This window comes from Olsenella uli, assembly GCF_901212675.1.
In the GTDB taxonomy this organism is placed as follows: Bacteria; Actinomycetota; Coriobacteriia; order Coriobacteriales; family Atopobiaceae; genus Parolsenella; species Parolsenella uli_B.
The window spans coordinates 102,879-158,254 of record NZ_CAAKOQ010000042.1 but is presented as its reverse complement, the minus strand read 5'-3'; the positions used below and the strand labels follow the sequence as shown (position 1 = coordinate 158,254).

The following is a 55,376-nucleotide window of genomic DNA, read 5'->3' as shown; positions in this document are numbered from 1 at the left end:
TCGCCGGCTGCTTGAGGGTTTTCGCTGCCTCGCGGGCGCGTCGCTTGGGGTTCTTCGCGGACTTGCTTGCCTCAGCCGGTTTGCCACCGAAGAACGGGAGCCTCTCCCATTTGCCGACGACGAATCGCAGGATTTCCCCATCGGACGGCTCCGCGCCGAAGACGATGCGGGCGACGCCGTACCTTCCGTCCTCGACGTGTTCCGCCAGTCCGACCCAGAATTGGCCGTCATGAAATACGGTCAGGGTGGTCGACACGCTGATCTGCATGGTTGGTTCCTCCTTTATGTAGATGACCATGCAGAGAAGGGACAACCAAGGAGGCAGGTTACTGATGCGGACTCCCGCACGCCCACGACTACCCGACGGGGACTGTGTTTTCATCTCTGATGTCCGCATTGTAGCGCACGCGAATACGCCCGTCATCCCAGCCGACATGACGTGGCTGGGGCTTACCCCCCCCCGACGCGCCCTTGCGCATATTGCCCTTATCGGTTTCGAAACTGTAAAAAACTTCGAGTTTCGAAATCGAAAAGGACCGAATGATGGCTTGGGTAGACCGCAATACGTAGGAAGTTCCGCCATCGTCTATGCTGAACACGAGGTCGTCTTCCTCCAATCAGATCAGGCTGACCGAGCAATCGGCACCTGGATCGACACTCCCCTGCACATGAACCCGCTTATGCGCGCGAACGAGGGCTACAAGGGTATGACCGCGCGGGAAGCGCTTGGGGTAGCGAACGGGGGCTGAGCATCGCCCTGCGCCGGCCTTGGCATCAGGTCCTCGCACTGGGCGGTATTCCGAGGAATGGGAGTAAGGATTTGCCCAGCATCGATAATGCTCGGCTATACCCTTATTCCGTCTCCCTGCTCTTGCGGTATCCCGCGAGCCTGTCGTTCAATTCGCGGGTCTCGCGGCTCAGCTTGGCGTTGAAAACAAGAGTGAGGACCGCCAGGATGGCGAGATAGACAACCGTGAAGGTAACCCACGCCCCGGGGTTGTTCACGGGAATCCAAGCAAAGATAAACGCCAATGCACAGAGGACTGCGTAGAGGCAAACGCCGAACAGCACCAGGCGCGCGGGATACGCCATCCGTCTGATCACCGCGGGCGTGAAGAACACGAGCTGCAGCGCGGAGGCGGCGACGCACGCGGCGAGAATCGACCAGCAATAGTAAATGCCCTGCTTGGCTGCGTCATCAGTGAAACAAGTCCCTAATGCCAAGAAGGCTATCATGGCGACGGTGAAGCCGATGCAGATGCTTTTCACGAGTTGTCCGAGGTTTTCCGCGGGCGTCTTTTTATCGGTGTCGATAACGTCCCTGTTAATCATTCCGGTCTCCCTTCCTTCGTTTCGACCACTTCAGACCGAGCTTCGATTTGACGTCGGGCGCATACTGGCGCGAGATAACGACCTGCTCGCCGTTTTCCAAGGTGGCGATGATCCTGCCGTTGACGTCGGGCTTGAGGGCGGTGATCGCGCGGAAGTTGACGATGCAGCCCTTCGCGATGCGCAGGAAGTCGCAGTCCGCCAGGCGCTCCTCCATCTCGTAAAGGCGCAGGCTCGTCTCGAGGACCGTGTCGGCCGTATAGATGAACGTGCGCTTGTCGACCGACTCGATGAACAGGACGTCTTCTGCGCTCAGCACGCGCGTGCAGCCGTCGGCCGTGCCCGTCACCTTCCTGTCAAGCATGCGCAGCCTCGTTATCATGTCGAGCACACGGCGATCGGCTCTCGCGCAGATGATCGTGACTTCTAGGTCCTGGGCCGTTTTCCGCTCTTCGACCGTGATCTTCAAGGGGCCTCCTTCCGACTAACCCCATGGTAGGCGCCACAAAGGGCAGAGCCTTCGGCGCTCGGCCAAGCTGCGCTGTCGAGGGACCAAGATGCGGCGAGGACGTGAACGGGGCGTGAACGGGGGACGTAGCCCTGTTCTCACGGGCGTGAACAGGGCTACGTCCCCCGTTCATTCCTTCACGCCTTGCGGTGAATTACCTCTTGCCAGACTGTATATATCGTGTATATACTCTGCTTAACAGATATATACGGCAAGGGAGAGCATATGGACGTCATACTCTCGAACTCGAGTGATAGACCCATCTACGAGCAGATTTCCTCGCAGGTGCGTGCGCAGATCCTCTCGGGCGCCTTGGCGGCGGGAGAGCGTCTTCCCTCGATTCGCGCGCTCGCGGATGGCCTGGGGGTCTCGGCCATCACCACGAAGCGCGCCTACTCGGATCTCGAGGCCGAAGGTCTTATATCGACGGTCCCGGGCAGGGGCACCTTCGTCTCGAAGACGAGCAACGAGCTCCTGCGCGAGCGGCGCATGCGACGTGTCGAGGAGCTCCTGGGCCAAGCCGCCGCCGAGGCTGCGGGCCTCGCGCTCTCTCGCGCCGAGCTCCACGAGATGCTTGATCTCGTGATACCGAGCGATATCACGTAGACAAACCCCGACGACTCTATACGAGAGAAAGGTGGAGAGATGACAAACCTGCTGGAAATGGAGGGTGTCAGCCGGCGTGTGAGCGGCACGTTCTCACTTGGCGACGTGAGCCTGACCGTGGGGCCGGGCGAGGTCGTGGGCTTCGTCGGTGCCAACGGGGCGGGGAAGACCACCACGCTGCGCGCCGCCCTGGGCCTCATGCACGTCGATTCCGGCTCCATCAAGCTGTTCGGCCGCCCGTTCGATGCCTGCGCTGACGGAGCCCACACCCGAGCCGTGTGCTCGCGCGTGGGCGTGGTGCTCGACACCTGTCCCTTCCCGCGGGACCGCACGGTGGCCCAGGCCGCTGCCTGCGTGTCGCCCGCATATCCCACCTGGGACCAGGCGCGCTTCGAGGCGCTTGCCACCGCCTTCGGCCTTTCGCTGAAGGCCCGCGTCGCCGACCTCTCGCGCGGCATGGGGATGAAGCTGCAGCTTGCGGTTGCCCTTTCGCATGGGGCGGAGCTGCTCGTGCTCGACGAGGCGACCGCCGGTCTCGATCCCATCGCCCGCGACGAGGCCCTCGACATGCTGCGTGACTTCGCGAGTGAGCCCGAGGACGTCGCGGGGCACGCGCACGGCGTCCTGCTCTCCAGCCACATCACGACCGACCTCGAGCGCATCGCCGACCGCGTGGTTGCCATCGGCGCCGGCCGCATCCTCTTCGACGTCGCGCGAGACGACATCACCGATCGTGCCGGCATCGCCCGCTGCATCGAGGCGCAGGCAGACGAGGTGCTCGGCTGCGTCGAGGGCGCGCGCAAGCTGCGCCGCGAGTTCTCCTTCGACGTTCTCGTGCCCAATCGCTTCGAGTTCGCCGAGGCGTTCCCCGACGTTCCGTGCGACCATGCGTCGATCGATGACTACCTGCACTTCTTTTTGGAGGGAGAGACCCGATGAAGACCGCCATGATGTGCGACCTCAGGACGCTTGCGCCGTTTTTGCCCCCGATTCTCATCACGCTCGTGCTCATTTGCACGTTCCTCACGCTTGGCGGAGGCGCTGTCTCAGCCGTCGGCAGCGTGGCCGTCATGATGGTCCTGCTTTGCATGTTTTCGTTTGCGGGCTATGACAATCAGAACGGATGGGATCGGTACCGTGCGACGCTGCCGCTCTCGCGTCGCGAGATTATCGCGGGCCGCTACCTGGTCGTACTCCTTCTGGGTGTGGTCGGCGTGCTTGCGGCGGTCGTGATGGGAGGGGCGTTCCAGGCCCTGTTTCGCATGCTGCCCGTGGCACCCGCGACCTATGGCGGAAGCGTGCCGGCGCTTTTGGGCGCTTCGGCGGTCTCCATGTCATGGGGTCTGATCATATGCGCCGTGGCGATGCCGCTCACCGTCAAGTTCGGTGCCATGCGCGCCATGCGCCTGTTCGCCTGCGGCTTGGGAATCATCGCGTCGCTCGGCGTCGCGGTGGGGGCGGGAATCATGCCGGACGAGGGGTTCGCGATGGTCGCGGCTTGGATCGAGAACAACCTCATCGCATGCATCGTGGGCTGCATCGCGGTGTCGCTTGTCGCCTACGGTGCGAGCTGCGTCGCAAGCGTCGCAATCTACGAGTGCAAGGACATCTAGCGAGGTGGCGTGAACCGCGGGGGCGTGAACAGGGGACAGGCACCTGTTCACATCCGCACCCCCCCCGTTCACGCCCCGTTCCAGCTAGGGGGGGGTGGGAGAAATTGAGTGCTGTCACACGAGACGGGCTCCTGAAAGAGGCGTTTCTCATCGCCGATAGAGCTGTACTTCCGCTGTTCCGTCATGGATGGGTTTTGCCGGCTGGATGCGGGCAAGGGCTTCGTCGACTACTTCGAGGACCTCTATGGGACGCTTGGCGGTGTTCTGAGCCGGTTCAGGCGCTATTGGCTCAGGGACTTTGACGCGTTGCCGGCTGCCGAGAAGGCATCCGCTCACCTTTGCGAGCAGCAGGTGCTCGGGCATGTGCTTCGTGGCCTTGTCGAGGTGTACGAGACTGACACGATGATCAGGCCTGACTTGCCGAGCGGCTTTGAGTCCGATTCTGTCTCGCGCTTTACGCTTGAGAACATCCTCTCCGCCCTGCGCTCGGGTGAGGAGTCGTGTCCCGTTCTCTTCGGGGGGACTGCGGAGGGACTGCGGACGATTATTTGGACCGTCACGCGGACCTTCCCAGTGGAGAGGGTATAGTTTTCTGGACACCAAGTTAAGGGCGAGAGGTGTTCGGAATGGCCCAAAGAAGGAAGCGCTACGACAGGCAGTTCAAGGTCGCGGCCGCTCGGGTGGTGCTGGGCGGAGAGATGAGGGTCGTCGACCTCGCAAAGGAGCTTGGGATCAAGGACTCCACGCTCAGACGCTGGGCCCAGGAATACGAGGAGATGGGCGATGCCGCCTTTCCCGGCAACGGAAGTCCCAAGGTCAACAGGGACTACGAGATCGTGAGGCTCAGGAAGAGGGTCGAGGAGCTGGAGCGCGAGAACGACCTCCTAAAAAATTTCCGGGCCTTCTTGAGTCAAGACCATGCGTGAGGTGCGAGTTCGTCAGGGCGCATGGGGGCGAATTCGGCCCCATCAGGAAGGCATGCGAGATCCTCCGCGTTTCCAGATCCGAGTACTACGACTGCTTGAACAGGCCCAAGTCGAACGCGCAGATGGGGCGGGAGGCGCTCGAAGGGTTCGTCGTCGAGAAGTTCGAGCTGCACAAGGGCCGGTACGGCTACCGCCGCATCAACCGCGAGCTCAGGCGCGTCGGGATAGTCGTGAGCGAGAAGCGCGTCCTGGCCGTCATGCGCAGGCTGGGCCTCCAGGCTAAGGGCACGGCGAGAGAGCACGGGCGGGCGAAGCCGGTCGAGAAGGGCGATCCGCGCGTGAGCCTCACCAGCCGCGTCTTCGACGTGGACGCCAGGAACAGGCTCTGGGTCGGCGACATCACCTATATCGATACCGACGAGGGCTGGCTCTGCCTCGCGGCCGCGATGGACGCGTGGCATCGCAAGGTCGTCGGATGGTCGATGTCGGGCAGGACCACGGAGAGGCTGGCCATCGATGCGCCTGGGCAGGCCGTCGGAAGGGAGGATTCGCCGGATGACTTCTCGCTGGCGTTCCACGACGGCCAGGGGTCCCAATACGCCTCGCGCGCATTCCAGAGACGCCTCGAGTCGCACGGGATGGCCCAGTCAATGTCAAGGCCTGGAAATCCGCGGGACAATGCGGTGGCCGAGTCGTTCTTCAAGACGCTCGAGCGAGAGCTGATAAATGACAGAAGATACAAATCCAGGGACGAGGCGAGGCAGGAGGCGTTCAAGTACATCGAGCTCTACCACAACGGGCAGCGACTGCATTCCAAGAACGGATATATGGCGCCTTGCGGCTTAGAGCGAGATGCCGCCTGAAGATGCTTAAATAATTGTCCAGGAAACCTTGACCACTCCACTCCCAACCGGACCCTGACGGTCCAACTTTTTGTCCGCAGTCCCAAGCCCCTGAGTTTGAAAAATATATTATTTGAAGTTGTCCCAGCTTTTGTCCCCGAAGCCGACAAAGCGCGACATGGCGTTACCTGGCGGCACTCGGCTTGAGACAGCGTCGAAAACTGGATGCAACTGGAGTGACGGGACGGCAGAACCGAAGGCATCGAGTGGGGGCAACGGGAACTGGCTTCTGGACTCGCGTTTTGGTGCTGTCGAGTGCCGCCTGACGCTGTTTCGGCGTCGCCGCAGGACAAAGCCACCAGCGAAATAGTGGGAATAACGGTCTCCGGACCCTCTGGTTCGGAGGCTTTCTTTTCCGTTCTGCCCGGAAGGAGCTCCTTGCCGGAGTCACATGGGTAGCGAACGGCTTTATCGAGCGTGGGCGTTTTCGTATGCCTTCCTGACACTGTCCGGCAAATCGTCGGGAATCAGCGCCTTCACCCTATCCTCATTGCCATCCAGAATCGCCTGCTCGTAGTACCAGCATTTGAACCTCAACATGTCCAGTGCGCGGTTCATCTTCGCGATCTCCGACTCCATGTGGGCCTTTCGCTCCTCGAACATGGCCTTGCGCTTGGGATAAGTTGACGGGCCCTCCGCACGCCATTCCATGAACAGTCGGATGTCCTTGATCTCCATCCCCACCTTCTTCAGGCATTCAATGACCCGAAGCGCCTCGAGTTCCGTATCGCCGAATCGGCGAATGCCGGATGCCCGCTCCAGGCCCCGGGAACAATCCCTGCTTGTCGTAATACCGCAGCGTGGAAACGGGCAGACCGAACATCTCCGCCACCTGTCCGATCGTGTACATGAGCCCTCCGAATAAAACTCGAAAAACGAGATGGCCTTTCCCATCGGTGCCCCCAATGACGCATTCGCGAAGTACTTTATCGGGCAAAGCTACCTCGCGCCCCTTTCCACCGAGCAGGTCGGCGTCTACAACGTTACGTTCGAGCCCGGCTTCCGCAACAACTGGCACACGCATCACGCCAAAAGTGGCGGCGGGCAGATCCTCGTCCGTGTGGCCGGCCGAGGGCTTTACCAGGAATGGGGCAAACCGGCACAAGAGCTGCGCCCCGGCGACGTGGTCAACATCGCCCCGGGCGTAAAGCACTGGCACGGTTCGGCGCCCGACAGCTGGTTCTCCCATCTCGCGCTGGAGGTTCCGGGCGAGGAGGCCTCGAACGAGTGGTTGGAGCCCGTGGACGACGACGCATACCTTAGGGTGGCCAACAAGGAAGCGTGAGCATGGAGCAGTTGAATCTGACGCGGGGATGGGACAAGGTGTTCCCTAAAAGCGACAAGGTCGAGCACGGCAAGGTGACCTTCCACAATCGATACGGCATCGCGCTGGCGGCCGACGCCTACATGCCGAAGAACGCGGAAGGCAAGCTACCCGCCATCGCCGTCAGCGGCCCGTTTGGCGCGGTGAAGGAGCAATCGTCCGGCCTTTATGCGCAGAAGATGGCGGAGCCTGGCTTTTTCGCAATTGCCTTCGACCCATCCTATACCGGCGAGAGCGGCGGTACGCCCCGCTATGTCGCATCGCCGGACATCAACACCGAGGACTTCTGCGCAGCGGTGGATTTCCTTTCTGTGCAGGAAAGTGTTGACCCGGAGCGCATCGGCATCATCGGCATCTGCGATTGGGGCGGCATGGCAGTCAACGCCGCGGCCATCGACACCCGCATCAAGGCCACTGCTGCGATGACGATGTACGACATGACCCGCGTGACCGCCAACGGCTATTATGACGCCGAGGATTCCGAGCAGGTGCGCTTCGAGAAGCGGAAGGCGCTGAACGCGCAGCGTACCGAGGACTATAAAGACGGCAGCTACGCGCTGGCGGGCGGCGTGGTCGATCCGCTGCCGGAGGACGCGCCGCAGTTCGTGAAGGACTATTACGCCTACTACAAGACTCCGCGAGGCTACCATCCCCGCAGCCTGAACTCAAACGGTGGCTGGAGCGTGACGTCCTCGCTGTCGTTCATGAATATGCCGATTCTGCAGTACGCCTGCGAGATTCGCTCCGCCGTGCTGCTGGCGCATGGCGAGAAGGCGCACTCACGCTATTTCAGCGAAACCGCGTACGGCAAGCTGACCGGGGACAACAAGGAGCTTCTCATCATCCCCGGCGCCAGCCACGCCGACCTCTACGATCAGATGGACGTCATTCCGTTTGCGAAGCTGGGCGAGTTCTTTGGGGAGTATTTGAAGTAAGACGTACCTTGCTTTTTATTTATGTGGCGCGCTCGCAGGCGGTCGCGACCTGGGTGAGCGTGAGATCTGCGCGAGGGGACAATGCGTGGATTTTTGGCCCCTCGCGCGCTGACGTCGCGAATTAGAACAAGATGGCGTCGTCGGCCGTGAAGGCGTCGAGGGATCCTTGCTTGACCTGGATGCAGACGTACGTGATGCCCGAGTCGGACGCGGCGCGGAACTGGCGGTGCGCAGTGGGGGAGACGCGCAGCCAGTCGCCGGCGGCAAGCTCGATGTCCTCTCCATCGATTGTGGCCGAGCCAGCGCCCTCGAGCACGCCGTAGATCTCCTCGTTATCCTTGTGCGCATGCACGAACGGAACGCCAGCGCCGGCGGGAAGCTTGTTGACGCTCACCTCGGCCCCGGTAAGCCCGAGTACTTCGTGCAACTCGACGCGGCCCTCATTGCCGACGTTGGTCTTTGCGTAATTGGCCATAGTGGCTCCTCTCCTGAGGCTGATCTACCTTGCAGGCATCTCCTGCGTGGGATACATTCAACGCAAAGGCACATGCAAATACGAGTACGCACATATTTGTAACTGCGTATCTTATTTGAAACTGGCACGATCGAGGAGGGTGGGTCTCCCATGAAGGCGAAAGAGGAGCTTCCGGAGTGTCCGGTCGCGACGGCGGTGGCGCTTATCGGTGGCAAGTGGAAGCTGCTCATTGTCCGCAACCTGCGCGTGCGCCCCTGGCGTTTCAACGAGTTGCGCCGCGACCTCGAGGGAATCTCCCAGAAGGTGCTCACCGACAGCCTGCGACAGATGGAGGATGATGGGCTGGTCTTTCGCCATGACTATGGCGAGAATCCTCCCCGCGTCGAGTATGGCCTCACCGAACTCGGCCGCCAGATGATACCCGTCATGGACTCGCTCGCAGACTTCGGCGCTTATTACAAGACGATTGTTTCGTAGCGGGCGTGTCGCCTGGAGACGCGTCCCATGGTGGGCGCAAGCGGACAGGCGGCTCGCGCCCACCATGGGTGGTGCGTGGAGGCGGCGGGAGGGAAGGAAGGCTCGCGCCTTCGAGGGAGCCTACAAAAGCTCGCGGAGTCTCTTTGTCCAGCGTGCGAAGGTGCCGTCCTCGGGCCTTCGCCTGGCCTCTTCGTTGCTCGGCAGGTTGTAAAAGGCCGGCATCGCGAGGCATTCCGATTCGGTCGGACTATCGCAGGTATCGCCGGGCTGCAGTCGCATCTCCTCACAGCCGAATTCGTCCGCTAGGTATGTCAGCAGCTTCTCGAAGCCTTTGGGGTATGCGTTAGGCCCCTCGTACGAGCGATGTCCATCGAAGAGCTGCATAGCCCGCCAATGCTTGATGACCATCGCTTCTCCCGTGGCGCTGCCGTCCGCCGCCGGGACGCGCGCCGCCGTTTACGGTTAGATGTGGATTTCGCACTCCGAAAACAGGGCGGCTTTCCCCGTGATGAACACTTTGTCGCCGGACACCCTGCAATACAGCGTCCCTCCCCGCTGCGACGCCTGGTATGCCACGATGTCCTCTTTGTCGAGCTTTCTGGCCCAATAGGGGGCGATGTAGCAATGGCCGGATCCACGCGCAGGATCCTCGGTAACGTTGAGCTTCGGGGCGTAGCTTTGGGACGCCGAGTTCGGATCAGTACCCGGCGCCGTGACCTGCAGCAGCGGGCCATCCAGGTCGAGCAGCTTGGCCATGTCCGGCCGCAGCCCCCTCATGGTCTCCTCGTCATCGAAGACGAATAGTAGGTCCCTTCCCATGTACGCTTCCAGTGGCTTCGCCCCGATCGCCTCCTCCATGGCCTTTGTGACCGGGACGCTTCGCAGCTCGTATGCGGGAAACTCCATCTCCAGAAGGGCACCCTTCCTCTTCACGGCCAGGTCGCCACTGAGGGTTGAGAGGACGACCTCATCTGCGTCCGTGATGTAGGATCGGAACAGGACGTAGGCGCATGCGAGCGTCGCGTGCCCGCAGAACGTGGCGCACGGCGAGCGGGCGCACGCAGAACGTGGCGCGCGACGGGCTCGGAGCCCGCGCGCCCGTCGCGGCTACTTGCCGGCTGCACGGCGCAGGCGGTCGCGAAGCTTCTGCAGCGGGCTTGGCCCGGTCGCGGCCTCCTCGTTCGGCGAGGTAAAGACCTCGCGATCCAGGTGGGCACCCATTGCCTTGACGAGCGCCGCGCCATCCTCGGGAATCAGGGTGAGGATCTGGCCGGAGTCGGTGTGGACCGCGAGCTCGCGGATGTCTCCGCGGAAGATATCGGCCTCGACGCTCGTGATTTCGTCCCAGGCAACGCGCAGCTGACGCACGCCGTCGCGGGTCTCGAACTCGATGCCCGCGTCACCGCAAAGGAGCGCTCCGGGTTTGGGCATGACCCCGTTGGTCAGGCAGTTGCAGCTGACTCTCTCTTCAATAACCTCGTTGAACGCCATGCCTGCGCCCCCTTACTGTCTGATGCTCGGCTTCACGCCGGCGACAAGAAGCCGGGCGATCTCGGCCTCGGTCGCGTTCGAGAGGTCGCCCGAGACCGTTGCCTTGAACGCCGAGGACATCGTGGCGAAGTCGACGAGGAACTGCGGGTCACAGCGGTTCGTCTCGCCGTGGACGACGCTCGCGGCAAAGACGCTGCCGCAGCTGGAGATGTCGGCAAGCGCTACGTGCTGGGGGAGCGAGAGGTACGTCTCCTCGCGCGTGACCTTGGCGCCGCGGATGCGCGCGACGTCGTAGCGGTCGATCTGGCGCACGACGAAGCACAGGGAGTTCAGCGAGTAGTCATTGAGTATGCTGCGCGCCCAGTTGAGGCAGAAGTCAAAGAGGTCGGGCTCCTCGACGCTCGCGTGTTCGATGGAGATGATGTCGTCTTCGGACGCGATGAGCTCGTCGACGAGCGGAATGAGCTTGCCCACTTTTGAGAGCGCGTCCTCGCGCGTCCACATGGTTTCACGGTAGTTGAGGTCCATGAAGGTCTTGATGCCACGGCCCTTGCAGGCGCGCAGCGCGTCAATGCACGCGTGGAACATCTCGTCAGAGATCGCGGGCACGACACCCGAGAAGAAGAACGCCTCGACGCCGTTCAAGAGGTGGTCCCAGTCGAAGCTCTCGCGCCGAGCGTTGGCCATTGAGGTGTCGGAGCGGTCGTAGGTGACGACGGTCGGCCTGATGGAGCGCCCGCGCTCGGTGTAGTAGAGGCCCATGCGGTGGTTCGAGCGCAAGATCTTCGAGGTGTTGATGCCGTAGCGCGCGAGGTTCATGATCGCGTTCGTGCCGAGGCGGTTATCGGAGACTATGCCCGCGAACGAGACGTTCTGCCCGAGCTGCGCCAGCGTGGTCGCGACTACGACCTCAGCGCCGCTGTAGGAGATGTCTAGGCTCCTGGCGTCGTCAAGACGCTCGTGAGCGACAGTGGAAAGCCTGATAAGAGGCTCGCCGAAGCAAAGAATGTTCATGGTTACACTTCCAGAAGTATCACGAGCGAGGTCATGACGACGATGCTCGCGAGGATGGTCAATGCGTTTGCCATTCCGGCCAGGCCCTTATCGCCGCCGGCCCACAGGGTATAGACCGGCCCCATGGAGGGCGCCGGCGCCCAGGCGAGGACGGCGACGACCTTGCGGGCCACAGGGTCGAGGGGCAGTAGGAACAGCACAGCCAATGATAGTAGCGTTGCGAAGGCGAATCGCCAGATCAGCAGACGAACAAGTTCAACAACTTTTGCCTTGTTGACCGAGAATCTAATCATAAGTCCGATCATGAACATCGCTAAAAAGGAATTCGCGTTCGCAACGGGGTCGATGAGCGTGATGGCTAGGGGCGGAATCCGTAGGCCAAAGAGGCCCATGACGATGAGGACCACATAGCAGTCGAACGCCACCGACGAGAGGAGCGCACGAGCAAACACCTTCGCCTTGTCGCGCAAGCACTGGTAGTCGGTGCCGAGCACGCATGCACGGATGAGCGCCCAGGTCCCGCCGGTGCACATAAGGGAGTTTCCAGCGTCGAACAGGCAGGTCGCGACTGCCCCCTGCGAGGGGAAGAAGGCCTGCACGAAGGCGAGCGCGAAGCAGCCGATGTTGAAGCCGGCGACGTTCGACTGCTGGAGAATTTGCTCCTCCTTCGGCTTGTTGGCATATACGGCCAGCGAGAGGAAGAATGGCAGAACGTTCGAGACGAAGCCGAGAGCAATGAGGGGCAGAAGCGATCGGTTGAGCTCGGACGCCTCGAAGGCGCGGATGATGGCGCAGGGGAGCGTCAGGTTGAACACGATCTTCGAGATTAGGCGGCCGGCGCTTTCCCCGAACTTGCCACTGTGGCCTGCCGCCACGCCCATGAGGATGATGGCGACGAAGGAGGCGACTTTGGATAAGACGTCGAGCATAACAGGATGTGGCTCCAAGCATGAGGTCGTGACAAGGGTGAGGGCCGGCTGGCACCGGCCCTCGAAGGAAGGCTATGGGGTGCTTAGTACTTGAGCTTCCTGATTCTGCTGACTTTCTCGGGGTGGAAACGCTTGACCGCGGCGAGTCCGTCCTGCGCGTTGAAGCGGTCGCTTGCCTTCTTGAACTGGATGCGGATCGGGGCGAAGCCCATGTCCATGTTCGCCTGGGCGAGGCGCGCCTGGCGGCGGTTGCGGGTCTTGACCCACTCGTCGAAGTCCACGGGGACCGCGCACAGGAAGGTGCCGTCCTTGAGCTTTAGCAGGTGCACGTCCGCGATCCGGTCCCAGGGAGTGAAGCCCGATCCCATGGAGTCGGTGTTGTCGGTGATGCCCTTCTCGTCGATGACGATGGCATTGCGGCGACGGGCGATCTTTACGATGCTTGATCCGATGATGAAGGCCGAGGCAGGGAGCATGATCCAACCCATGCAGACCTTCATGACGAACAGGTTCTCCGCGTAGGGCAGCGGCTGCGTGAGCACGAGGATCGCGCCGAGCAGAAGGCAAACTCCCATAAACAAATAAGAAACGATGAGAACGACGTTCGCGTTGATGGCGAGCTTCTCGCCTTCCAGGGCACGGGACATCTATGACTCCTCTCTTAATGCGTGCGGCCGCATGCGAGTAATTGCGTTGGCTGAATCATAGGCAATCCGATGGTCTGGGATAGGGCTTGACTCGTCAAATATGAAGAAAGTGTGTGCGAAGATTTACATAATCTAGCAAATCATAATTGCTATGAGACAAAAACCGAACAAAATAAGAACAAAATATGAAGCGGGTATGAAGAAACATCGAAAACGTTAGTTTCACCCCCCAAGATCTGTGTTGGAAATATGATTCATGCCAATGAGCCTCCATATGAGTAGAACCCCAAAAAGGGCGGAGGCGTTGGCTGGGTTAGGTTCTGTACATCGAAGGAAAGAGCGGAGAGGAGAAGGAGAATGGCAGGAAAGAAGTTCATCGTTGGCGTTACCGCTTGTCAGATCGGCATCGCCCACACGTTTATGGCTGCCGAGTCCCTGCGGCAGGCCATCGAGGCCCGCGGCTGCGAGGCCAAGATCGAGACCCAGGGTGCGACGGGCGCCGAGAACGTCATCACCGATGAGGATCTTGCTCGTGCCGATGCCGCTATCATCGCGGCCGATGTCAAGATCAAGCACGGCGAGCGCTTCGATCCCATCCCCACGCTGAGCTGCAAGACCAATGAGGTTATGACGCTCGAGACTGCTCTTGGCATCGTTGACGAGGTTCTGGAGGCGATTTAGAAACTATGGCTGAGATTAAGCGCAAGAATGCAAAGAAGAAGAGCGCCGGCCGTCAAGCTTGGGACGCGGTGCTCACCGGTATTTCCTACATGATCCCGTTCATCGTCGGCGGCGGCGTGCTTTGGGGCATCTCCAAGGCCATGGGCGGCTACAACATCGCGGCCGACATGAAGGCCCTGATCGCCGATGGTGGCAGCTACAAGGACTTCACGCTCGCCATGGTGATCTACTCCATCGGCTCCGCAATCTTCGACGTGTGCGTGCCCATCATCGGCGCCTACACCGCCTACGCCCTCTCCGATAAGCCCGGCCTCGCTCCCGGCTTCGCCGTTGGTGTCATCTCCAACACCATCAAGGCTGGCTTCCTCGGCGCCGTCGCCGGCGGCATCGTCGCTGGCTACATCGTGAACTTTCTCAAGGACGCTTCGAAGAAGGTCCCGAGCTCTGTCCAGTCCGTGTTCCCGATCCTCATCATCCCGGTCGTCGGCACCGCGCTGACCTCCCTGCTCATGTGGTACGTCATCGGCGTGCCTATCGGATGGTTCATGACCGCCATCACCTCCATGCTTACCAACCTTCAGGGCGTCGGCGGTGCTGTCTTCGGTGCGGCCATCGGCATCGGCATGTCCACCGACCAGGGCGGTCCGATCTCCAAGGCAGTCGCTCTTGTTGCTAATGGCCTCAACGCCGACGGCATCCTTGGCCCCGCGGCCTGCAAGATGTGCGGTGGCATGCAGAACCCGCTCGGCGTCTGCTTCGCCCAGATTATCGACCGCTTCGCCGGCAAGAAGAAGTTCACCGAGAAGGAGCGCTCGACCACTGTTTCCGGCCTCGTTCTCGCCTGCTGCTACATCCAGGAGTACGTCATCCCGTTCCTGGTCCAGGACACCTGGCGCTGCATCATCCCCTGCATGATCGGTGGCGCCATCTCCGGCGGCCTCTGCGGCTACTTCGCCCTTGAGTCCGCGGCTGTCCACGGCGGCGTCTTCGTTATTCCGATGATGAGCAACCCGCTCCAGTTCGTCGCGTTCTGGTTCATCGGCGCTGCCGTCAACGGCACCCTGTACTTCCTCCTCCGCAAGCCCGTCAACGAGGATGGCGACATGGCTGGCAACGGCGTTCTCGACCAGCTCCTCGGCTAGTTCCCCGCACGTTCGCTCCGCCAGGGCGGGGAGACTCCACGGCGTATCTCCCCGCCCTTTTTATACCTAACGCCGTACCCGTAAGCCGCTTTCGGCTGGTCGAACGAGCTTCTGCTGGCGAGTCAGGCGCATATATAAGCAAGGAAGGACTCGGGCATGTACACCTCAATGAAGGAAATTCTCCAGCACGCAAGTGTCAACCACTATGCGGTTCCCGCGCCGAACTGCCCCAGCTACAACATGATCAAGGCCGCCTGTATGGCCGCCGAGGCCAAGAAGTCCGCGGTCATCCTCGACCTGTCTCCCCGTCAGTTCAAGATGAACGCCACCCCCGAGGTCTGGGCCCCCATGGTCAAGGCCATCGCAGAGCCCCTGAACGTCCCCGTGGCGCTTAACCTCGACCACGGCGCGGAGTTCGAGGACATCTGCCGCTGCATCAAGGCCGGCTTCTCGAGCGTCATGTGCGACGCCTCCAGCCTGCCCTTCGAAGAGAATATTCGCCGCGTCCAGCAGGTCGTGGCTTTTGCCCACTCCCACGGCGCCTCGGTCGAGGCCGAGCTCGGCCACGTCGGCCAGGCCGCCGAGGGCGACGGTCGTTCTGACGACATGTATACCAACGTGGACATGGCCGTCGAGTTCGTCGGGCGTACCGGCTGCGACTGCCTCGCGGTCGCCATTGGCACCGCTCACGGCAAGTACCCCGCCGACTACGTGCCCCGTCTCGACTTCGAGCGCCTCGCCGAGATCAAGGCCGCTCTCGGTCAGGACTACCCGCTCGTCCTCCACGGCGGCTCCGGCGCCGGCGATGAGAACTTCCAGAAGGCTGTGGCCGGCGGCATCAACAAGGTCAACCTCTGGACCGACTACTCCCGCGCCTACGTCGGCGCCGTTCGCGAGTTCCTCGCTAAGAACGAGAACCCCGACTACATCTTCGTTGCGACCGACGCCGAGGAGAAGGCTTCCAAGTGGCTCGAGCGCTACATGGACCTCTTCGGCTCCGCTGGCCGCTACCAGTTCTCCGACGACAAGATGGAAGAGACGGACTAATTCCAATGACGCGGTTCCTCTTCGCATGCGACTCATTCAAGGGCACCATCTCCTCGGCTCGCTCCGCTGAGCTTCTGGCCGAGGAGGCCGCGGCCTTCTTCCCGAACGCGGCCTTCTCCTCCTTGGAGGCCGCCGATGGCGGGGAGGGCACGGTCGACGCCCTGGTGGCCTCCCTCGGCGGCGAGCGCGTGACGCTTATCGTCGCGGATCCGCTGGGGCGCCCCGTCGAGGCGAGCTACGGGCTTTTGCCGGGCGGCCTCGCGGTCATCGAGATGGCCGCCGCCTCCGGGCTGCCCCTGCTCTCGCTCGCGGAGAGGAACCCGCTTCGTACCAGCACCTACGGCACCGGCGAGCTCATTGCCGACGTCCTCGTCCGCGGCGTGCGCGACATTACGCTCGCCATCGGCGGCTCGGCCACCAACGACTGCGGCATGGGTGCCATGCGGGCTCTCGGTGCGCGCTTCGTGGGCGAGTCGGGAGAGGAGCTCGAGGGTGTGGGCGCTGACCTCGCGCGCGTTCGCCGCATCGACCTTTCCGGCGTGGACGAGCGCGTTGCAAAGACGAGCTTCCACGTGATGTGCGACGTCGACAACCCGCTCGTCGGGTCCCGCGGCGCCACCTACACCTTCGGTCCCCAGAAGGGTGCCGATCCCGAGTGCGCCGATGAGCTCGAGGCGGGCATGGCAAGCTTCGCTACCGTCCTCGCGGACACCTTCGGCGTGGACGTCTCGGGCCAGGCGGGCATGGGAGCCGCCGGTGGCCTCGGCGCGGCCGCGCGACTCTTTCTCGATGCCGAGGTCGTAGGTGGCGTTGACCGCGTGCTCGACCTCGTGGGCTTCGACGAGGCACTCGTCGGCTGCGACCTGTGCGTCACCGGGGAGGGCCACGCCGACTCCCAGTCCGCCCACGGCAAGGTCGTCTCGGGTGTCGCCGCGCGCTGCCGCGCGGCGGGCGTACCCTGCGTCGCCGTGGTCGGGGGCATGAACGCCGACGCCACCGAGCTTTTCGGCTGCGGTGTCGGTGCGCTCGTTCCCACGGTGGTTGACGTCTCCTCGATCGAAGAGGTCCTCGCGGCGGCGGAGGCGAACTTCCGCCTGGCCGCCCAGCGCACGTTCGCGCTTCTTTCCATCGGCAAGGGTCTGGGGTGACGCGATGATTAGCGGTGCTTCCTGTTGGAACTTATCTGTCCAGCAGGGCATGTCTTTCGTGGACGCGGGCGGCCACGACGTGTACACCTTCGACGCCATGGAGCCCACGCTCTACGCGCAGCTCGCCGCCACCGCCGCAAGGACGCCCAATGCCATCGCCATCGTCGACGACTGGGGCCACAGAACCACGTTCTCCGAGCTCAAGAGCCACGCTGACGACCTTGCCGGTTACCTGTGCGCCAACGCCAACGTCCGCCCTGGCGACCGCGTGGGCCTGCTGATGCACGCTGACGCCGAGTTCGCCGTCGCGCTCTACGCGATCTCGAAGGCAGGCTGCACCTGCGTGCCGATCCCCACCAAGTACCGCGTGCCGGAGGTCGCCGCCATCGTGAGCGCGGCAGACCTGAAGGCGCTCGTCATTGGCGAAGAGTTCCAGTCGTGGAGGCAGAGCCTGCGCGTGCGCCCCTCCGAGACCGTGGTCGCGACCAGCTGCAATAAGGGCTTCGGGTTTCCGCAGGCGCAGGGCTTTGCGCCCGTGTGCGAGCCGCGCGGCGGCCCCGAGGACGCCTCGATCATGATGTTCACCAGCGGGACCACCTCGAGCGCCAAGGGCGTCGTGCTCTCCAACCGCAACGTCGTGCACGCCACGATGGTCTACCAGCGGCTCATGGGCACCACCCCCTCAGACCGCTGCCTCATCCCGCTCCCCATCTACCACGTGACGGGGCTCATCGCGCTTCTTGCCCAGTTCGTCTACGTGGGTGCGATGACCTACCTCCATCGCCTCTTTGACGCGAGGCGCGTGCTCACCTGCGTGCGTGACGACCGGATTACCTACCTGCATGGATCGCCGACGTCGTTCGCCGAGCTCGTGTCTCTGCGCGACGAGTTCCCCTCGCTGCCCTCGGTGCGCTGCATGCTTTCCGGCTCGAGCTACGAGCCCGTGTCAACGATGCGCCGGTTCCACGAGTGGATGCCCACGGCCACCTTCCAGGTGGTCTACGGCATGACCGAGACCGCGAGTCCGGCGCTGCTCTTTCCGCTCGACTCGCCGACTTCCGTCTACGCCGGCGCCACCGGCAAGCCGGTTCCCGGCGTGGACGCGAAGATCGTCGGCGAGGACGGCACCGAGGCGGCCTGCGGTCAGACCGGCGAGCTGCTCCTGCGCGGCGCATGTGTGACCAGCAGTTACTTCCGCCACGATGGCGGCGAGATCGAGTCCGACGGCTGGCTGCGCACCGGCGACCTCGCCTACGCGAACGAGGAGGGCATGGTCTGGATCGTCGACCGCAAGAAGGACATGATCAACCGCGGCGGCGAGAAGGTCTGGTGCTCGGCGCTCGAGGAGGTCCTCTGCGAGCTTGATGACGTGGCCGAGGCATGTGTGGCCGGCCTGCCCGACAAGCTCTACGGCGAGGTTCCCGTCGCCGTCGTCGTGCGCACCGCCGGCTCCCAGATCACCTCCGCCGAGATCCGGGAGGCGCTCGCGTCCCGGATTGCCCACTTCAAGATTCCCGTCGCCTTCGCCTTCGTGGACAAGATTCCCCAGACGAGGGGCGATAAGCCCAACAGGGCCGCCGTCCGCGATGAGGTCCTCGCAACCCTCGGCAAGCAATCGACCCAGGAAGGAAACCACGAGCATGGCAGGTAAGTCCCTCAAGGCAAACTTCGTCACCCCGCAGCAGGTCGCGGAAGGCATCGAGGACGGGCAGACCATCTGCACCATCGGTATGACGCTCGTCTCGGCCTCAGAGTCCAACCTCAAGGCTATCGAGGAGCGCTTCCTTACCACCGGACACCCCAAGAACCTCACGCTGCTGCACTCCTGCGGCCAGTCCGACCGCCAACGCGGCATCCAGCACCTCGCGCACGAGAGCCTCGTTACTCGCATCATTGGCTCCCACTGGGGCCTCCAGCCGCGCTGGATGGACATGATCGCCAACAACCAGGTCGAGGCGTATTGCCTGCCCCAGGGCCAGATCGCGCAGCTCTACCGCTCGATGGCCTGCGGCCTTCCCGGCAAGATGAGCAAGGTTGGCCTGGGCACCTTCATCGACCCGCGCGTCGAGGGCGGCAAAATGAACGACCGCACCAAGCCCCTCCCCGACATCTCCGAGATCATCACCATCCACGGTGAGGAGTACATGTTCTACCACGAGGTGCCGATCGACGTGTGCCTCATCCGCGGCACCGTCTGCGACGAGATGGGCAACCTCACCACCACCGACGAGGCCATGAAGCTCGAGGTCTTCAACGCGGTTCTCGCCACTAAGCGCTACGGCGGCAAGGTCGTCGCCCAGGTCCGCGAGGTCGCCGAGACCGGCACCATCAATCCCAAGGACGTCATCGTCCCGGGCGTCTTCATCGACGAGGTCGTCATCTGCCCCAACCCCGAGGAGGACCACCGCATGACCTCCTCGATCTACTTTGACCCCTCCTACGTGGGTAAGCTGCGCGTCCCGCAGTCCGCCGTCGAGCCCGCGCCCTTCAACGAGCGCAAGTTCATCGCCCGACGCGGCTGTAAGGAACTCTACCCCGGCTGCGTCGTCAACCTGGGCACCGGCATCCCCAACGACATGGTCGGCCGCGTCTGCGCCGAGGAGGGCCTCTCGGACAAGGTCATGATCACCGTCGAGAGCGGCATCTACGGTGGCGTCCAGCTGGGCAGCATCGACTTTGGCATCGGCCAGAATCTGCTTGCCATGGTCAGCCACCCCGAGCAGTTCGACTACTACGACGGCGCGGGCGTCGACGTGACCTACATGGGCATGGGCGAGCTCGACGGCGAGGGCAACGTCAACTCCACGAAGATGGGCCCGCGCTGCGCCGGCGCCGGTGGCTTCGTCGACATCACACAGAACGCCAAGACCGTCGTCTTCCTCGGCACCTTCACCGCCAAGGGCGCCAAGTACTCCTTCGAGGACGGTAAGCTCACCATCCTGCAGGAGGGCGCCATCAAGAAGATGGTCTCCCGCGTCGGCCAGCTGTCGTTCAACGGCCCGGCTGCCCGCAAGAAGGACCAACGCGTGGTCGTCATCACCGAGCGCGCGGTCTTCGAGCTCGTTCCCGAGGGCGTCAAGCTGGTCGAGATCGCCCCCGGCATCGACCTTCAGGCCCAGGTCCTCGACATGATGGACTTCGCGCCCATCATCGCCGACGACCTCAAGCTCATGGACGCTTCGCTGTTCAACCAGGACGGCCCCTCCAGCCTTCTTGCCGACTTCGAATAGGACGAGGGGACAGCCTCCCGTCTCACTTCGCAGTAGATTACCCCGGGTCCGACAAGAAGCCTCGGCATCTGGGTTGCACGTTTTAAACCAACCGCAGTTCAGGCACATCGTTCGAAAGGAACCGAAATGGATGCAATCAAGGTAGCGGTCATCGGTAGCGGTCTTATGGGCGGCGGCATCGCCCAGACGTGCGCCCAGGCCAGCTTCACCGTCGTCAACATCGACATTGCCCAGGAGCCGCTCGACAAGGCCGGGTCCCTCGTCGGCAAGCTCCTCCAGAAGAAGGTCGACAAGAACAAGATGACCGCCGAGGAGCGCCAGGCCATCCTCGACCGTCTCTCGTATAGCACCGACTACTCCGAGCTCGCCGGCGCCAAGTTCGTTATCGAGGCCGTCCCCGAGCGCCTCGACTTCAAGCAGTCCACCTTCCAGAAGATCGACAAGTACGCCGACGATGACGCCGTGCTGCTGACCAACACCTCCGGCATCAGCATCGACGAGATCGCCGCCTCCACCAAGCGCCCCGAGTCCGTCCTCGGCATGCACTTCTTCTATCCCGCCCCGGTCATGAAGCTCGTCGAGATCATCCGCGGCGAGAAGACTTCCGACGAGGCCGCCGCCAAGACCCACGAGTTTGCCGACGCCCTCGGCAAGGTCTCCGTCGACGCCCCCAACACCCCGGGCTTCATCGTCAACCGCGTCATCAACCCCTACGAGAACATGGGCGCATGGCTCGTCTCCGAGGGCGTCTCTGCCAAGGACGTCGACACGGCCATGAAGCTCGCCTGCAACCACCCCATGGGCCCCTGCGAGCTCATGGACTTCTCCGGCATCGACGTCGTCTATGCCTCGCTCATGAACCTCTATGAGGGCTTCGACCACGATGAACTCTACCGCCCGGCCCCCGTGTTCAAGGAGCTCATCGACGCCGGCAACCTCGGTCGCAAGACCGGAAAGGGCTTCTACGACTACTCCGAGTAGCGACCCAGACCCACCCGCGCGCCCCACGGCCCCTGACATCCAGCCACTCCCGCAAAGGAGCATTGCCATGAGCAACCGCAAGTTCGAGAACAGGCCCGACGACATCGTCATCGTCTCGGGCGCCCGCACCGCCGTCGCCAAGTTCGGCGGCAGCCTCAAGACCCTCTCGGCCATCGACATGGGCTCCATCGTCGTCGCCGAGGCCGTCAAGCGCGCCGGCATCGACCCGGCTGTCGTCGACGAGTGCATCATCGGCCAGGTCGGCTCCTGGGGCCCCAACGGCTTCGTCGCCCGCGCCATCAGCCTGAAGGCCGGCCTGCCCAACGAGACCTGTGCCTACTCCGTCAACCGCCAGTGCGGCTCGGGCCTGCAGTCCATCGCCGACGGCATCATGGAGATCAAGTGCGGTCAGTCCGAGGTCGTCGTTGCCGGCGGCTCCGAGTCCCTCTCGCAGCTCCCGTACTACGTGCCCTCCGCCCGCTGGGGCGCCCGCATGGGCCACAAGCAGTTCGAGGACGGCGTGGTTGACATCCTCACCTGGCCTCTCGACATGTCCCACAACGGTATCACCGCCGAGAACGTCGCAAAGAAGTTCAACGTCACCCGCGAGGAGCAGGACGCCTTCGCCGCCCAGTCCCAGCAGCGCGCCTGCAAGGCGGTTGCCGAGGGTGTGTTCAAGGACGAGATCGTTCCCGTCGAGATCAACGGCCGCAAGGGCGCCGTCACCGTCTTCGACACCGACGAGAACCCGCGCGAGGGCGTGACCGCCGAGAGCCTCGCTCGCCTGAAACCCTGCTTCGTCACCGACGGCACCGGCACCGTCACCGCCGCCAACTCCTCCTCGCTCAACGACGCCGCTGCCGCGGTGGTCATCATGACCCGCGCCAAGGCCGAGGAGCTCGGCTGCACCCCCATGGTCTGCATCCGCGACTTCGCCGTCGCCGGCTACGAGGCCTCCCTCATGGGCTACTCCCCGTACTTCTCCTCCAAGAAGCTCGCCGAGAAGCTCGACCTCGACCTGACCGCCATCGACTTCTTCGAGATCAACGAGGCCTTCGCCTCCCAGGCCTTTGCGGTCTCTCGCGACCTCGGTCTCGACCCCGAGAAGGTCAACATCTACGGCGGCGGCATCTCCATCGGCCACCCGATTGGCGCCACCGGCACCATCCTCGCCATCAAGTGCGCCTACGAGCTCGCCGAGCGTCACCCTGAGAATCAGGACGCCATGGTCTCCATGTGCATCGGCGGCGGCCAGGGCATTTCGATGTACTTCACCAAGGAGTAACGGCTCCCGCGTAGTTCTGATTCAGTCACCCGCAAACGAAAGGAAACACCAGCAATGGTCAACTTCGAGTATCTCGTTCCCACCAAGATGGTCTTCGGCAAGGGCACCGAGGAGGAGGCCGGGCGTCTCATCAAGGAGTTCGGCGGCCACAAGGCCCTGATTCACTGGGGTGGCGACTACGTGCGCACCACCGGCCTGCTCGAGCGCATCGAGCGCGGCCTTGCTGCCGAGGGCATTGAGTACATCGAGATGGACGGCGTCGTCCCCAACCCGCGCCTCTCGCTCGTCAAGGAGGGCGTCGAGCTCTGCAAGAAGGAGGGCGTCGACTTCGTCCTCGCCATCGGCGGCGGCTCGGCCATCGACTCCTCCAAGGCGATCGCCTACGGCCTTGCCAACGACTTCGAGCTCGAGGACCTCTTCCTCGGCAAGGTGAGCACCGATAAGATTGCAAAGATCGGCGCCATCTCGACCCTGGCCGGCACCGGCTCCGAGACCTCAAACTCCACCGTCATCAACATCGACACCATGGGCGAGGCCATGCTCAAGCGCTCCTACAACCACGAGTGCGCCCGCCCGCTGTTCGCGATCATGAACCCCGAGCTCACCTACTCGCTGCCTGCGTTCCAGACCGCGGCTCCCGGCGCCGACATCATGATGCACACCATGGAGCGCTACTTCACCACCGAGCAGCACGTCGAGCTCTCCGACGAGCTGGCCGAGGGCCTCATGCGCACCGTCAAGACCTTCGTGCCCGAGGCGCTCGCCAACCCGACGAACTACGCCGCCCGCGCCAACCTCCTGCTGGCCGGCGCCAAGTCCCACGACGGACTCACCGGCCTCGGCCGCGTCGGCGACTTCGCCTGCCACGCCATCGAGCACGAGATCGGCGCCATGTTCGACGTCGCCCACGGCGCCGGCCTGACCGCCATCTGGTCCAGCTGGGCCAAGTACGTCATCGACGTCGACCCCGAGCGCTTCGCCCAGTTCGCCGTCAACGTCTGGGGCGTCCAGAACAACTTCCACGACCCCAAGGAGACCGGCCTGCGCGGCATCGAGGCCTGGAACGAGTGGTGCCACTCCATCAACCTGCCCACCAGCCTCTCTGAGCTCGGCATCGATCCGACAGATGAACAGATCCACGAGATGGCCCAGGGTGCCGTCGACGCCCGCGGCGGCGACCACGCCGGCGCCTTCAAGTTCCTCTACGTTGAGGACATCGAGAACATCCTCAAGGCCGCCCGCTAGGCCCTAAAGCCTGTATAAGCCGACGGGGTATGCGGCGCCCTCCCGAGCCGCGCGCCCCGTCGCTTGTTCCAGCCCGCGACCGACCAGCGACCGCGCCTGCGCCCGCCCCGGGCACGGCGACTAAGGAAGATGATGCTCGACAAGAAGCGACATTGCCTTTTGGCAGTCTCCACGGCGCTGCTGCTGTTCCTGGGCCTGATCTACGCCTACTCTGTGCTGCTCGCGCCGCTCAAGGTCGAGTTCGGTTGGTCCGTCGCGCAGATGACGCTCGTATTTGCGCTGTCTGTCTGCTCGTTCACGCTGGGCAGCCTCGCCGTGGGCCCGCTTGTCCGCGCAAAGAAGAACGTGGTCGCCCTTCTTGCCGGCGCGGCCATGCTCGCCGCGGGCTTTTTGGGGACCGCGCTCGCCTCGGGCGCCTCGGCGCTCTTTGCGGTCCACGCCTCCTACGGCGTTGTCGCGAGTTTCGGGATCGGCTGGGTCTACAACGTGGTGATCCCTACGGTGACCTCGTGGTTTCCCGACAAGTGCGGGTTTGCCCAGGGCGTCTGCCTCATGGGCTTTGGCGCGGGTGGGTTCGCCCTGGGGCCTCTCGCCACGCAGCTCTACTTGATGTTCCCGTGGCGGGCGACGCTCATGGGCTTTGCCGTCGCCTTCGCCGCGCTCGTGGCCGGGAGCGCCCTTGTGCTCAAGGCCCCTGCCGACGATGAGGCGGCAGGTCTCGCGGCGCGCGTGGGCGACGCGGGGAAGGTCGCATCTGACGCCTCCGATGATCGCTTCGTATCGTCGCCGCAGATGCTGCGCACATCGACGTTTTGGCTGCTCTACGCCTTCTTGTTCATGCTTGGAAGCATTGGCATGGGCATTACCGGCATCGGGCGCGAGCTGCCCCTGTCGCTCGACGCGAGCGACCTCGCCGCGACTGTGGTCATCGGTTTCGTTAACGTGGGAAGCGGCGTCGGTCGGCTCTCGTGCGGCGTCGCCCTCGAGCGGCTCGGCCGTCGCAAGACCATGCGGATCATTGGCTGCGACGGCACCGTGGCGCCGCTCGTCATGATCGCGTCGCTTCTTACCGGCGGCCTGGCCGTCCAGGCCGTAGCCTGCTTTCTTACCGGCATGAGCTGGGGCGCCGCCGTGGTCACCATGCCGTTCGTGTCCCGCACCGAGTGGGGACAGGCAAACATGGCCCAGAACATGGCCGTGGTGAACACCTACAGCGTCTTCGCGTCGCTCGTGGGGTCCTTTGGAGCCGGGATGCTGCACGGCGCCTGCGCGTCGTTGCTCCCGGTTCTGGGGATAATGACCGCGTTCGGCGTGGCGAGCGTCCTGCTCGCGAGCAAACTGCAGTAAGGTCCGGGCCGTGCGGTCCGGGGCGTTGGATCAAACGTTGTGAGTATTCACAGAGGGGAGAGTCCCATGAGCGACTTCGTGAAGGAAGAGAACGTTTTTGTTGGCCAGAGCGTGCAAAGCCGGGAGGAGGTTCTCCGCTTCCTCGCCGACCGTGCGGGTGAGCTGGGCATCACCGCCGACCCTGACGCAGTTTACCAGGCGTTTCTCGAGCGCGAGGACATGGGTGAGACGGGCATGACCGACGGCTTCGCCGTGCCCCACGCAAAGAGCGTCGCCATCGACCACGCCGCCGTCATCGTCTTCAAGAACGACCGCGCCCTCGATTGGCCGAGCTTCGACAACAAGCCCGTCGACATCGCGCTGGCGTTGCTCGTTCCCGATTCCGAGGTCGGCACGACCCACGTCAGGCTGCTGTCCAAGACCGCCGTGCTCCTTATGCGCGAGGAGTTCAAGAACCTCCTGCGCCCCTCCGACGACCGCAAGGCTATCGCAGACGCCATCAACGAGGGCATCGAGCCGTAAAGGAAACACCAGTTGAGCTGGGGTTTCATTTTTGAATATGTTTGGGTGGAGCGTCGGTATGGTCTACGACGTGCGCTTCTCCGACGTCTCCACCGGTGCATGCTTCGGCCACGTCTGCCCCGAGGCTCTCGCTGGCGGTCCCCTCGGATCGCGGTGCCGCCGGTGTGGCGGGCGTACGGCAGCGCGGCCGCATCGAGCGCCGGGAGTTACGCTTTTTTCGGTCAACTAACATGCAAAACGTGGCTCTCAACATATTCGACATGCAGAACATGGCGGACGGCGGACGCCTGCACGCAGAACGTGGTGCACGATGAGCAGCAGCACGCAAAACATGGCGGCCAACGAGGCGCCGGCACACACAACGTGGCCACGAACGCGAGCGCCCGCGCGCGCATTGCGGCGTGGGGCAAAAACTTGCGGATAGCGCGTGGGGACCGGGATACTCCCTGCATATAATGAGGTGTCGCGACATTCGCGCGGTGCACGTCAGAGCACACCCCCCCCCAAAAAACGGAAGGAGCCCTGCGTGGATCCCAACAAGCGTCCCGACGACATGGTACGCATCACCACCTCCCGAGCTCGCCCGGGCGTTCATCGCCGAGCAGGTTGTCGACGTCTTCAAGAACCAGATGGACACCAACCTGGTCTACTTCGACGCCATCAATCGCTTCCTCGGCAAGCTCGTCGACGTTGTCGAGTCCGAGGCCAAGCGCAAGATCATCGGCGCCGAGTTCATCCGCGTGTTCGAGGAAGAGGCCCGCAAGGTTGGCGACGAGGTCAGCTTCCTCGCCCAGGGCACCATCTACCCCGACATCCTCGAGCCCCAGGACGGCGTGAAGGCCCACCGCAACGTCGGTGGCCTGCCCGAAGACATGCAGTTCGAGCTCTGCGAGCCCGTCAAGCTGCTCTTTAAGGAGGAGGTCCGCGTCGTCGGCCGCGAGCTCGGCCTGCCCGAGAGCATGGTCGAGCGCCAGCCGTTCCCCCGGCCCCGGCCTGGGCGTCCGCTGCCTCGGCGCCATCACCCGCGACCGCCTCGAGGCGCTCCGCGAGGCGGACGCCATTGTCCGTGAGGAGATCGACAACGCAGGACTCACCATCTGGCAGTACTTTGCCGTCGTGCCCGACTTCCGCGCAACCGGCGTGCGCGAGGGCAAGCGCGCCTATGACTGGCCCTGCATCATCCGTTGCATCAACATCGTCGACGTCATGACGGCCGAGGTCCCCGAGCTCGACGGGGCGCTGCTCAAGCGCATCACCGCTTGCGTCACGGCCGGGGTCCCCGGCATCTGCCGCGTCTGCTACGACCTGACCCCGAAGCCCGTCGGCGCGGCCGAGTGGGAATAGCGGGAACTGGCTTCCGGACTCGAGTTCTGGCGCCGCCGAGTGCCGCCTGATGCTGTTTCGGCATCGCCGCGGGGCAAAGCCGCCAACGAAATAGTGGGAATAACGGCCTCGGGCCTCTGGTTCGGAGGCTTTCTTATTGCATGCCTACCTCGGAAAACGGTTCGTTAATTCCCGACCGCCCCTACTGGCGCCTGCGGCTATTCGCCTCTCGGCGGCACGCCGGCCGGCTAATATACGAGCTCCTCGAACTGCTTGCGGGTGACTGGCTTGAGGAACGCGCGGACCTTTTCGTTGTCGCAGTCCGCCTTCAGCCCCTCGAGGACCCCCACGTACACGACGCTCGTCGCGTAATCGTCGCCCGTGAGGAAGAGGTTCTCAATGAAGTCGGCCGTCCTCTCGTGGAAGACCGAATCCCCGGTCGTCAGGGCACGCTCGACATGGGACCGGAAGACGTCCCCGTAGGTGAGGAAGGCACCCGTCTCCATGCCGTCCTGCCACGAGACGTAGCTCTCAAACTCGGACTTGATTTCGGGGAATGAGCCTAGCAGCCCCTCATTCAATTCCGATTCTTTCGATCTAAACACCTCCAAGAGCATCAGCGAGATCGTTTCGCAGCCGTTCAAGCAGGGCTCTGTCGGGATGGTTCGGGTTCTTCGAGAGGATCCTCTCGATCTGATCAGACGCTCTCGGCCCTTATGAATATAGTCCCTTCCGCCGACCGGCTCGCTCGTTGCGACTTGCTTGCGGATCGCATCTGCGGTCCCTCCACCACCAGCTGCGGCGTTCGTCTTACATGGCCGAGGCATATGCCTTCTGAACTGCGGTGGCGCAAGGCGAAAAACTGCTGGCTACGATTCCCGCCCCGAAGCGGGCGCGGAGGGCCGAGGTATCCGATTCGTGCCCTCTATTTAGGTGCTGCAAGCCAGCTTTGAATGAAGGCGAGCAAGAAGGTGTTGCTGGGGGAATGAAGAGCTCGATGTCGAGAACGAGCCCTGCGGCAAACGGGGACTTGACGGAAAAAGGCCATGGAACCGTCTCTTTATGTCAAAAAGCATACAAAAATGTTAGACTTTTGACATGAAACATTTTGACGAGATATACGAAATTGCAGCCGACGGCTACGGCATCGTGACGGCCTCTCAAGCGCGGGAGGCGGGCGTGACTACAGGCGAGATGAGAAGGTGGTGCGCCGACGGGAGGCTGGTTCGCCGCGGGCACGGGGTGTACAAGGTTGCCCGCTGGGTCCCGACTCACCTCGACGCCTTCGCCGAGGCCGTGGCGCTCGTGGGTGACGGGAGCTACCTGTGGGGCGAGTCCGTGCTGTCCATGCACGGGCTCGCCCTCGTCGACCCGCGCTCGATGTTCGTGGCGACGCCGAGGCGCGTGCGACGCAAGCTGCCCGACTGGGTAAAGACCGTGTCCGCGCCCAAAGGCGCATCGACGACGTTCTACGAGGGCATACCCTCCCAGCGCGTCGCCGATGCCATCAAGGCGTGCGAGGGGTCCGTCATGGGCGAGCGCCTTGCGGAAGCGGCGAGACGCGCGCACGCCGAGGGGCTCGTCACCTCCGGCGAATACGAGAACCTGATGAGGGAGCTGCCATGAAGGAAGCCAAGAGGCCAAATAGCAGACGCAACCTCGACATGGCCATCGACAGGCTCTGCGCGAGCGCGGGAGACGAGCCGGGCCGCGTCAAAAGGCTGCTCGCAACCGCGATCGTCGGGCAGATGCTGCCCGACGGGGCGGCAAAGGGCGGGAACGCCCTGAAGATCCGCTTCGGGAAAGACGCCACGCGCTTCTCGCGGGACCTCGACACCGCCAGGGCATCCTCCCTGGGCGACTACATCGCGCGGTTGGAAGACGCGCTCGCCATGGGATGGTGCGGATTCACGGGGGTCGTCGTTCCGAGGGAACCCGCCTCCCCGAAAGGCGTTCCAGCCGCGTACGTCATGCGCCCGTTCGAGATCAAGATCGCCTACAACGGCAAGTCGTGGATGACGCTTCCGCTCGAGGTCGGCCACAACGAGATCGGCGACGCCGACAACCCCGACATGGTCTCGTCGCCCGAAGCCGCCGCCGTGATGAGGGCCCTCGGCTTCCCCGAGCCCGGTCCGGTCCCGTGCATGAGGCTCGAGCACCAGATCGCCCAGAAGCTCCACGCCGCGAGCAGCCCCGGCAGCGAGCGCGCTCACGATTTGATAGACCTGCAGATCGCGGTATCGGGCGGAACGGTTGACTACGCAGAGACGAGGGCGGTGTGCGCCAGGCTCTTCGCGTACCGCCAGGAGCAGGAATGGCCGCCGACGATCGAGAAGGGCGAGGGCTGGGATTCACTGTACGCCGCCCAGGCAGACGGGCTCGACGTCCTGCCAACCGCCGACGACGCCGTGGCATGGGCCAACGGCCTGATCGGGCGAATCGAGTCATCTCGCTAGCTGTTGTGTGCCAAGACGTTGTTGACACCGGTGCCGAACCGCAATAGCGCTGGTGCTGACTCGCAATAATTAGCGGTGCTCATGCGAGCAAATACTCAAGCACGCGTGGATGACTAAGGAATACATCATCAACGACAAGCCGGTGCCGTTCTTCGGGGACATGCGCATGTGCGACGTGAGGCCGATCGACGTCATCAGGTGGCAAAACGAGCTCACCGAGCACCGGGACGCCGACGGGAAGCCCTGGGCACCGACGTACCTGCGCACAGTGAACAACCAGCTCAACGCCATCTTCAACCACGCCGAGCGCTACTACGGCCTCAGCGACAACCCGGTGCGCAGGGTCGACAAGATAGGCTCGAAGAAGGGCGGCGAGATGCAGTTCTGGACCAAGGACGAGTACCTGAGGTTCAGCGAGGCCGTCATGGACAAGCCTCTCTCATTCCACGCCTTCGAGCTGCTTTACTGGACGGGCATACGCTGCGGCGAGCTCCTGGCGCTCACGCCGTCCGACTTCATGCTGGAGAGCTCGCGGCTGCGCATCAACAAGTCGTACCAGAGCCTCAACGGCGTTGACACCGTGACCGACCCCAAGACGCCCAAGTCCGTGCGCACGATCGTCATGCCCGCCTTCCTGCGCGACGAGATGGCGGACTTCATCGAGATGCGCGACGACGTCGCCCCCGACGAGCGCCTGTTCGCCGTGACCAAGCACTTCCTGGCCCACGAGATGGAGCGCGGGTGCAAGGCGTCGGGCGTGAAGCGCATCCGCATACACGACATACGCCACAGCCATGTGAGCCTGCTGATAGAGATGGGCTTCTCCGCGCTGGCCATCGCCGAGCGCATGGGCCACGAGGCGGTGGACATCACCTACCGCTACGCGCACCTGTTCCCCACGAAGCAGGACGAGATGGCCGCCGCGCTCGACGGGGCGAGGGGGTAAGAAGGATGCCGTGCGAGAACAGCGCCCGCAAGCGCAGCAAGACGATGGCGTTCCGCTGCACGCCCGAGGAGCGCAAGCTCATATGCGAGATGGCAGCCTGGAGCGGCATGAACAGGCAGGACTACATCATCGCCAAGCTCACCGATACCCAGGTCGAGGTGAGGCCCTCCGTGAGCGTGCAGAAGGCACTGAGGGACTCGATGGCGGAATTGGCCAAGGAGGTGCGGCTGGCGGCCTCCTACGGCGAGCTGAGCGAGTCCCTGCAACAGAGAATTGAGCACGTGATGAGGTTCTTCCTAGCGCTCGGCGAGCCTCTTGACGCGCCGACGGAAGAGACATCGCCACGAACTACGTTTTTGGAAGAGCCGGTTCCATCCGTCATCGATGCGGGTTCCGACACCGCAAGCATCTTCGAGATGGGACGCAGGTAGGGCCTAGCGCCAGACCCCCAACCCCTGCCCGCAAGCCATTCGGCGCGATCGGCGATATCGCCCTCGTTCCAAGACTCCTTCTCTAGGGCGCCGGCCATGGTCGCAAGGCCGGCGGCGCAGAGGGCAAGGCCGTCCTTGTATCCCTTTCCCTGCTTCTTGGTGGGCCAATCGGCATCGCGGATGGAGGCGTTGAGCGAATGCGTGATGATGGCGAGGTTGCCGAGCGTGAGGAGCTTCCGGTCCCTTCGCGTGGCAGCCTCATCGTCGAGGGCTCCCCATTTGTTGCGCCACTTCTTGGGCATCATGTGCTCGAGGGTGTACTGGTTGAACCCGAGCAGGGCCGTGCTGCTCATGCCCGGACGAATGGCGCTTTCCAGCAGATAGAGGACGCCCTTGGACTGGAGGTTGTACAGACACGATTCCTCGAATGCCGCTCGAACCTCGGCGTCGCCGGGCATGTACGTCGTCGCCTCGTCATTGGCTTCGAGAGCCTCCCTCAGCGCCTCCGCGTCCTTCACCTCGTTCAAGATCAGCGAGGTGAACAGCCTGTTGTAGTTCTTCGTGGTCGCCTGAACCAGCATTCGGCGGACGATGTAGCTCTCAAGCAGGGCGTAGATCTTAGATTCCTCGCTCGAAGACTCCGCGTTCTTTCGAACGTAGAGCACGTACGGGATGAGCGTCGAGTTCTTGAGGCCGAATATCAGCACGTTCAGGCGCTCGACGCCGGAAGCGGAGGGGATGTCCGCGTCGCAGTAGCCAGGGTCGAATGTGGACTCGAACGCCTCGGCATACGCCTTCATGTTGTCGAGAATCTCGACCTTGTCGCCGTTGCAGTACCTGCCGATGAAATCCTTGTAGGACTGGAAGAGGTTCGAAGTACGCGAATAGAAGAGCTTGTCCTCGGTCGTGACGCCACGCCTCTTGTCCTGGACCAGAATCTGGAGGAACGCGTCGAAGAAGAGGTCGACGAGCGTGCGCTTGATGCGCCCGGTAACGATCTCCTGCTCCCAATACTCCCTCTTCTCAGCCGTGGGCTCGAAGACGTCTTCCCAGCACTCCTTGAACGCCTGCTCGTTCTCGCGGTTGAAGAAGTAGTTCTTAAGGAGCTCCGCCGTCGTCAGGCGCACCCCGAGCGAGTTGATGGTGTCGAATATCTGCTGCTCGTCCTCGCCCTCGGTAAGATCGATGCAGACGAACTGGACGTTCGACTTGATCGTGTTCCTGTCGACCTTCTCCGGGTCGATATTCTTGAGGAAGTAGTTGTAGGCAAGGACGATGGCCGAGGAGCCCTCGAGGGGTTCGCAGCCCGTGGCGCTGACGACCTTTTCGAAATCCTGCCGGTCGTACTTGCCGTGCCGCAAGGCGACATCGCCGGTCTCCAGGACGAAATCTCGCTCAAACAAATTGTTGGTGCCGTTTTTTGCACAGAGTGCCTTGAAGAAGATGACCATGGTCGTGAGTCGCTGCTGGCCGTCGATGACGGTGCGAACCTCGGAGACCTCGGACCAGGTGTTGCCGGAGGAGGCCTGCTTCAGGATGATGGAGCCCAGGAAATAGGGCCGCTTCGAGGCCGTGACGAACTCCATGTCGCCGAGGAAACGCTCCCATTGCTCTTCTCCCCAGACGTACGCCCTTTGGTAAAAAGGTATTTCGAGCAGGCGCGATCCGTTGAACACGCCGCTTATCGTTGCTTTTCCTGCATCCATCCTTAAAGCCCTATCTATCCTTTGCGGTTATTGCTGGCGGGGTCAATTTTATCAATACGCTGCTTGACCCTTTAATGTTCCCGGTCCTTGCCGTCTTCTCCCCAGAAGGTGCTCGAAGATGATGCGCAGGTCCTCGTCATCAAGGCAGCCGCCCTCGAGGCAGCCACGGTCGATGGTATCGATCATCGTCTGCCCCTTCTTCTTCGAGCGGTCGTAGATCACTGTGTCGAGGGATAGCTCCCTGCCGTCGCGCGTGAACATCTCGTGCATGAATTCGGCACTGTTCGCTTGACTTCAATCGCGTACCGCGTGCTCGAGCGGGCCGCTTCCCCTCGATATGGCGACATCCCAATGCTCGCAGTTAAGCAGAAGAAGTCGGTTCATGAACTCGACGCCCGAAAAACCGAGTCTCGCAAACGGCGGAAATAGAGGGTCATCTGAAAAGACCGCAGCATACTCACTGCTCAACGGCATATACGCGAGATGAAAATCGTACGAGTCGTCCTCGGGCCCGATGATGAACATAGGCATCGACGTCGTAACGAACCCTGAGCCGACGGGTGCCCTAAGGATGGAGAAGCTCTTCTCAAAAAAAGCCTTTCGAATACGGTTAACTGGCACAATATCATCGTTGGAGAAGAGCATGGTTGCGGCGGCGGCAAGCTCGACCACCGCTTGGGAATCCCCGCGCCAATCCGACCAATCGAGCAAGCCGAGCTCATAGGGTGTCAGATGAACGTTTCTGAGCAGCTCTTCGGCAGTCTCGCGTGACCATTTCTTGTCGACGCGCATACTGATAGGGTGCCGGACGATGATATTTGCTGCCAGCTCGCAAACGGCGGCTTTCCCATCAGAATACCCTTCGTCTTCGCACTGGTCTTCTTTCTGGCGTTCCAAAAAGCGATCGTAAAGCGGCGCGATGCGGCTCTCGAGCTCAGATAGCTTAACCTCGATGAGGTTCTGCGCATAGAATCTGTCTGTCGCATCGCCTGTCGCATCGGCATGCTCGACCTCATAAAGATCGCGCATGCTGCAAAGGTTCTCGCAATTCGTGCGGAAGAAGGAGCCCTTCTGTCTGCTGTAGGCATGAAGCTGCCCGGAGGAATCCGCGAAATGGCGCAGGTAGAACCGCGGCACCCAGTGCTGCTTTCGCGTCATCTTTCCGGGCAGCTTCGACATCCTAAGCCTTCACCGCCTCGTATTGGTAGGTCGTGCGCACGTTGTAATGGAAGTCGTTTCCGAGGTCCAGCGCCTCGAAGTGCTTCTTGGCGCAGCCGATCTTGATCTTCTCCGCGTCGCGCAGGGCGGGCTCGCCGTTCTTGCCGCCCTTGGTCTCGGTCACGAAGTACACGCGGCGCTCGCCGTCGGCCTCCTCGACGTACGCCCAGTCGGGGTTGTAACTGCCGAGCGGCGTGTCGATCTTGAACGCCGAGGGCAATTTCGCGAACACGAGAACCTCCTCCTGCTTGTCTAGAGCCTCGGCAAAGGAGCGCTCGACCCCCGCCGAGTCGTAGACCACGTAGTTGTACAGGCTCTTGCTCGTCATGTCCGGCTTCCACGCGTTCTGCCCAAGGTAGGCCGTGTAGTCGTCAAGCTCGAGGTCGCGCATGGTGTACCACTCGTCCTCGGGAAGGCGCACGTACTTGATGCCCTGGGCGATGAGGTCGTTCTTCACGCGGTTGATCTTGTCGCCGACCTGCGCGAGGAAGGTCGCGGGGTCGATCTCGAACTCGTCGAGGCGGCTGCAGCCCTCGAGGATCGCCTTGATGGTGCCGCGGGTGAGCCCGACGGCGTCCTGCAGCTCTGCGATCGGGTCGGGAAGGTCGTATTTCACCTTTCCCGAAACGGACACCACGGAGGTGCCCGTGCCCTCGGCGCTCACGCCCGCGTCGTCGATGCCCAGCGAGGCACGCTCGCTCGTCACCTGGGGCGGGCGCACGGCGAGCATGCCGTCGACAGCTTCGATGGCATGTTCGATGAGCTTGCCGGAGTCGACCTCGACCTGGAAGCGCGTGCGCTGGCGGATGCGGTCCCACAGGGCCTGGAACGCAGGGTCGAGCGTGACGTCCTTCTGCAGCTCGACCGAGACCTCCTTGGCCTTGTCACGGATCTGGACCCTCTGGGACTTGTGGATGATGATCGCCTCGACCTGCTCCTTGGCAGGCTCGAGCTCGGCGGGGAGCTCGACCTTGCCCTCCTCGGCGGCCGCCTTCAGCTCGGGCGTCACCGCGCCCTTGTCGTCGACCATGCCGGTCGCGACGAGGTGGTCGTAGACCTGCTTGGACTTCTCGTAGCCCAGGCGCTCCTCGACGCCATCATCGCCCTTGACCGTGACCTTCGTGAAGCTCTCCGGAGTGATGACGCCGAACTTGAAGTCCTCAGCCTCAAGCTCCTTCTGCAGGCCGTTGGCGAAGTCGTCGTAGCTCTCGTTCGCGATGACGGTGAGCACGTTCGCCTCTGGGTCGTACAGGCGCTCGCCATCCTGGTTCACGCACAGGCGCAGACCGCGGCCGATCTTCTGGCGCTTGGTCAGGTTGTCCTTTGTCTCGACGAGCGTGCAGATCTGGAACACGTTGGGGTTGTCCCAGCCCTCCTTGAGCGCGGAGTGGCTGAAGACGAAAGAGACGTCCTTGTCCGCGTCCTTGCCGTCCGGGAAGGAGATGAGCGTCTCCTTCTTCTGCATGATGAGCTCGAAGGCCCCGGCGTCGTCGGCGGTGCCGGCGGCTCCCTTGGAGTCCTTGAACTTGCCCTTCTTGTCCTTGGCGAAGTATCCCTGGTGCACGGCGTGGGGGTCGCGCACCAGCGGGGCGCCGACGGCTTCGTAGCACTCGAGCCACGTGCCCTTGCCGATCCCCGCCGCCTTTGCGATGCGACGAGGCGCCTTCGAGTTCAGGGCACCTGCGTACTCCTCCTCAAACATCAGGGCGTACAGGCCGCCGTGGACTTCGGGCTCGTAGACGCGGTATCGGTCGACGCGGTCGATGAAGAAGAGCGAGAGCACCTTCACGCCGCGCGGCCACAGCTCGAACTGGCGGGCCAGGTGGTCCTCGATGGTGCGGCGGATCTGCGCGCGCTTGACGACCTCCTCGTTGACGTCGCCCAGCGCCTCGCCGAGCTCGAGCACCTCGCCGTTCTGGAACTCTATGAACTCGTCGCCCACTGCGGCGCCGATGTTGTTGACCACCCAGCCGCTCTCGTAGTCGCTGTTCTCGCCGCTCTTCTGGTAGAGGTCGTTGCCGGTCTTCACCGTGACGGCCTTGCGCTTCTGCGTGCCGTCGGCCTGGCGCACGTCGATGGACACCTTGGCGGAGAACGGGTCGGACTTGACGGACTCGAGCCTCACGTACGCGCCGTTGAGGTTCGCCTCGGCCTTGATCGAGTCCACGCAGATGCCCTTCACCAGGTGGCGCTCGAAGGCGTCGACCGGCGTGAGGCGGTAGATCATGTTGTAGGCCTGCTTGTGCGTGGCCGAGTAGCGCAGCACGAACAGCGGGTTCAGGCTCTTGATGGCGGCCTTGGCCTGCTTGGTGTTGTCGACGCTCTGGGGCTCGTCGATGATGACGACGGGCTTGCAGGCGCTCACGAGCTCGCGAGGGCTGAAGCCGCCGGTGAGCTTCTCGCTGGGACGGTGGAAGAGGTTGCCCTCCTTCGCGGTGCCATCCTTCTCGAGGCCCTTGTTGAACGCGTCGATGTTGATGACCATGACCTGGATGGAGCTAGACGTGGCGAAGTTACCCACCGGCCCCATGTCCTTCGAGTCGTACACGAAGTAGTCGAGCGGCGTGCGGTCGTAGAGCGTCTCGAAGTGCCTGCGGGTGGTCTGGAGGCTCTTGAGGACGCCCTCGCGGATGGCCACGTTCGGCACGACGATAACGAACTTGGTGATGCCGTAGCGGCGGTTTAGCTCGTAGATGGAGCGGATGTAGACGTAGGTCTTGCCGGTGCCGGTCTCCATCTCGACGGTGAAGTCTCGCAGGCGCCCATCGGTGAGGACGTCGGTTGCCGGGAGGCAGCCCTCCTCCTGCACGGCGTGCAGGTTGTCGAGGAGCTGGCCCGGCGCCACGCGAAGCTCGTTGCCGTGGCCGACCATGAGCTCGCCGATTGCCGTCTGGCCTTTGCGGCCGGAATCGGCGGAGAATACGCTGCCAATAAATTGTTGTCCGCGGAACAGGTCGCAGGTTGCTTCGATGGCCTCCAGCTGGTGCTGCTGGTCGGATGAGAACTTGAACTCGAGCGCCGCCATGCTAGACCGTCCTCAATTCGATCTCACAGCCCATGCGCTCGCCGGCGTGCTTGAAGATCTGCACGGCGTTGAGCTTGAGGGTGTCGTCGAGGACGGAATCGAGGATGAGAACGCGCCTGGGCTCCATGTCGGCGATGGCCTCGAGCGCCTCAATGGTGAGGCCTCGGGACATGCAGCAGACGAGCTCGTCGCAAGCGACGGACCAGATGGGATAGCCCGCGGCTTCAGACTTCTCGACGGGCAGCGTGAGCTCGAGGCCCCATTTGAGCATCATCTCGAAGACGATATCCATATCGGAGCGATCGGGCTTGACCACGTCGAAGAGGAGCTGACCGGGCTCGGGCTTCTCAATGCCGGACTCATCGAGCTCGAACACACGGAAGCCGATGTCGGGAAGCTGCTTGGGTCCCTCGCCAAGCTTGAGTTGACGGTTGGATTCCTCGAGCTCGGTTTTGATTTTGTCGCCTGCGCGGCGAATGCGTCCTTCGCCTATGTCGCAGAGAGTCTCATACCCGTCCTTGTAGGCGTCGCGTTTCGGGTCACAAGGCTCTGGAAGCTGGACAAGGATAAACTGATAGCGATCATCTTTTCCGAGCTCCTGCAGGAACATGGCATGGGCGGTCGATGCTGAGCCTGAGAAAAAATCAAGCACAATATCACCCGTGCTTAAATGCTCATGTACGGTAAAGAAGCAAGCAACCGAAAACAATAGATAGACCGCCAGCACTACACTATTCCGAACCAAAGACCAAAAGATAAGCATTTTGAGAAAATCTAAACTTTTGGATTTTCCTACAATGCCGACTACGGCGGAATCCCTCCCACTCCTTATATATTTCTTTCTGTATACATTGAATTTGTATTTAGTAAAATGCAGACAACACCACGGATCGGCTTTTGGCTGGACAATTCCAACCAAACACCGCAGCAGACAGTAGAAACCATTCTGAACGTTAGGAAGCCGGTATGATTGTTACATATAAGGGGAAGAAAAATTTCTTTTAGATACTTGTTTTCCTAAAACTGATGTGATATAATAATTCAAGCCCAGAAAAGGAGTAAAAAATATGCGGCAAGGTATTCTTAAATAAAACTATAATCAAATAGTGGGAACAAAGGATTATGATAGTCCCTTTTGTAGTGGCTTAGTTTTTTGTACCCAATTTAAGAATACTTTTGCCTTATCAATTTTGACATATCCCCAAAAACAGCACTCACAAACAGGTGTAAGCTGTATATGTGTATGTCCGCAAATTATCATCCCCAGTGGTAAAAGTATTTTACTGCTGGGGATTTTTATGCCCTTCGGGGCAGTAAAGGGAGGACAATCACATGAAAATAATCAATATTGGAATTCTTGCCCATGTAGACGCTGGAAAGACGACCTTGACGGAGAGCCTGCTATATGCCAGCGGAGCCATTTCAGAACCGGGGAGCGTCGAAAAAGGGACAACGAGGACGGACACCATGTTTTTGGAGCGGCAGCGTGGGATTACCATTCAAGCGGCAGTCACTTCCTTCCAGTGGCACAGATGTAAAGTCAACATTGTGGATACGCCCGGCCACATGGATTTTTTGGCGGAGGTGTACCGCTCTTTGGCTGTTTTAGATGGGGCCATCTTGGTGATCTCCGCTAAAGATGGCGTGCAGGCCCAGACCCGTATTCTGTTCCATGCCCTGCGGAAAATGAACATTCCCACCGTTATCTTTATCAACAAGATCGACCAGGCTGGCGTTGATTTGCAGAGCGTGGTTCAGTCTGTTCGGGATAAGCTCTCCGCCGATATTATCATCAAGCAGACGGTGTCGCTGTCCCCGGAAATAGTCCTGGAGGAAAATACCGACATAGAAGCATGGGATGCGGTCATCGAAAATAACGATAAATTATTGGAAAAGTATATCGCAGGAGAACCAATCAGCCGGGAAAAACTTGTGCGGGAGGAACAGCGGCGGGTTCAAGACGCCTCCCTGTTCCCGGTCTATTATGGCAGCGCCAAAAAGGGCCTTGGCATTCAACCGTTGATGGATGCGGTGACAGGGCTGTTCCAACCGATTGGGGAACAGGGGAGCGCCGCCCTATGCGGCAGCGTTTTCAAGGTGGAGTATACAGATTGCGGCCAGCGGCGTGTCTATCTACGGCTATACAGCGGAACGCTGCGCCTGCGGGATACGGTGGCCCTGGCCGGGAGAGAAAAGCTGAAAATCACAGAGATGCGTATTCCATCCAAAGGGGAAATTGTTCGGACAGACACCGCTTATCCGGGTGAAATTGTTATCCTTCCCAGCGACAGCGTGAGGTTAAACGATGTATTAGGGGACCCAACCCGGCTCCCTCGTAAAAGGTGGCGTGAGGACCCCCTCCCCATGCTGCGGACGTCGATTGCGCCGAAAACGGCAGCGCAAAGAGAACGGCTGCTGGACGCTCTTACGCAACTTGCGGATACTGACCCGCTTTTGCGCTGCGAGGTGGATTCCATCACCCATGAGATCATTCTTTCTTTTTTGGGCCGGGTGCAGTTGGAGGTTGTTTCCGCTTTGCTGTCGGAAAAATACAAGCTTGAAACAGTGGTAAAGGAACCCACCGTCATTTATATGGAGCGGCCGCTCAAAGCAGCCAGCCACACCATCCATATCGAGGTGCCGCCCAACCCGTTTTGGGCATCCATCGGACTGTCTGTTACACCACTCCCGCTTGGCTCCGGTGTACAATACGAGAGCCGGGTTTCGCTGGGATACTTGAACCAGAGTTTTCAAAACGCTGTCAGGGATGGTATCCGTTACGGGCTGGAGCAGGGCTTGTTCGGCTGGAACGTAACGGACTGTAAGATTTGCTTTGAATACGGGCTTTATTACAGTCCGGTCAGCACGCCGGCGGACTTCCGCTCATTGGCCCCGATTGTATTGGAACAGGCATTGAAGGAATCAGGGACGCAACTGCTGGAACCTTATCTCTCCTTCACCCTCTATGCGCCCCGGGAATATCTTTCCAGGGCTTATCATGATGCACCGAAATACTGTGCCACCATCGAAACGGTCCAGGTAAAAAAGGATGAAGTTGTCTTTACTGGCGAGATTCCCGCCCGCTGTATACAGGCATACCGTACTGATCTGGCCTTTTACACCAACGGGCAGAGCGTATGCCTTACAGAACTGAAAGGGTATCAGGCCGCTGTCGGCAAGCCAGTCATCCAGCCCCGCCGTCCAAACAGCCGCCTGGACAAGGTGCGCTATATGTTTCAGAAGATAATGTAACGTCTTGCGCAATGCAAGCGTTCATTGCTGGCTATTGCGAAATATCATTGATAAAATCAGTATCAGAAAGGAGAAACTATTTTGAACCAGGAACAGACGAATATTACAACAGGAAAGCAAATACGTCATCTGCGAACACAATTGGGAATGACACAGGAAGAACTAGCCGGGGTATGCTGTTCTGCGCCGACTGCGGCCATGTGCTGTATCAGCAGCGGTATCAGAACAAGAACCGCAAGCAGGACTGTTATATCTGCGGCAGCTACAAGAAGCGTACCCGTGACTGTACGGCACACTTTATCCGCACCGACCTTTTGACGGCGGGCGTGCTTTCCAATCTCCGGCAAGTGACGGAATACGCCGCCAGGCATGAGAGCCGCTTTGTAAAGCTGCTCATCCAGCAGAACGAAATCGGCGGCAAGAGAAAGACCGCCGCAGCCACGAAGCAGCTTGAACAGGCCCAGACACGCATTGCCGAAGTGAACCGCATTATCAAGCGGCTGTATGAGGACAATGTAAGCGGCAAAATCAGCGACGAGCGTTTCATGGAGCTGTCGGCGGACTATGAGCAGGAGCAGCGGGAACTGAAAGACCGGGCTGCCGCTTTGCAGGAGGAACTTTCCAAGTCGCAGGCCGCCACCGTCAACGCCGAGAAATTCATGGGGATTGTGAGAAAGCACCTTGCTTTTGAAGAATTGACCCCCACCCTCTTGCGGGAAATGATTGAGAAAATCGTCGTGCATGAGTGCAGCTATGACGAGAACGGCACCCGCAGGCAGGACATTGAGATTTATTACAGCTTTGTCGGCAAGATAGACTTGCCGGAAGCCTAACGCCTGACCTATCCGACACAGCCCTAAGTGCCGGATAGGAACGGCAAATTTTTTTACACTTCTATTACTTCTTTATCGCACATTAGCAGATTCGCAAGGGTTATCAGGCGCTGAAGTAGTTTCGTCGGTTTCGGTCCATCGAAATAGCCCTTTCCGTCAAATAGAGATACGAGCTCCTTGGCGCCTTCCTGGCTGTGACCCACTTCTTTGTAAAACATGATTGAAGTTGGAGCCATTCCATCATATTTGAGCTCTGTTAGGAAACGCTTGATGCAAGGGACGCTGTCGCCGTTTGGGCCAAACCAAATGCGGTTATCCTGGAGTCTCTCGCGAAACGCGTTTCGCGAGAGCCTCCAGCAGCGTCCTGCTGGAGGCTCTACAACACGCCCCGAGGGCGTTGTGATTGGATAGTCGGAATCTGGGCTGTAAGTCTTTACACTGAGGTCGCTTGGCTTCCAAACGCCTCGAGGGTCGTTGTCTGGATTCTTGTAGCGGGCGTTTGCCTCGTCTGTTCTCGGCAGGCGTCCAATCACAAAGCGCTCAATGGATTTGGCGTATACGAGAACATAATCATGGCTATTTGAAACGTATTTGGCGTCATTCTTGGGCGAGTAAGCTCGTTCCCAGATTAGCTGAGAAACGAAATTTGCCTCTCCGAACACCTCGTCACAGAGGATGCGCAAATTGCGGTCTTCGTTATCGTCAATCGAAATGAAAATGACGCCATCGTCGGTTAGGAGCTCTCGAGCCAGTCTCAACCTAGGGTACATCATCGAGCACCAGTCGCTATGGTAGCGGCCACTTGTGTCGGCGTTGGACTGGCCGGCGAGTCCCGCCTGCTCCTTATAGTTATCGACAGAGTTGCCGAAATTGTCCTTGTAGACAAAGTCGTGACCCGTGTTGTAGGGTGGGTCGATGTAGATCATCTTGACCTTGCCGTGGTAGCCGCGCTGTAGGAGCTTCAGCACCTCGAGATTGTCGCCTTCGATATAAATGTTGTCCGAGTCGAAGGACCCATCCTCTCCATCGCGGCTGCGGCTTTTCTCGATACGGGGACGCAAAGTAGCAGTGCTGGACATCTGCGACTGGCGGATGGCATCGGCCTTGCCGGGCCACGTGAACGCATAGCGCTCCAGGCCCTCGTCTACCTCGTCGCCAAGCTCCAGCCGCAGTTTGTCGAAGTCGATTCCGCTCTCGGAGAACACTTCGGGCATCAGCTCCTTGAGCTTATTCAGGCGGTCGTCAATAAGACTCTCCGATTCAAGAGTCATCTTTTCTATCTCGCCCATGAGGTCTCCTCCTAGGAAAGTTGAGATTTGATTAGTTGAACTATGTAGGGCATGGCGGCAATAAAAACGTCGGTGCCCTTGCCGGCAAGCCAGCTCAGGAGTTTGTCAAGCTTGCTGCCCCGTTTGCTTTTATCTTTTGTGTTGAGATCGCCCATCATCCCTTTGAGCAGCGTCTTCTCGTCATCGGAAAGCGTTGTCTCTGGCAATTTGTCAATCTGTTCAAAGGTTGCCTCTAACGTGACCTGTACGTTGCTCGTGGCGGATGCCGTGAGGCTGACGCTAGCGCCCTGCGCTTCGGCGATTTTCAGCTTACGGAGCTCCTCATCACGGAAATGCTTCAGTTTGTCGATACGTAGTTGCGTCTGTTCATCGTTGAAATCATTGCGATTGGAAGACCCATAGGAATAGGAGGCTAGTCCGTCCGTGTAGGAGTCGTAGCCCCTCGCGTTTGCGTAGACGTAGTCGATTGAGTCGTATACGGCTTTGAGCTCGTCGTCTTTCACGCCCTCTTCAAGAGCTTGCTCCAGTCTCCTGATATGCTGCGTTATAGTTGCGCAGAATGCGGCACCGAACGCTTTGTCGTCTGAGTCTTCCCGCTTTAGGCGCAGCTTCTGGAGAATCATCCCTAGGTCGCTTTTCGAGTAGCGAAATGAGCTTGAGGAATTGATATATTTTAAAGCCTCGGGGTTAGTGTAGTCGAGGTCGAAGACCTGCATGATTTCACGGCAGAGCGCATCAACATCCTCATCTGCAGCATCACTCAAAAGGCGCGCCGCTCGCAAAATATACTCATCTAGAACGGCCATTGCAGATCTCCTTTATCTCATCGGCGACCGCCCTCAGGCGTCGCTCCTCTTCCTTCATTTCCATCCTCAGCTTCGCGGACTCGTTGAGCGTTATGTCCTTCGACCGCCGCTGCTCCTTCAGCCGCTTGACGGAGGCTCCCATCTCATCGTAGCGCGACGTGAGGGCGATCAGCTTTTCCCGGTCTCGAGCGGGGCATACGGGGTAGAACCCCAGGCCGCCAATCGCGCGGGACAGCGCTACGGTGCGCGACAGGTCGACCAGGTACTCCCAGAGGTCGCCCTGCGAGAGCCGCCCGAATGCCAGCGCGCCTAGGAAGTCCGCGTATTCTGAACGGCCAGGATCGAACGCGCCCGTCGACTCGACTCGGTCGACGACCGTCGCGCCCTGCTCGGCCTGGCTCCTCCGCGTGAGGGCGACCGATATGCACGCGCAGCCGCCCGCCTCGACCAGGAGCACCGTCGGGTTCGGGAAGCACTTGTGCACGAGCTCCGCCACCTCGGCCACCGCCATGGTCCCGGCTGTCATCTCGCAACGGAGGAAGACGACGCTCTGCACGTTGCGCTCGTCGTCCTCGTACGGCGGGATGCGCGTCGTGGACTTCTGGACCGTGGCGAAGTGCTCGAGGCGCGCGACCTTGTCGAGCCTCTTCTGCTCGGTCTTGGTGAGCATGGCCTGCTTGACGAGCACCGTCTTGGGAATGCGGCGGCATCCCGCGAGCGCCGCTTCGGGCAGGCGCAGGATTCCGTTCCAGTCGATGCCGCTCATCGCAGCACCGCGAAACATACCAACGAGTAGTCGTTGAAGCCCATGACGGTGCCGCTGCCGACCTCTCCCAGGCTGAACAGGCTCTCGATGCCTTTGTCCTGCTGCGTTCCGGTGATGGCCGCAACGACATCGTCAAGCAGGTCGGTGTAGGCGTCCATCCTCGTCCCGTCGCGGGTCTCGCGGTTGAACTCGCGGCACAGCTTAGCGATGGGCTCGGGATGCCCAGAGCAGACGGCGCGCATGATGTCGAGCGCCGGCTTGGGCTGCGTGTGCTTCGTCATGACCTCACCGTCGCCTGACACGTACACCACGTAGTACGGGAAGACGGGGTTCGTGTCCCTGGGGTCGTTGGCCTCGTCGTTCTGCCTGAGGCAGAAGACCACGCCCGGCTTCACGTCGCCTCGGAGCTCGTCGGGTATGGCGGCCACGGCGTGCAGGCCCACCGGCGAGTTCTCCAGCGCTCCGGGGTGCTCTTTCGCGTAGCGCTGGAGCTCGACGCGGAAGTCGTCGAAGGCGAAATCCGTGATGGAGATGCCGCCCGAGATGTCCTCGAGGTCCAGCACCTCGCTTTTGAGCTGCTGGAGCTGCTGGCGGCGGTACTTGAGGTCGTTCATCTCGCCGTTGCCCTTTGCCTCAAGCACGTTCTCCTCGCCGGTGGCCGAGGCGTCGAGCAGCGCCATGCGGCCCTTCACGCGGCCCTCGAGCTGGATGTACTCGTCGAGCGCGATGTCCGGCCAGAAGTTGACCAGCTGGATCTGCGCGTTGGTGGAACCTAGGCGGTCGATGCGGCCGAAGCGCTGGATGATGCGCACCGGGTTCCAGTGGATGTCGTAGTTCACCAGGCAGTCGCAGTCCTGCAGGTTCTGGCCCTCGGAGATGCAGTCCGTCGCGAAGACGACGTCGATCTCGCCGAGGGCCCTCTGGTTCTCCGGCAACTCCTTGGAGACGGGAGAGAACCTCGCGAGGATGTTCTCGAAGGTGGTCCGGGGAAGCTTCAGCGAGTAGGTACGGTTGGAGCTGCCAGCCACCTCGGCGCACTCGACGCCAAGCTCGCGCTTCAGCCAGGGGGCCAGCTGCTCGAAGAGGTACGCAGTCGTGTCGGCGAACGCGCTGAACACCAGCACCTTGCGGTTGTCGGGGTTGTACGGCTCGCTGACCTTGCCGGCGATGAAGTCGCGCAGCTTCACGAGCTTGGCGTCGCGCTCGGGCGTCACCGCGTCGGCGTAGGCGAGCAGGGCCCGGAGCACCTGGATGTCGAAGTCGAGGTCCTGGCCCAGGCGCAGGGCGTCGACGTCGCGCAGGTCGACGCGCACCTTGCCGCCGGCCTCGAACTCCTCGGCGTCGTCGTCGTCGAAGCCGTCCTCGAGGCCCTCGGTGCCGTAGGCGACCCCCGACGCGTCGGCGTCGAGCCTCGCGCGCAGGTCGACGCAGCCGTCGAGGATTCGGCGCAGCGTGATGCGGAAGCTGTTCACGGAGGACTCCATGCGCTTGAGGACGTTGATGCGCATGAGGTTGGCCACCGCCGTCGTGCGGTGGACCTGGCTCTCGAAGTCCTTGCCCCACGTGTCCCCGTAGCGGTCCTCGTACTTGCGGCGCTGGTCGGCGCGCACGTAGGAGAGCACCTGGTACTGGGCGAACGTGAGCTGGGCGATCATGTCGTTGAGCTCTGCGATCGGCGGCAACTCGCCTTCCAGGTCGATGGGCGTCTGGAACGACAGGGGCGGCCGGCGCGCCGGGAAGGTCCCGCTCGCGGCGCCGTAGTACTTCGTGATGTGCTTGCGGCTGCGCGCGATGGTCAGCACGTCGAGCAGCTTGAAGTAGTCGGCGTTCACCGCGTTCACGAAGCTCTCGGTCGTGCGCTCGGAGTCGGAGAGCTTGCTCCACTCGTTGAACCTCTGCTGGGCGACGCGCGTCACGTGGGTGATCGACGGGATGCCGTCGGTCTGCTCGAGGTACGCGTCGTCTCCCTCGGTGATCAGCTCTATCTGGTTGCGCAGGTCGAGCAGGCGGTTGTTCACCGGGGTGGCAGAGAGCATGAGCACCTTGGTGCGCTGGCCCGACTTGATGACGTCCTCGATGAGGCGCGTGTAGCGGTCGGTCTTGTCCGCGTCGGTGCTCTTGTTCCTGAAGTTGTGGCTCTCGTCGATGACGAGGAGGTCGAAGTGGCCCCATCGCAGGTGCTCGAGATCCACCTCGCCGCTCATGCCATGGTAGCGCGACAGGTCGGTGTGGTTGAGCACCGTGTAACTGAAGCGGTCGTCGGCTAGCGGGTTTCGGTCGTCGTTGTCCTGGGTCCACAGGGTCCAGTTGTCCCGCAGGCGCTTCGGGCACAGCACGAGGATGCGGTCGTTGCGCTCCTGGTAGTACTTCATGACGGCGAGCGCCTCGTAGGTCTTGCCCAGGCCCACCGAGTCGGCGATGATGCAGCCCTTGTACTTCTCCAGCTTGCGGATGGCGCCCACGACGGCGTCCTTCTGGAAGTCGTAGAGCTTGTTCCAGACCACGGACTCCTCGAACTTGAGGCCGGGGCGGATGCCGTTATCCTCGTCGTCCTCCATGAAGTCGCGGAACAGGTGGTACAGGGTCAGGAAGTAGATGAACTCGGGCGGGTTCTCACGGTAGAGCGTCTCGACCTGGGCGGCCACCCGTGCGGTGACCTCCTCGACCATGGCGGGGTTGTCCCAGACCGACTCGAACATCATCTTGAGGCCGATGGCCTCGGTGGCGTTTTCGAAATGGCTCACGCAGGTCACGGTTCCCGGGCGGCGCTCGTAGCCGAGGCCCTCCTGGGTGAAGTTCGCGGCGGCGCCCATGAAGGCATGGTCGTCGCCGGAGGGATTCTCCACCACGTACGTGCCGCCCGGTTGTATAGCGCCGGACATCTTGGCGGACCTGAAGACGCCCTTCTCGCGGATCCACTCGGCGCATTCGCGGGCGAGTGCGCGTTGGTTTAGGTTGTTGCGCAGCGTGAGCTCGAGCCCCGAGCCGCCGACGCCGACCTCGCGCTCGCGGCGGGCTACCTCGAACTCGCGCGGCTCCTTCGAGTCGGCCATACGCTTGACGAAGGTGGGCTCGCTGAACAGGAAGCGCACCTCGTCGACCTTGGAGAGCTCCTCCTTGAGCTCCCCGTAGGCGAACACGGTGAAATAGGAGCTGATTATCGACAACTTCGCGCCGTCGTCGATGGATTCCCCGAGGGCGTCTCCCAGGCGCTCGGCGCCGACGTTGCTTAGCGACTTCACGCCTCTATGCCCCCTTCCTCGCCAGCTCTTCGATCATGCACGTGCGCACGAAGGCGGAGAAGCTCATGCCCCGCAGGGCCGCCTCCTCCTTGGCCGCGTCGCGCAGGGTGTCGGGGATGCGCAGGGTCACGGAGACCTGGTCGCCGCCTACCAGGAAGCTCCTGATCTCGGTCTCGTCGGGGTTGCCCTTGATGAGCTCCTTGTAGCTGCCGGGCATCTGCGCTCCCATCGCTCGAAATGCAATACAAATGCGTTTTCAGCAGTATAACGTGGTGACGCAGAGCGACGCCAGGAATGCGGCGGCGACCGAGCATGCGCGGCTGAGCCGGGGGCGGGGCCGACCGGCCCCTGGCATCGCAAGACAACCAGTACTGCATCTTTACCTTGCGCTTACCAATCTGCTCTTGTACTATGAGCCAAATTACTCTACGCACGGGGGCGTTGTCCTCACTTCTGCGCGCAGTGTCCGGTTTGCAGGCATGACGGTTGTGATTCATGTGACAATGAGACGACTCCATATGCGCGCCACGTGCCGTGAGGCAGCTCTCGAAATGTTGCGGGGGGGGGGCCTTGCTGCCTCCGCGACTAGGCGTAGCGGCGCTGCTCGCCTGCACACTCCTCGTGCTCGGCTTCGGGCTCCTGGCGACTCGTGCGCTGGCCCAGACGACGGGTGATAACTCATGGCAAATCGTCTCTGGTAGATACGATCCGTCCCATACCACGAGCGAGGGCCTCGATTCCTCGCAGCTTTCCGAATACAACTTCATAGAGTCGCCCGACGGGGCCGTCCGCGTGACCAAGACCGTGGAGCCCACCGGCACCGAGGACGAGTTCTGGGTGCATCTCTCGGTCGACACCTGCGCCAAGGCTGTCCAGGTGACCGACTACAAGTCCTTCTTCGAGTCCATGCCCTGGGAAGGCGTCACGTCGAATGCCTATAACGGCGAGAACCCTGGCACGGTGAAGGACAGCGTCAACGGCAGCGCAATCACCGTAGCCGGAGGCGCGCACTACGCCAACCGCGCCACCTTCGAGATCCAGGACCCCCAGGGTCGCACCATCGCAAAGGGTGTGACCGTCTCCTGGAGCCAGGCGAACAACACGACCTTTTTCGTGAGGATGGGCGGCAGGTACATCCTGATGGGCCTTAAGGTGAGCGTGGGTGCGAGCAAGGTCGTCCGCCTCTCGGACGAGGCGTACAAGCTCGTGCAGGACTCCATCAAAGGTGCCGTGAGGCAGGGCCCCAACCCCGCGCTTGGCTCTGTGACCGATGTCATGGGGGCCGACGTGGAGTACCTGGGTGACGTCAGCGCCCAGGCGGGGGCCGCGACGTATGACGATGCGTCGAACACCCTCACGTGGGACCCGCAGTACAAGCAGGGCTACCGGCAGGTGACCGAGGACCCCGTGGTCCACGAGGAGCGCAACGAGCACGGGGCCGTCACCAAGGTGACCGTCACCACCTCCACGTGGAACTACGGCGTGGCATCGCTTGCCTACAAGGTGCGCCTGAACACCCAGACGCCCAGGTTCAAGAGCTCCTACGACCCGGCGGGCGTCACTAACCCCTACGACACGAACGACCGCGCATCGCTCTCCTACAGCTACAGCGATGACGGCAGCGCCACCAACGACAAGCAGGGGTCCGTCGACTTCCCCAGGCCCGAGGTCAAGGGCGTGCTCTATGACCTTGCGCTCAAGAAGGTCGACGAGGACAAAAGGCCCCTTCCCGGCGCCACGTTCAGCCTCGTGCGCTCGTGGACGGACTCGAACGGCGACCCCCACGAGGAAACGGTGAGCGAGTCGCTTGTGTCTGACGGCGAGGGCAACGTCGCGGTCACCGGCCTTCCCTGGGGAAGCTACACCCTGACGGAGACCGCCCCTCCCAAGGACTTCGCGTTCATTGCGGCGAACTGGTATTCGCGCGACTACTCGCTGAGCTACACGGTCGGCCAGGGCGAGGGCCTTACGGCCTCGAACCTGACATCGCCGGGTCTGCATCATGCCATGAGCTCGGCAGACATCCCAACGATGATGAACTTCTACTACAAGCAGGACGTGAGGCTCCTGAAGGTCAGCACCGAGGACAGCCACGAGACGCTTCCGGGCGCCAAGTTCACCATCTGGAGGGATGACGGGGACGACGCGTTCGACCCCGCCAGGGACGTGAGGCTCGAAGAGCTCGAGACGAACGATGGCGGCCTCATCACCTTCAAGCGCCTGCGCGTGGGGACGTATTTCGTAAAGGAGACCTACGCCCCAAGCGGCTACGGCCTGAGTGACAACGTCTATCGCATCCGCGTCTTCAGTGACGCCGGCGAGGCCGGCGGCGCCCCGGGCAACCACATCCAGGTCGGGCTGGCAGACGGGGGCGACATGCGTGCCCCGGAGCAAGAGAATCAGCTGACCGTCGCCGACAAGCCCATTCCCGCGCTGCCCGACACCGCAGGCCCCGGAACCGGCGGCATGTTCGCGACGGGTGCCTGCCTCATCGCCTCGGGCGTGCTCGCGCTGCTCGCCTGTCGCCTGCACGACGCCCGGCGCTCGCGAATGCGGCGCTAGGAACCGGCGCGGCGACCCGCGTCGGCGCAACCACCCCGTTACGTTCCGGCCGCCTGACCGGTGCGCATAGCCAAAGAAGAAGTCTGGCGAGAGGCTTGGGCCTCAGTGGAAAGGAGAATGGCTATGAAGAAAGTCCCATTCGTCGGAAGGACGGTGGCCATCGCGGCCCTGCTGGCAGGCCTGACGCTGTCTCCGGCCCCAGCCATAGCGAAGACGAGCGCCACGGACGTCGAGGACTCCAGCTTCACGCTCACGAACATCGCCAAGGGCGACGTCGTGAATGCCTACCAGATCTTCGATGCCGACATCGACGGCACCAACAACCTGACCTACACCTCCAAGGTCACGGGTCTTCCCGAGGCCTATGACACGGTCGAGAAGATGCAGTCCGAGAGGGACGGGCGCAAGCTCGCCGACGCCATCTCCGCCAAGGTCCTCGCGAGCCAGGGCACGCCCAAGCAGACCGCCACCGCCGGCAGCGACGGACATGCGACCCTCACGCTGGACTCGGGCTACTGGCTGGTCGTCGTCACGTCCAACAGCGGCGTGACGAAGGTCTACCAAACCCTGCTCGTCGACACCACGCCTGCCGTGCGTAATGGCGCGTACGTGACCAAGACGTTCGAGGAGACCGCTGCCAAGACCGAGGACGTGCCGGCGCCTGACAAGAAGATCGTCGACGCGAACGGCAACGCGGGCCAGTCGAGCAACTCCTTCGGCGTGGGCGACACGGCGAGGTTCCAGATCGGCGCCACCATCCCCAACTACCCGGCGGACGCCACCCATATCACGTACTCCGTCACGGACCAGCCCGATGCCGGCCTCGACGTCGACCTCAACTCCTTCAAGGTGACCAACGGCGACGTCACCCTGACCAAGGGGACCGACTACACCGTCAAGGACAACGGCGACCACACCTACACGGTCCACTTCACGCACGCCTACATCGTCGCCCACCCGGGCCAGCCGGTCTCGATCACCTATGGCGCGAAGGTCAAGGCCATCAACATGCAGACCGGCAAGGTCGGCAACAAGGCCTTCGGCACCTTCAGCCCCAACCCGTACACCGCGGGGAACGTAAACACCGAGCCCAAGGACCCCTGGGCCCAGACCTATGGCTTCAGCTTCCGCAAGCTCGGCGACAAGGACGCCGCCCTGGCCGGCGCCCAGTTCACGGTGACGGATGCCGCCGGCGAGCCCGTGACCTACGTTGACGCCTCGGGCACCGCCCACACCGATGGCGTCGTCGCCTCAGACTCCAACGGCTACGTCTACGTGAACGGCCTCAAGGCCGGCACCTACAAGGTCTCCGAGACCAAGGTCCCCTCCGGCTACCAGAAGATCGCTGACTTCACCGTCGAGCTCTCCGCGAACTCCGCGAAGTCTGACACCCTGGCGACCGACAATGTGACGGAGACCAACTTCAACGTCTCGACGCCCGACAAGGTCGATCCCAAGCAGGGCGTCCTTCCCACGACCGGCGGCGCCGGCACGATCGCGCTCACGGCCGGTGGCGTGCTGCTCGTCGTTGGCGGCGGCATCGTGGTCGCGCGCTTCCGCAACCGCGAGCAGGACTAGCGCAGGGGGAGACGAGTGTCGCCTCGCCCTGACAGATCCCCGCGCGGGCGGAGGGGCAAGCATGCCCCCTCCGCCCGTCCTCGTGGCGCCCACCGGCGTCGGAGGCGCAACGTGCCGCTCGTCCTTGTCGCCTCCCTTGTCATTGCCCTGGGCCTCGCGATGATCGCCTACCCCTTCGCGAGCGACTACCTCAACAGGCGCGAGCAGGCGAAGGTGACCCAGGACCTCGAGCAGGTGACGAACGAGACCCCGGCGGAGGACCTCTCCGCGCAGATGAGGCGGGCGGTGGACTACAACGAGCGTCTCGCCTCCGGCAGCGCCTACGTCGTGGACCCGTTCGACCCGGATGCCCCGAGGACGAGTGACGAGGAGTACGTGTCGCTTCTGAACCTGGCCGGCAACGGTGTGATGGGCTCCATCGCCATTCCCCGCATTGGGGTCGATCTGCCCATCTACCACGGTGTTGAGGGCGAGGGAATGACGCATGCCGTGGGGCACGTTCCCAACTCATCGTTGCCGGTGGGTGGTCCCAGCACCCATTCCGTCCTGGCCGGGCACACGGGCCTGCCCTCCGCGGTGATCTTCGATGCCCTGGACAAGCTCGGCGTCGGCGACTACTTCGTCATTCGGGTGTTGGGCGAGGAGCATGCCTACAGGGTGACCTCGACCGAGGTCGTCCTGCCCGACGATGCTTCGAGCCTGGAAATACGGGATGGCGAGGACCTCGTCACGCTTGTGACCTGCACGCCCTACGGCGTGAACAGCCATCGCCTGCTCGTCCACGCGGAGCGCTGCGACGTGCCGCAGGATTGGGTGGACAGGAAGGCCGGCGGGCAGTTGGGCGAGGTTCCGCTCCTTGCGAGGCAGGCGGTGCAGGTTCCCCCCGTCGCCGTGGGCCTGGCCTTCGCCCTCGCCCTTCTCCTGGTCGCGTATGGCGCCTGGCGCCTCGTGCGCCGGATGAGGCGCTGAGGGCACGTGGGCTGGCAGTGGGTTCAGGTGAGCGATGTGGATGGCTGCAGGCGCGCGGGTAGACGCGCGCGGACGCAGGCGGGCCGCGGCAGGCCCGGACGACGCGCGGCGGTGCGCCTGCTTGGCTGGCTGCTGCTTCTTGTCGGGGCGCTGCTGCTCATCTCCCCGGATTTGGCGCGCATGTCCCGGGAGGCCGACGCCGCGGGGCAGGCCGAAGCCGTCAGGCAGGCGGCCCGTGCCGCCTCGGGCTCGGCCTCGTCGGGGCAGGAGGGCTCGAGTGTCCCCGGGGCCCCGCCCCTGGCCCAGGCTGCCGCCGACGCGCTGCCATGGCTGAGGTCATACAACGAGCGCGTTCGCGAGGGCGAGGGCCCTGCCATCAACGACCCGTTTGGATTCGGGGGCTCGGAGGGCTCCTTTGACGCGAGCGGTCTCGCCGGGCTTCCGGTGGCCACGCTGAGCGTGCCTGCCATGGGGTGCGAGGCCCCCGTCTACCTCGGCTCGAGCGAGACAAACCTCAGCCACGGCGCGGCCGTCGTGGCCGGGACGTCGGCGCCGTTGGGCGAGGACGGCTCGAACTGCGTCATAGCGGCGCACCGTGGGATGTACTTTCGGTGGATCGAGAACATGGCGGTGGGTGACGAAGCGACGCTTTCGACGCTGTGGGGCACCTTCACCTACCGCATGGTCTCCGCCGAGGTCATCTATCCCTCAGACATCGGCCGTGTCGCCGTCGTGGAGGGCAAGGACCTGCTCACCCTGTCGACATGCCACCCGTACGGTCACAACCAAAAGAGGTACATCGTCGTGTGCCAGCGCGTCGCCGGCCCCTCCACCGAGACCGCCGGCAGGGGCTCCGGGGCCGCACTCGTCACGGCCGTCGAGCGGGGCGTGCGGTCGTCGGTTCTCGACGATGGGGGCGTTAACACCCTCTTGCTCGAGGACGCGGGCAGCATCGTGGGGTGGCTTCTTGTTCTCGCCGTGTGCCTGCGCCTGATTTGGGGTGTCGCGCTCGTGGTGCGACGCCGCATCGCCCGCGCGCCGTCCCGGCACGGCGGCCCCACGTAGCGACTGGCCTCGCGTGAACAGGGGGCGACGTGAACAGGGGACGTACCCCTGTTCATGCTCATCCCAGGACGTGAACAGGGGACGTACCCCTGTTTTGTCGCAGCCTAGCTTGCGCGTGGTGAAGCCGTCGAAGGGCATGGAGGCCACGTTGTCATCCGCCTTATCGACATCATCGGGCAACCTGAAGAGAATCGGCAGCAACCGAGCCGGGTCTTGGCTTGTTGAGGATTAGCGGCTATCTTTTGTCCCGAAACACGGCATGGCGTTACCTGGCGGCACTCGATTCGAGATGGCAGTGAAAACTGGGTGCAACTGGAATGACTGGGCGGCGGAACCGATGCCATCGAGTGGGGGGGGGGTAGAGAAATTTAGGAATAGCATTCCCAAATTTGACCACAGTACAAGCAAATGAAATAACGCCCCCTATCCGAGGTCCTCAAGAGCCACATGAACGCCGGGGCGAACTTGCGCGACGTGTGGTTCTACCGCGACTCCAAGAAACGCGAGATCGTCCTGGTCATCCAAGTCGGGCTGCCGGGCGGGCTGGGCGGCATGGCGGTTCCCGTTTGGGCAAGCAAGATTCCACACGCGCCTATGACTTTCCAGCAGCGCGGCACGGGGGAGCGGTTGGCTGTTATTCGCGGCCAATGCATCCTGGAGCAAGCGGCTCCGAGGGTGTTTCCGGCGCAGGCTTTCGCTTAGTTGTAGACCGTGCTCCTGTGGCCCACCTTGAACACCTCGATGACGAGACGATCATCCTCGATTACGGCGAGCACGCGGTAGGAGCCAACCCGGTAGCGCCATTCTCCAGTGCGGTTCGCCGTGAGACCCTTGCCGAACGCGCGGGGGTCCACGCAGCCCTCTAGGTTCCTCTCGATCCAGCTCAGGATAAGCGACGCGTCGAACCGGTCCATCTTCTTGAGCTGCTTCTTAGCGGCGGACGAGAATTCGACGCGATAGCTCATAGCCCGAGCTCCGATTTGACGTCGGAGAGGGAGAAGCGCGCCCCGTCGTCTGCCGCCGCGGCCGCGCGAAGGTCTGCGAGGTCCTGGGAGTCCTCGATCTTCTCGAACACGGCGTCCCGCAGGAAATCGGAGATCGAAACCCCCTCAAAGGCCGCGTACTTGCGCACGACCTCGGCGTCGGCGTCGTCCATGCGAAGCGTCATCGTGGTCATAAAAGCCTCCTTATACTGAATACGTTGTATTCATTTTACCATCTGGCGATAGGTTCGATTCCGATAATATGCTCGCCCCCATGTACTCCTGCATCTCGGTCACCGCCATCCATTCGTCGCGTCCCCGGTTGCCCTCGGTCGCGGGGCGTTTCGTCGAGTGCGCCATGGTTGCCTCAAATCTTCCGCGCGATGCGCTTGCGCGGTCCCGTGTGCGTTTTCGTCTTCGCGACGTGGGGCAGGCTCATCAACCTGAAGACCTACGAGGATCCGGTGAGTGCCGCGATGCGCGCGCTATCCAGCATCGTGGACGGCCGCTCCTGCTCTATCGTGACCACCAACACCGAGGGTCACTTCCAGTTGGCGGGCTTCGATCCAACGCCCCTGTTCGAGATGGAGGGCAGATTCACCGAACTCGCCTGTAGCGCGGGATGTGAGGCTGCGCCCGTATCGAGCGAGCGCTCCGTGCACGAGATGGCGGCGCACGAGGAAGGCTGCCGCGTGCCTAACGAATACCACCCTAAGTGCGAGAGGTGCGGCGCGCCAATGCGGGTCAACATGGCAGATGGCAACAGCTTCTTCAAGACCGCTGAGTGGATGGGAAAGCACGCGGCCTTCAAGGACTTCCTCGCCGCGCATGTAAACGACAGGTCGGTGATCCTGGAGCTCGGCGTGGGGATGAGGAATCCACTCGTCACAGGAGCACTGGCAGAGGCGAAGCAAACCTTGCGAGATGCCTCCGCCATCGTTATCAACAAGGGCGGTGGCGCGGGATTGCGCCCGGACGGCGCTCTCTGCATAGACGTCGATATAACGAGAGCCCTCCAAGGGATAGAGCAAGAAATGAAACGATGTAGATAGATTCGAAGGACATGAGCGAGGTCACCGCTCAACTCGGCGATGTCTACAAAGGAGCCGTATCTGCTGGCCT

General features: G+C 62.2%; 55 protein-coding genes and 6 pseudogenes (1 of these 61 only partly in view). 36 read left to right on the top strand and 25 right to left on the bottom strand.

Annotated elements, in window-relative coordinates:
• The 3 genes from EFAMC1_RS07280 to EFAMC1_RS07270 all read right to left on the bottom strand — a co-directional run.
• A protein-coding gene (locus EFAMC1_RS07280; RefSeq protein ID WP_154053627.1) for a YjdF family protein crosses the window boundary here: on the bottom strand, positions 1-268 show its 5' portion. The gene continues 152 nt to the left of window position 1, outside the view; the window shows 268 of its 420 coding nt (coding positions 1-268); it begins with the start codon at positions 266-268; its stop codon lies off the left edge, out of view.
• A gap of 584 nt (positions 269-852) precedes the next feature.
• Positions 853-1,332 (bottom strand): DUF3021 family protein, encoded by a 480-nt coding sequence (locus tag EFAMC1_RS07275; RefSeq protein WP_154053625.1) that lies wholly within the window; start codon positions 1,330-1,332, stop codon positions 853-855.
• Entirely contained in the window at positions 1,325-1,798 is a 474-nt protein-coding gene (locus EFAMC1_RS07270; protein WP_154053624.1) for a LytTR family DNA-binding domain-containing protein, read from the bottom strand. Before EFAMC1_RS07270 ends, EFAMC1_RS07275 begins: the two co-directional genes overlap by 8 nt.
• Positions 1,799-2,062: 264 nt before the next feature.
• Between EFAMC1_RS07270 and EFAMC1_RS07265 the strand changes: the two genes are divergently transcribed.
• From EFAMC1_RS07265 to EFAMC1_RS07240, 6 genes are all read left to right on the top strand, one after another.
• Positions 2,063-2,443 (top strand): GntR family transcriptional regulator, encoded by a 381-nt coding sequence (locus EFAMC1_RS07265; RefSeq protein ID WP_154053623.1) that lies wholly within the window; start codon positions 2,063-2,065, stop codon positions 2,441-2,443.
• Positions 2,444-2,482: 39 nt separating this feature from the next.
• Positions 2,483-3,382, top strand: a complete 900-nt coding sequence (locus EFAMC1_RS07260; RefSeq protein ID WP_154053622.1) for an ABC transporter ATP-binding protein — start codon at positions 2,483-2,485, stop codon at positions 3,380-3,382.
• Positions 3,379-4,056 (top strand): ABC-2 transporter permease, encoded by a 678-nt coding sequence (locus EFAMC1_RS07255; protein WP_154053621.1) that lies wholly within the window; start codon positions 3,379-3,381, stop codon positions 4,054-4,056. Before EFAMC1_RS07260 ends, EFAMC1_RS07255 begins: the two co-directional genes overlap by 4 nt.
• Positions 4,057-4,239: 183 nt before the next feature.
• Complete coding sequence (locus tag EFAMC1_RS07250) at positions 4,240-4,644, top strand: hypothetical protein (protein ID WP_154053620.1); 405 nt, start codon at positions 4,240-4,242, stop codon at positions 4,642-4,644.
• Between the two features lie 38 nt (positions 4,645-4,682).
• Positions 4,683-4,982: a transposase gene (locus tag EFAMC1_RS07245; RefSeq protein WP_154053619.1), complete on the top strand. Its 300-nt coding sequence runs from the start codon at positions 4,683-4,685 to the stop codon at positions 4,980-4,982.
• Positions 4,979-5,845, top strand: coding sequence for an IS3 family transposase (locus EFAMC1_RS07240; protein ID WP_187324599.1), 867 nt, complete (start codon positions 4,979-4,981; stop codon positions 5,843-5,845). The genes EFAMC1_RS07245 and EFAMC1_RS07240 overlap by 4 nt, the downstream gene beginning before the upstream one ends.
• 447 nt (positions 5,846-6,292) lie before the next feature.
• Here EFAMC1_RS07240 and EFAMC1_RS07235 read toward each other — a convergent pair whose 3' ends face one another.
• Both EFAMC1_RS07235 and EFAMC1_RS11480 read right to left on the bottom strand, forming a co-directional pair.
• On the bottom strand, positions 6,293-6,562 hold the full coding sequence (locus EFAMC1_RS07235) for a hypothetical protein (protein WP_222838673.1): 270 nt from the start codon (positions 6,560-6,562) through the stop codon (positions 6,293-6,295).
• A 21-nt stretch (positions 6,563-6,583) separates the two neighbouring features.
• Positions 6,584-6,628 (bottom strand): annotated as a pseudogene (locus EFAMC1_RS11480) (hypothetical protein); the annotation flags it as partial.
• Positions 6,629-6,764: 136 nt separating this feature from the next.
• Here EFAMC1_RS11480 and EFAMC1_RS07225 point away from each other — a divergent pair.
• Together EFAMC1_RS07225 and EFAMC1_RS07220 are read left to right on the top strand one after the other, a co-directional pair.
• Positions 6,765-7,169: a cupin domain-containing protein gene (locus tag EFAMC1_RS07225; protein WP_222838671.1), complete on the top strand. Its 405-nt coding sequence runs from the start codon at positions 6,765-6,767 to the stop codon at positions 7,167-7,169.
• 2 nt (positions 7,170-7,171) lie between these two features.
• Positions 7,172-8,143 (top strand): alpha/beta hydrolase, encoded by a 972-nt coding sequence (locus tag EFAMC1_RS07220; RefSeq protein WP_154053618.1) that lies wholly within the window; start codon positions 7,172-7,174, stop codon positions 8,141-8,143.
• 121 nt (positions 8,144-8,264) lie between these two features.
• Here EFAMC1_RS07220 and EFAMC1_RS07215 read toward each other — a convergent pair whose 3' ends face one another.
• Positions 8,265-8,618, bottom strand: coding sequence for a cupin domain-containing protein (locus EFAMC1_RS07215; protein WP_154053617.1), 354 nt, complete (start codon positions 8,616-8,618; stop codon positions 8,265-8,267).
• A 150-nt stretch (positions 8,619-8,768) separates the two neighbouring features.
• Between EFAMC1_RS07215 and EFAMC1_RS07210 the strand changes: the two genes are divergently transcribed.
• A complete protein-coding gene (locus tag EFAMC1_RS07210; RefSeq protein ID WP_154053616.1) occupies positions 8,769-9,095 on the top strand; it encodes a winged helix-turn-helix transcriptional regulator in 327 nt (108 codons plus the stop codon).
• Positions 9,096-9,215: 120 nt separating this feature from the next.
• On the opposite strand, the gene EFAMC1_RS07205 is transcribed toward EFAMC1_RS07210, so the two are convergent.
• From EFAMC1_RS07205 to EFAMC1_RS07180, 6 genes and pseudogenes are all read right to left on the bottom strand, one after another.
• The gene (locus tag EFAMC1_RS07205; protein WP_154053615.1) at positions 9,216-9,503 is read right to left on the bottom strand and encodes a hypothetical protein; all 288 of its coding nucleotides are present in this window, start codon (positions 9,501-9,503) and stop codon (positions 9,216-9,218) included.
• A gap of 54 nt (positions 9,504-9,557) precedes the next feature.
• Positions 9,558-10,118, bottom strand: a pseudogene (locus EFAMC1_RS07200) (PhzF family phenazine biosynthesis protein); the annotation flags it as partial.
• Positions 10,119-10,202: 84 nt separating this feature from the next.
• On the bottom strand, positions 10,203-10,586 hold the full coding sequence (locus EFAMC1_RS07195) for a DUF956 family protein (RefSeq protein WP_154053613.1): 384 nt from the start codon (positions 10,584-10,586) through the stop codon (positions 10,203-10,205).
• A 12-nt stretch (positions 10,587-10,598) separates the two neighbouring features.
• Positions 10,599-11,600: a sugar kinase gene (locus tag EFAMC1_RS07190; protein ID WP_154053612.1), complete on the bottom strand. Its 1,002-nt coding sequence runs from the start codon at positions 11,598-11,600 to the stop codon at positions 10,599-10,601.
• A 2-nt stretch (positions 11,601-11,602) separates the two neighbouring features.
• Positions 11,603-12,529 (bottom strand): AEC family transporter, encoded by a 927-nt coding sequence (locus EFAMC1_RS07185; protein WP_154053611.1) that lies wholly within the window; start codon positions 12,527-12,529, stop codon positions 11,603-11,605.
• Between the two features lie 83 nt (positions 12,530-12,612).
• Positions 12,613-13,176 carry an STM3941 family protein gene (locus EFAMC1_RS07180; protein WP_154053610.1) on the bottom strand — a complete coding sequence of 188 codons (564 nt, stop codon included), beginning with the start codon at positions 13,174-13,176 and terminating at the stop codon, positions 12,613-12,615.
• Between the two features lie 357 nt (positions 13,177-13,533).
• Here EFAMC1_RS07180 and EFAMC1_RS07175 point away from each other — a divergent pair, with 357 nt between their 5' ends.
• From EFAMC1_RS07175 to EFAMC1_RS11235, 14 genes and pseudogenes are all read left to right on the top strand, one after another.
• A complete protein-coding gene (locus EFAMC1_RS07175; protein ID WP_154053609.1) occupies positions 13,534-13,857 on the top strand; it encodes a PTS fructose transporter subunit IIB in 324 nt (107 codons plus the stop codon).
• Positions 13,858-13,862: 5 nt separating this feature from the next.
• Entirely contained in the window at positions 13,863-14,999 is a 1,137-nt protein-coding gene (locus EFAMC1_RS07170; RefSeq protein ID WP_154053608.1) for a PTS fructose transporter subunit IIC, read from the top strand.
• A gap of 156 nt (positions 15,000-15,155) precedes the next feature.
• Entirely contained in the window at positions 15,156-16,046 is an 891-nt protein-coding gene (locus EFAMC1_RS07165; RefSeq protein ID WP_154053607.1) for a class II fructose-bisphosphate aldolase, read from the top strand.
• A gap of 5 nt (positions 16,047-16,051) precedes the next feature.
• On the top strand, positions 16,052-17,194 hold the full coding sequence (locus EFAMC1_RS07160) for a glycerate kinase (RefSeq protein WP_154053606.1): 1,143 nt from the start codon (positions 16,052-16,054) through the stop codon (positions 17,192-17,194).
• A 49-nt stretch (positions 17,195-17,243) separates the two neighbouring features.
• Positions 17,244-18,845 (top strand): class I adenylate-forming enzyme family protein, encoded by a 1,602-nt coding sequence (locus EFAMC1_RS07155; RefSeq protein WP_187324598.1) that lies wholly within the window; start codon positions 17,244-17,246, stop codon positions 18,843-18,845.
• Positions 18,835-20,424 (top strand): acyl CoA:acetate/3-ketoacid CoA transferase, encoded by a 1,590-nt coding sequence (locus tag EFAMC1_RS07150; protein ID WP_154053604.1) that lies wholly within the window; start codon positions 18,835-18,837, stop codon positions 20,422-20,424. The genes EFAMC1_RS07155 and EFAMC1_RS07150 overlap by 11 nt, the downstream gene beginning before the upstream one ends.
• A 126-nt stretch (positions 20,425-20,550) precedes the next feature.
• On the top strand, positions 20,551-21,405 hold the full coding sequence (locus EFAMC1_RS07145) for a 3-hydroxyacyl-CoA dehydrogenase family protein (protein ID WP_154053603.1): 855 nt from the start codon (positions 20,551-20,553) through the stop codon (positions 21,403-21,405).
• A 67-nt stretch (positions 21,406-21,472) separates the two neighbouring features.
• On the top strand, positions 21,473-22,690 hold the full coding sequence (locus EFAMC1_RS07140) for a thiolase family protein (RefSeq protein ID WP_154053602.1): 1,218 nt from the start codon (positions 21,473-21,475) through the stop codon (positions 22,688-22,690).
• A 54-nt stretch (positions 22,691-22,744) separates the two neighbouring features.
• The gene (locus EFAMC1_RS07135; protein ID WP_154053601.1) at positions 22,745-23,935 is read left to right on the top strand and encodes an iron-containing alcohol dehydrogenase; all 1,191 of its coding nucleotides are present in this window, start codon (positions 22,745-22,747) and stop codon (positions 23,933-23,935) included.
• A gap of 132 nt (positions 23,936-24,067) precedes the next feature.
• Positions 24,068-25,282, top strand: a complete 1,215-nt coding sequence (locus tag EFAMC1_RS07130) for an MFS transporter (protein ID WP_187324597.1) — start codon at positions 24,068-24,070, stop codon at positions 25,280-25,282.
• Between the two features lie 66 nt (positions 25,283-25,348).
• The gene (locus EFAMC1_RS07125) at positions 25,349-25,804 is read left to right on the top strand and encodes a fructose PTS transporter subunit IIA (protein ID WP_154053599.1); all 456 of its coding nucleotides are present in this window, start codon (positions 25,349-25,351) and stop codon (positions 25,802-25,804) included.
• A gap of 31 nt (positions 25,805-25,835) precedes the next feature.
• Positions 25,836-25,952: pseudogene (locus EFAMC1_RS11475) on the top strand (dihydroxy-acid dehydratase); the annotation flags it as partial.
• 481 nt (positions 25,953-26,433) lie between these two features.
• A complete protein-coding gene (locus tag EFAMC1_RS11240; protein ID WP_261981820.1) occupies positions 26,434-26,874 on the top strand; it encodes a hypothetical protein in 441 nt (146 codons plus the stop codon).
• 46 nt (positions 26,875-26,920) lie between these two features.
• Positions 26,921-27,148 carry a hypothetical protein gene (locus EFAMC1_RS11235; protein WP_261981819.1) on the top strand — a complete coding sequence of 76 codons (228 nt, stop codon included), beginning with the start codon at positions 26,921-26,923 and terminating at the stop codon, positions 27,146-27,148.
• Between the two features lie 227 nt (positions 27,149-27,375).
• Here the strand turns inward: EFAMC1_RS11235 and EFAMC1_RS07110 are convergent, their stop codons facing one another.
• Positions 27,376-27,744 (bottom strand): hypothetical protein, encoded by a 369-nt coding sequence (locus tag EFAMC1_RS07110; protein WP_154053598.1) that lies wholly within the window; start codon positions 27,742-27,744, stop codon positions 27,376-27,378.
• Between the two features lie 481 nt (positions 27,745-28,225).
• On the opposite strand from EFAMC1_RS07110, the gene EFAMC1_RS07105 reads away from it, so the two are divergent.
• The 4 genes and pseudogenes from EFAMC1_RS07105 to EFAMC1_RS11470 all read left to right on the top strand — a co-directional run.
• Complete coding sequence (locus EFAMC1_RS07105) at positions 28,226-28,753, top strand: type IV toxin-antitoxin system AbiEi family antitoxin domain-containing protein (RefSeq protein ID WP_154053597.1); 528 nt, start codon at positions 28,226-28,228, stop codon at positions 28,751-28,753.
• On the top strand, positions 28,750-29,583 hold the full coding sequence (locus EFAMC1_RS07100; RefSeq protein WP_154053596.1) for a nucleotidyl transferase AbiEii/AbiGii toxin family protein: 834 nt from the start codon (positions 28,750-28,752) through the stop codon (positions 29,581-29,583). The genes EFAMC1_RS07105 and EFAMC1_RS07100 overlap by 4 nt, the downstream gene beginning before the upstream one ends.
• A 109-nt stretch (positions 29,584-29,692) precedes the next feature.
• A complete protein-coding gene (locus EFAMC1_RS07095) occupies positions 29,693-30,529 on the top strand; it encodes a tyrosine-type recombinase/integrase (protein ID WP_261981818.1) in 837 nt (278 codons plus the stop codon).
• A 5-nt stretch (positions 30,530-30,534) separates the two neighbouring features.
• A pseudogene (locus EFAMC1_RS11470) lies at positions 30,535-30,711 on the top strand (plasmid mobilization protein); the annotation flags it as partial.
• A gap of 56 nt (positions 30,712-30,767) precedes the next feature.
• On the opposite strand, the gene EFAMC1_RS07090 reads toward EFAMC1_RS11470, so the two are convergent.
• Genes EFAMC1_RS07090 through EFAMC1_RS07070 form a run of 5 tightly spaced genes read right to left on the bottom strand, consistent with a single transcriptional unit; the run spans position 30,768 to position 37,636 of the window.
• A complete protein-coding gene (locus EFAMC1_RS07090) occupies positions 30,768-32,666 on the bottom strand; it encodes a DUF262 domain-containing protein (RefSeq protein WP_261981817.1) in 1,899 nt (632 codons plus the stop codon).
• 51 nt (positions 32,667-32,717) lie between these two features.
• Positions 32,718-32,936 (bottom strand): hypothetical protein, encoded by a 219-nt coding sequence (locus EFAMC1_RS07085; protein WP_022349657.1) that lies wholly within the window; start codon positions 32,934-32,936, stop codon positions 32,718-32,720.
• Positions 32,937-32,960: 24 nt separating this feature from the next.
• Positions 32,961-33,845, bottom strand: a complete 885-nt coding sequence (locus EFAMC1_RS07080; protein ID WP_022349656.1) for a DUF4238 domain-containing protein — start codon at positions 33,843-33,845, stop codon at positions 32,961-32,963.
• Position 33,846: 1 nt separating this feature from the next.
• Positions 33,847-36,909, bottom strand: a complete 3,063-nt coding sequence (locus EFAMC1_RS07075; RefSeq protein WP_154053595.1) for a type III restriction-modification system endonuclease — start codon at positions 36,907-36,909, stop codon at positions 33,847-33,849.
• 1 nt (position 36,910) lies between these two features.
• Entirely contained in the window at positions 36,911-37,636 is a 726-nt protein-coding gene (locus tag EFAMC1_RS07070) for a hypothetical protein (RefSeq protein WP_197702167.1), read from the bottom strand.
• A gap of 605 nt (positions 37,637-38,241) precedes the next feature.
• Here EFAMC1_RS07070 and tet(W) point away from each other — a divergent pair.
• The 3 genes and pseudogenes from tet(W) to EFAMC1_RS07060 all read left to right on the top strand — a co-directional run.
• A complete protein-coding gene (tet(W), locus tag EFAMC1_RS07065; RefSeq protein ID WP_000691721.1) occupies positions 38,242-40,161 on the top strand; it encodes a tetracycline resistance ribosomal protection protein Tet(W) in 1,920 nt (639 codons plus the stop codon).
• 81 nt (positions 40,162-40,242) lie between these two features.
• Positions 40,243-40,332, top strand: a pseudogene (locus tag EFAMC1_RS11230) (XRE family transcriptional regulator); the annotation flags it as partial.
• Positions 40,332-40,994: pseudogene (locus EFAMC1_RS07060) on the top strand (DUF4368 domain-containing protein); the annotation flags it as partial. The pseudogenes EFAMC1_RS11230 and EFAMC1_RS07060, both read left to right, overlap by 1 nt.
• Before the next feature lie 53 nt (positions 40,995-41,047).
• Here the strand turns inward: EFAMC1_RS07060 and EFAMC1_RS07055 are convergent.
• From EFAMC1_RS07055 to EFAMC1_RS07035, 5 genes are read right to left on the bottom strand one after another with little or no spacing between them, the layout of a single operon-like run.
• Positions 41,048-42,283, bottom strand: coding sequence for a site-specific DNA-methyltransferase (locus tag EFAMC1_RS07055; RefSeq protein ID WP_197702168.1), 1,236 nt, complete (start codon positions 42,281-42,283; stop codon positions 41,048-41,050).
• An 11-nt stretch (positions 42,284-42,294) separates the two neighbouring features.
• The gene (locus EFAMC1_RS07050; RefSeq protein ID WP_033499420.1) at positions 42,295-43,089 is read right to left on the bottom strand and encodes a hypothetical protein; all 795 of its coding nucleotides are present in this window, start codon (positions 43,087-43,089) and stop codon (positions 42,295-42,297) included.
• A complete protein-coding gene (locus EFAMC1_RS07045; RefSeq protein ID WP_033499419.1) occupies positions 43,073-43,855 on the bottom strand; it encodes a DUF4391 domain-containing protein in 783 nt (260 codons plus the stop codon). The genes EFAMC1_RS07050 and EFAMC1_RS07045 overlap by 17 nt, the downstream gene beginning before the upstream one ends.
• Positions 43,852-47,097: a helicase-related protein gene (locus EFAMC1_RS07040; RefSeq protein WP_154053594.1), complete on the bottom strand. Its 3,246-nt coding sequence runs from the start codon at positions 47,095-47,097 to the stop codon at positions 43,852-43,854. The genes EFAMC1_RS07045 and EFAMC1_RS07040 overlap by 4 nt, the downstream gene beginning before the upstream one ends.
• Positions 47,098-47,101: 4 nt before the next feature.
• Positions 47,102-47,314, bottom strand: a complete 213-nt coding sequence (locus tag EFAMC1_RS07035; RefSeq protein WP_261981816.1) for a YlcI/YnfO family protein — start codon at positions 47,312-47,314, stop codon at positions 47,102-47,104.
• Between the two features lie 575 nt (positions 47,315-47,889).
• Between EFAMC1_RS07035 and EFAMC1_RS07030 the strand changes: the two genes are divergently transcribed.
• From EFAMC1_RS07030 to EFAMC1_RS07010, 5 genes are all read left to right on the top strand, one after another.
• Entirely contained in the window at positions 47,890-49,659 is a 1,770-nt protein-coding gene (locus tag EFAMC1_RS07030) for a collagen binding domain-containing protein (RefSeq protein WP_154053592.1), read from the top strand.
• 123 nt (positions 49,660-49,782) lie between these two features.
• Positions 49,783-51,237, top strand: coding sequence for a SpaH/EbpB family LPXTG-anchored major pilin (locus EFAMC1_RS07025; RefSeq protein ID WP_187324596.1), 1,455 nt, complete (start codon positions 49,783-49,785; stop codon positions 51,235-51,237).
• A 111-nt stretch (positions 51,238-51,348) separates the two neighbouring features.
• Positions 51,349-52,206 (top strand): class C sortase, encoded by an 858-nt coding sequence (locus EFAMC1_RS07020; RefSeq protein WP_222838668.1) that lies wholly within the window; start codon positions 51,349-51,351, stop codon positions 52,204-52,206.
• A gap of 111 nt (positions 52,207-52,317) precedes the next feature.
• A complete protein-coding gene (locus tag EFAMC1_RS07015) occupies positions 52,318-53,271 on the top strand; it encodes a class C sortase (protein WP_154053589.1) in 954 nt (317 codons plus the stop codon).
• 447 nt (positions 53,272-53,718) lie between these two features.
• Positions 53,719-53,973, top strand: a complete 255-nt coding sequence (locus tag EFAMC1_RS07010) for a hypothetical protein (protein ID WP_154053588.1) — start codon at positions 53,719-53,721, stop codon at positions 53,971-53,973.
• Here EFAMC1_RS07010 and EFAMC1_RS07005 read toward each other — a convergent pair.
• Both EFAMC1_RS07005 and relB read right to left on the bottom strand, forming a co-directional pair.
• Positions 53,970-54,236, bottom strand: coding sequence for a type II toxin-antitoxin system RelE family toxin (locus EFAMC1_RS07005; RefSeq protein WP_154053587.1), 267 nt, complete (start codon positions 54,234-54,236; stop codon positions 53,970-53,972). The two genes, EFAMC1_RS07010 and EFAMC1_RS07005, sit on opposite strands and share 4 nt — an antisense overlap.
• Complete coding sequence (relB, locus tag EFAMC1_RS07000; protein WP_154053586.1) at positions 54,233-54,448, bottom strand: type II toxin-antitoxin system RelB family antitoxin; 216 nt, start codon at positions 54,446-54,448, stop codon at positions 54,233-54,235. The genes EFAMC1_RS07005 and relB overlap by 4 nt, the downstream gene beginning before the upstream one ends.
• Before the next feature lie 207 nt (positions 54,449-54,655).
• Here relB and EFAMC1_RS06995 point away from each other — a divergent pair, with 207 nt between their 5' ends.
• Positions 54,656-55,306, top strand: a complete 651-nt coding sequence (locus tag EFAMC1_RS06995) for a hypothetical protein (RefSeq protein WP_154053585.1) — start codon at positions 54,656-54,658, stop codon at positions 55,304-55,306.
• The last annotated feature ends 70 nt before the right edge of the window (positions 55,307-55,376 follow it).

Excerpts from the sequence above, each read along its gene's own strand:
- EFAMC1_RS07275 (WP_154053625.1), bottom strand. The coding sequence starts at position 1,332 with ATGATTAACAGGGACGTTATCGACACCGATAAAAAGACGCCCGCGGAA.
- EFAMC1_RS07265 (WP_154053623.1), top strand. The coding sequence starts at position 2,063 with ATGGACGTCATACTCTCGAACTCGAGTGATAGACCCATCTACGAGCAG.
- EFAMC1_RS07260 (WP_154053622.1), top strand. The coding sequence starts at position 2,483 with ATGACAAACCTGCTGGAAATGGAGGGTGTCAGCCGGCGTGTGAGCGGC.
- EFAMC1_RS07255 (WP_154053621.1), top strand. The coding sequence starts at position 3,379 with ATGAAGACCGCCATGATGTGCGACCTCAGGACGCTTGCGCCGTTTTTG.
- EFAMC1_RS07250 (WP_154053620.1), top strand. The coding sequence starts at position 4,240 with ATGGATGGGTTTTGCCGGCTGGATGCGGGCAAGGGCTTCGTCGACTAC.
- EFAMC1_RS07245 (WP_154053619.1), top strand. The coding sequence starts at position 4,683 with ATGGCCCAAAGAAGGAAGCGCTACGACAGGCAGTTCAAGGTCGCGGCC.
- EFAMC1_RS07235 (WP_222838673.1), bottom strand. The coding sequence starts at position 6,562 with ATGGAGATCAAGGACATCCGACTGTTCATGGAATGGCGTGCGGAGGGC.
- EFAMC1_RS07225 (WP_222838671.1), top strand. The coding sequence starts at position 6,765 with ATGGCCTTTCCCATCGGTGCCCCCAATGACGCATTCGCGAAGTACTTT.
- EFAMC1_RS07220 (WP_154053618.1), top strand. The coding sequence starts at position 7,172 with ATGGAGCAGTTGAATCTGACGCGGGGATGGGACAAGGTGTTCCCTAAA.
- EFAMC1_RS07215 (WP_154053617.1), bottom strand. The coding sequence starts at position 8,618 with ATGGCCAATTACGCAAAGACCAACGTCGGCAATGAGGGCCGCGTCGAG.
- EFAMC1_RS07210 (WP_154053616.1), top strand. The coding sequence starts at position 8,769 with ATGAAGGCGAAAGAGGAGCTTCCGGAGTGTCCGGTCGCGACGGCGGTG.
- EFAMC1_RS07205 (WP_154053615.1), bottom strand. The coding sequence starts at position 9,503 with ATGGTCATCAAGCATTGGCGGGCTATGCAGCTCTTCGATGGACATCGC.
- EFAMC1_RS07195 (WP_154053613.1), bottom strand. The coding sequence starts at position 10,586 with ATGGCGTTCAACGAGGTTATTGAAGAGAGAGTCAGCTGCAACTGCCTG.
- EFAMC1_RS07190 (WP_154053612.1), bottom strand. The coding sequence starts at position 11,600 with ATGAACATTCTTTGCTTCGGCGAGCCTCTTATCAGGCTTTCCACTGTC.
- EFAMC1_RS07185 (WP_154053611.1), bottom strand. The coding sequence starts at position 12,529 with ATGCTCGACGTCTTATCCAAAGTCGCCTCCTTCGTCGCCATCATCCTC.
- EFAMC1_RS07180 (WP_154053610.1), bottom strand. The coding sequence starts at position 13,176 with ATGTCCCGTGCCCTGGAAGGCGAGAAGCTCGCCATCAACGCGAACGTC.
- EFAMC1_RS07175 (WP_154053609.1), top strand. The coding sequence starts at position 13,534 with ATGGCAGGAAAGAAGTTCATCGTTGGCGTTACCGCTTGTCAGATCGGC.
- EFAMC1_RS07170 (WP_154053608.1), top strand. The coding sequence starts at position 13,863 with ATGGCTGAGATTAAGCGCAAGAATGCAAAGAAGAAGAGCGCCGGCCGT.
- EFAMC1_RS07165 (WP_154053607.1), top strand. The coding sequence starts at position 15,156 with ATGTACACCTCAATGAAGGAAATTCTCCAGCACGCAAGTGTCAACCAC.
- EFAMC1_RS07160 (WP_154053606.1), top strand. The coding sequence starts at position 16,052 with ATGACGCGGTTCCTCTTCGCATGCGACTCATTCAAGGGCACCATCTCC.
- EFAMC1_RS07155 (WP_187324598.1), top strand. The coding sequence starts at position 17,244 with ATGTCTTTCGTGGACGCGGGCGGCCACGACGTGTACACCTTCGACGCC.
- EFAMC1_RS07150 (WP_154053604.1), top strand. The coding sequence starts at position 18,835 with ATGGCAGGTAAGTCCCTCAAGGCAAACTTCGTCACCCCGCAGCAGGTC.
- EFAMC1_RS07145 (WP_154053603.1), top strand. The coding sequence starts at position 20,551 with ATGGATGCAATCAAGGTAGCGGTCATCGGTAGCGGTCTTATGGGCGGC.
- EFAMC1_RS07140 (WP_154053602.1), top strand. The coding sequence starts at position 21,473 with ATGAGCAACCGCAAGTTCGAGAACAGGCCCGACGACATCGTCATCGTC.
- EFAMC1_RS07135 (WP_154053601.1), top strand. The coding sequence starts at position 22,745 with ATGGTCAACTTCGAGTATCTCGTTCCCACCAAGATGGTCTTCGGCAAG.
- EFAMC1_RS07130 (WP_187324597.1), top strand. The coding sequence starts at position 24,068 with ATGCTCGACAAGAAGCGACATTGCCTTTTGGCAGTCTCCACGGCGCTG.
- EFAMC1_RS07125 (WP_154053599.1), top strand. The coding sequence starts at position 25,349 with ATGAGCGACTTCGTGAAGGAAGAGAACGTTTTTGTTGGCCAGAGCGTG.
- EFAMC1_RS11240 (WP_261981820.1), top strand. The coding sequence starts at position 26,434 with ATGGACACCAACCTGGTCTACTTCGACGCCATCAATCGCTTCCTCGGC.
- EFAMC1_RS07110 (WP_154053598.1), bottom strand. The coding sequence starts at position 27,744 with ATGCTCTTGGAGGTGTTTAGATCGAAAGAATCGGAATTGAATGAGGGG.
- EFAMC1_RS07105 (WP_154053597.1), top strand. The coding sequence starts at position 28,226 with ATGAAACATTTTGACGAGATATACGAAATTGCAGCCGACGGCTACGGC.
- EFAMC1_RS07100 (WP_154053596.1), top strand. The coding sequence starts at position 28,750 with ATGAAGGAAGCCAAGAGGCCAAATAGCAGACGCAACCTCGACATGGCC.
- EFAMC1_RS07095 (WP_261981818.1), top strand. The coding sequence starts at position 29,693 with ATGACTAAGGAATACATCATCAACGACAAGCCGGTGCCGTTCTTCGGG.
- EFAMC1_RS07090 (WP_261981817.1), bottom strand. The coding sequence starts at position 32,666 with ATGGATGCAGGAAAAGCAACGATAAGCGGCGTGTTCAACGGATCGCGC.
- EFAMC1_RS07085 (WP_022349657.1), bottom strand. The coding sequence starts at position 32,936 with ATGCACGAGATGTTCACGCGCGACGGCAGGGAGCTATCCCTCGACACA.
- EFAMC1_RS07080 (WP_022349656.1), bottom strand. The coding sequence starts at position 33,845 with ATGTCGAAGCTGCCCGGAAAGATGACGCGAAAGCAGCACTGGGTGCCG.
- EFAMC1_RS07075 (WP_154053595.1), bottom strand. The coding sequence starts at position 36,909 with ATGGCGGCGCTCGAGTTCAAGTTCTCATCCGACCAGCAGCACCAGCTG.
- EFAMC1_RS07055 (WP_197702168.1), bottom strand. The coding sequence starts at position 42,283 with ATGGGCGAGATAGAAAAGATGACTCTTGAATCGGAGAGTCTTATTGAC.
- EFAMC1_RS07050 (WP_033499420.1), bottom strand. The coding sequence starts at position 43,089 with ATGGCCGTTCTAGATGAGTATATTTTGCGAGCGGCGCGCCTTTTGAGT.
- EFAMC1_RS07045 (WP_033499419.1), bottom strand. The coding sequence starts at position 43,855 with ATGAGCGGCATCGACTGGAACGGAATCCTGCGCCTGCCCGAAGCGGCG.
- EFAMC1_RS07035 (WP_261981816.1), bottom strand. The coding sequence starts at position 47,314 with ATGCCCGGCAGCTACAAGGAGCTCATCAAGGGCAACCCCGACGAGACC.
- EFAMC1_RS07025 (WP_187324596.1), top strand. The coding sequence starts at position 49,783 with ATGAAGAAAGTCCCATTCGTCGGAAGGACGGTGGCCATCGCGGCCCTG.
- EFAMC1_RS07010 (WP_154053588.1), top strand. The coding sequence starts at position 53,719 with ATGAACGCCGGGGCGAACTTGCGCGACGTGTGGTTCTACCGCGACTCC.
- EFAMC1_RS07005 (WP_154053587.1), bottom strand. The coding sequence starts at position 54,236 with ATGAGCTATCGCGTCGAATTCTCGTCCGCCGCTAAGAAGCAGCTCAAG.
- relB (WP_154053586.1), bottom strand. The coding sequence starts at position 54,448 with ATGACCACGATGACGCTTCGCATGGACGACGCCGACGCCGAGGTCGTG.